The organism is Enterobacter chuandaensis, assembly GCF_003594915.1.
GTDB classification, from domain to species: Bacteria; Pseudomonadota; Gammaproteobacteria; order Enterobacterales; family Enterobacteriaceae; genus Enterobacter; species Enterobacter chuandaensis.
The window spans coordinates 1-56,864 of the sequence record NZ_QZCS01000001.1 but is presented as its reverse complement, the minus strand read 5'-3'; the positions used below and the strand labels follow the sequence as shown (position 1 = coordinate 56,864).

Here is a 56,864-nt window from a genome sequence, read left to right as displayed (position 1 = left end):
TCTCAATTCATAACCTCAACGACAACCTTTCAGGTGCTGTGCGGGGACGTGCTACGGTGAAAATGTCTTGAAACGGAAGTGATTATACCAGACCAATAAATCACGAGAATGTATCAGTCTGGTTATCAACATGCGGAGAGTTACGCCACGTTGCGGGCGTGCCCGGCAAGAACAGCCAGTGCTTCGCCGTTTTCGATAGTGATGTATTTACCCTTAACGGCCAGCATTCCGCTCTTCTGGAAACGGCCCAGCAGACGGCTGATGGTCTCAACGGTCAGGCCCAGGTAGTTACCGATATCGCCACGGGTCATGGTCAGACGGAATTCACGCGGCGAGAAACCACGCTCGGCGAAGCGGCGGGAGAGGTTATAGATAAACGCGGCCAGGCGCTCTTCTGCATTCTTTTTAGAAAGCAGAAGAATCATGTCCTGATCGCCTTTGATCTCACCGCTCATCAGACGCATCATCTGCTGACGCAGGTTAGGCATCTTACCGGACAGATCGTCCAGCGTTTCAAACGGGATTTCACAAACCATAGAGGTTTCGAGTGCCTGAGCAAAGCTCGGGTGGTGGCCAGTGCCGATGGCATCAAAGCCCACCAGATCGCCTGCCAGATGGAAGCCGGTGATCTGCTCGTCACCCTGTTCGGTGATGGTGTAGCTCTTGATGGTGCCAGAACGGATAGCATAGAGCGATTTCAGTTCGTCTCCCGCTTTAAACAGCGTCTGCCCTTTCTGAATAGGTTTTTTGCGCTCGATGATGTTATCAAGCTGATCGAGTTCATGCTCATTCAGGGTAAACGGGATACAGAGCTGGCTGATGCTGCAATCCTGGCAATGGATAGCACAACCGCCAGACTGAATGCGTCGTATAATTCGCTTTTCCGGGATCATAGGTTTGCTCAAGCCTTAATTGATATTGGTCAATTTTAACATCTTTTTGGTAAGTACGTAAGCCTGACAAACCATCAATAAGGACAAGAGATGGCAACGTGTTGCCATCTTCTTGAAATTCCACAGCTTGCTTATGGATTTTGGGCCTAACCAGTAGAAAATTAAGCACAAAAAGCCTGGAATCTACAGCAAGAGATACCCTTCGTGACGCAGTAACCACTCCTTGCGCTGTACGCCACCGGCATAGCCGGTCATGGTGCCGTTGCGGCCAATGACGCGATGGCAGGGAACCACAATGCTGACCGGATTGGAGCCGTTGGCGGCACCCACCGCGCGTGCGGCGCCTGCGCGGCCTAGCTGCTCTGCGAGTTGGCCATAATGCATGACCTGTCCACACGGGATCGCCCGCAGCGCTTGCCACACTTCACGCTGAAAAGGCGTGCCTGCCGTGGCGGTTGGCAGAGTATCAATGATGCTGAGATCGCCTTCGAAATACGCCGCCAGCTTGTCACTCAGCCCGCCAGGGTTGGTGGCGCTGATGCGTTCATAACCCTGTGCGCGGTAATGAATATTAAGCAGTTCTTCCATGCGGTCGCTGTGCTCTTCCCACTCAACGGCGCGCAGATTGAATGTCTCATCCGCGATAACCCACAGCGGCCCGAGCGGCGTCGCAATTTTATCTTCGAGTAATCTCAGCATCGTCATTCCTTTAGTTTAGCCTCGGGTATATCCCCGGCCCAATCGGCAGGCCGACAAGATACCATGCCACCAGCATCACCAGCCATACCCCTAAAAAGATAAGCGGGTAGGGTAAAACCAGCGAATAGTAGGTACCCAGTTTGGCCTCCGGTTTATAGCGCTGCAGGAAGCCTAAAAACAGCGGAACGAAAGGTGAGACGGGCGCCAGCGGGATCACCGAGGAGTCCGCGATGCGGAACAGGATCTGGGCAAACGCCGGGTGGAACCCGAGCATCATAAACATCGGCACGAAGATCGGCGCCAGAATTGACCAGATGGCGGAGCCGCTGGCAATAAACATGCACAGCAGGGATGACAGCAGCGCCAGACCAACAAACGCCGGTACGCCGCTTAGTCCGGCAGCCTCCAGCGCGTCGGTCAGGCCCACGGCCATAAACTTGCCCATGTTGCTCCAGTTAAACATCGCCACGAACTGCGCCAGCGGGAACACCATCACGATAAAGCCCGCCATCTCTTTCATTGGCTCGATCATCAACTGCGGCAGATCGCCCTGACGGCGGATTTTGCCGGTGGCGATACCGTAGGCGAGCGAAACGACAAAGAAGAAGAGAATAATCAGCGGCACGATGCCCTGTATAAACGGCGAGGGCAGGACGGTATGTTTAACCGGATCGCGCAGAATGCCGTTTTCCGGCACCACCATCAGCGCCACCAGCGCGATAAACGCCAGCGAAACCAGCCCGGCCACGCGCAGGCCGAAGCGTTGCTCTTTGCTCAACGTCTCCAGCTTTTCATCGCTACGGCCTTCCCATTTGCCCAGACGCGGCTCGACGATCTTATCGGTAATCAGCCCACCGACAATTGTCAGAACAATCACAGAGCTCGCCATAAAGTACCAGTTGTCGATCACGCTGACGTGCATGGCCGCATCAATGGTTTTCGCCGCCTCCGTACTGATGCCCGAGAGCAGCACGTCGGTGGTGACGATCAGCAGGTTGGCGGTAAATCCGCAGCCCACGCCTGCAATGGCCGACAGCAGGCCCGCCACGGGATGACGTCCGACGGCGAGGAAGATCAGCGCCCCCATCGGCGGCATAATCACCAGCGCGGCATCGGACGAAATGTGGCTGAAGAAGGCGATAAACAGCACCATATAGCTCGCGTAACGCGCGCTGACGTGCGACGCCATTTTTACCATCAGCGCGGGTAATAAGCCCACGCGTTCAGCCAGCCCGGCGCCCAGCACCAGCGCCAGAATGGCCCCCAGCGGGGCGAAACCGCTGAAGTTTTTGATCACGTTCGGTAAAAACCAGTGCAGTCCGTCAACACTGAGCAGGTTTTTTACCGCCACCAGGCTGCCGTCGGCCGGGCTGCGCACGCTGACGTCAAAAGCCGAAAGTACAGCAGTAGCGACCATCAAAATCACAATCAGATAGATAAACAGCAGGAAAGGGTGCGGCACTTTATTGCCGATCCTTTCAACCCAGCCATAGAGCTTACCGGATGGGGAATGCGAAGGTATGGATGACATACTCATGGGCGTTCCTCGGGAGTGTTGTGTTGTTGTGTTGTGTTTTTTTATTTTAAAGGTGACGGCGTCACGCCCTGTGGGATCGGACACGCGTACGGTTTTTCTTCAATTTGTTGTTCGAACTCTTCACGGCATTTTTTCAACAGATCAGCATCCTGCAGCAGATTAAGCGCGGTCGCGCCCATCACTTTTCCGGCCAGCAGCATGCCTTTGTGGGCAATGGAGGTACGCCCCTGCGCCACCAGTTGCCAGGTGTGCAGCGGCGTGCCGACGGTAAAGCAAGGGCTGAAGCACTGGGCGACCGGCATTTTCCAGCTGACGTCGCCCACGTCCGTGGAGCCAGCCAGCACGTTGTCGGTGATAGCATAGGGTGCGACTTCATCCACCAGCAGCGTCTCCTGATGGCGGCGAGCAAAGGCTTTGCCTGCTTCTCCCCCCGTTGCGGCAATGTTTTTCAGGCTGTTCTGCAGATCGTTGGGCGTCAGCGTAGCGCGGATTTCGCGGGCAAAGTCGCGCTCTTCATCGGTCCACTCCGGCGTGCCGTAGTGCTGCAACGCGCGGTACATCGCCGCCTCAAGCGTGCGGTTCGGCAAGTAGCTGGAGCAGGCCTTATCAAAGCGGCATTCCACGGTGGTTTCGGTCATCATCGCCGCGCCCTGGGCGATTTTCTCGATGCGTTCGTAGATCTGCTGCGCGTCAGCCATCTCCGGGGCGCGGATCAGGTACAGCACCTCGGCTTGAGCCTGAACCACGTTGGGCGAAATCCCGCCGGTGTCGGTGATGGCGTAATGGACGCGCGCTTTCTCGATGATGTGTTCGTTGAGGAAGTTGGTGCCGGTGGTCATCAGCGTTACGGCATCCAGTGCGCTGCGCCCTAAATGGGGCGAGTTGGCCGCGTGCGCCGCCACCCCTTGAAAACGCCAGGCTGCCTGAATATTCGCCAGCGTGCTGACGTTAAACATTCCCGCGAAGGCCTCCGGGTGCCAGGTCACGGCGGCATCGACGTCATCAAACAGACCTTCGCGCACCATAAAGGTTTTCCCGGATCCGCCTTCCTCACCCGGACAGCCGTAAAAACGCACCGTTCCGCTGCCGCCGTGCTGTTCCAGCCAGCTTTTCACCGCTACCGCGCCCGCAAGCGCCGCAGTGCCCAACAGGTTATGCCCGCAACCGTGGCCGTTGGCTCCTGGCGTGGCGGATTGCGCCGTCGCGCAGTGCGCCTGCTGGCTTAGCCCGGCCAGTGCGTCGTATTCGCCCAGCAGAGCGATAACCGGTTTTCCGCTGCCGAAGCTGGCAATAAACGCGTTGGGGATACCGCCAGCCTCGCGGGTCAGCGTAAAGCCTTCTGCTTCCAGCTCGCTGGCGAGTCGTTCGGCGGACCAGAACTCTTCAAAGCGGGTCTCGGGACGATCCCAAATCGCGTCGGCAATATCGGTTAACGTCTGACATCGCGTGTCGATGGCATCGGCAATAAAAGCGTAGTTCTCCTGCATTACACACCTCGCGTCCACGGGAAATTAAGCGCAGTTCGCGCCAGTGTTTCGATGGCGATAACCATGACCTGCTCATCGAAGTCAAATTTTTCGTTGTGATGCCCTGCGCTCAAATCCGTGCCGAAAACCATATACGACGCCATGCCGCCGTTTTGCTGCACGCGGGCCATCATTAGCGTGGCGTCTTCAGAGCCTGCCGGTGCTTTCACCTTATCGATTGCGTGTACAATTCCGGAAACCTGGCTCGCCTGTTCACGCAGGTAATCAACCCAGGCCGGCGTCGGCGCGCTGGAGGTGGCGGCTCCCATCAGGCGCATTTCGGCACTCACGCCGTAGAGCGCGGCCGCACCAGTAATGACCGCCTGCGCGCGTTCAAAGACATACTGGTTAATGGCTTCGCTTTCACCGCGGGTTTCAACCTTGATCAGGGCATTGGCGGGCACTACGTTGCGTCCGCTACCGGCCTGTATCACTCCGACGTTGACCCGGGAAGCGCCTTCGCTGTGCGGGGCGATGCTATGCAGGGCGAGGGTGGCCTGCGCGGCGGCAAGCAGGGCGTTACGTCCGTCCTCCGGTTTGCCGCCCGCGTGTGCGGCAACGCCGGTAAAGCGCACGTCGAATTTTGTCGTCGCCATAAAGTTATCGCTGCCGCAGATCGCCGTTCCGGCGGGGACGCCGGTACCTATATGGATGGCGGTAAAATAGTCCACGCCGTCCAGCGCCCCGGCGGCGACCATGGCGCGCGCGCCGCGGGTGCCTTCTTCGGCAGGCTGGAAGATCAGCTTGATGGTACCGTTGAGCTGCGCTTCGTTCTGCTTAAGCACCTTTGCCAGCCCCAGACCAATGGTGGTGTGGCCGTCGTGCGCGCAGGCGTGCATCATTCCCGCGTTGCAGGAGGCAAAACCGTCGCGGAACGGGCGATGGCTGTCGTCGAGCGCTTCGCTTAAATCCAGGGCATCCATGTCGACGCGAAACGCCAGCGTCGGGCCAGGGCGGCCGGTATTCAGGGTCGCCACAATGCCGGTAAATCCGCCTTCAAACGGCGCCAGCCATTTCTCAGGCGCGCCCTGCGCGCGCGCGCGGGCAAACTCTTTTTCCAGGGTGGCGTTATCGGGCAGCCCCATACGGCTTTCGGCATCGACCACGTCGCGACCCATCGCCAGTTCGTAACCCAGGGAGTCGAGGATTTCCGCGACCTTCGCGGCGGTACGGAACTCTACCCAGCCGGATTCCGCAAAATGGTGAAAATCGCGACGCCATGCGATCAGTTGGGGGGATAATGTCTGGATGTACTGCGCCAGTGTGTCCATATCTGTTCCTGTCATCATTAAAAAATGTGAACTGCTTCACGCTGTGATAGTTTTTACTTATCACTAACCGTTTTTTCACAGTTTTAACCGTTCAGGAATTACCCTCGCACATCCCTTTCCATTAAAGTAGATGACAGTTTCTTTACTCTGATAAACAACGGTTATCGGTTGAGCTATGTCATTTCAGATTAAATTTCATCAAATCCGGGCGTTTGTTGAAGTGGCGCGTCAGGGCAGCATTCGCGGTGCCAGCCGGACATTGAATCTCTCGCAGCCAGCGCTGACCAAATCCATCAAAGAGCTGGAGGAGGGCATGGCGGCGCAGCTTTTTGTGCGCCGGAGTAAAGGCGTTGCGCTGACCGAGTGCGGGGAAGGGTTTTACCAGCGCGCCAGGCTGATTCTGGAAGAGCTGCGTGCGGCGCAGGATGACATTCGCCAGCGGCAGGGGGATCTGGCCGGGCAGATCAATATCGGGATGGGGGCCAGCGTGTCACGCAGCCTGATGCCCGCCGTCATCACCCGTTTCCACGCCCAGCACCCGCAGGTTAAAGTGCGAATTATGGAAGGTCAGCTGGTGTCGATGATCAATGAATTACGCCAGGGCGAACTGGACTTCACCATCAACACCTATTATCAGGGGCCTTATGACCATGAGTTTACGTTTGAAAAACTCTTCGAAAAACCGTTTGCGGTATTTTGCCGGGAAGGGCATCCGGCGACAGGGGCAACATCTATTAACGATCTGCTGCATTATAACTGGACAATGCCAACGCCGCGGGGAAGTTATTATAAGCAATTAGAAGATCTATTTCGCCACCGCTCACAAATACCGCAAATTGGTGTGGTATGCGAAACCTTTTCCTCCTGTATTAGCCTTGTCGCGCAGAGTGATTTTTTAAGCATCCTGCCGCAGGAATTGGGCTGTGACCCGCTGCTGGCGCACCGTCTGGTCATTCTGCCGGTTGCCGAATCGCTTCCAAAAGCAACATATTATTTAATTCAGCGCCGTGATTCACGCCAGACGCCCCTTGCCGAATCATTAATTACGCAATTCAGAAGGGAAGCTAGGAAAATAATTACCGGGTGAAATCCACAGAATAAAAAAACAGAGTCTGTCCGACATCAGACAGACCCTACAGTACACACAGCAGTGCGTCCTTTCGCAAGTCCTGAGTATTATATCCATGGGGCAGGTTAATGTAGTTATAACACCTTTCCCGAAAAATGAAAGGAAAGAGAGTTGTTGATTTTACAAAATTTTAACGTAAATCACTTATTTCAGTTTTGATGAAATTTTAGTTAAGTCAGGTTTAAGTGAGTTTTATAACTACTATATATATTCATCAGGTTAATATTTTTCACGCCCTGCGTCCTGTCAGGGTTATTGAGACACCTGTCTGGCGCAGGTATAGTACAGGGCCAGATGTAGCCGGAGGATTTCCATGAACCCTGACGACAAATCCCTTTTTCTTGACGCCATGGAGGATGTCCAGCCCCTGAAACGCTGCACCGATATCCACTGGCAGCAAAGCCGTAATACCCGGGCTCGCCAGGACATCAATACCGAACAGCTCGACAACTTTCTGACCCTGGGCTTCCTTGAGTTACTGCCGCTTGACGATCCGTTGGCGTTCCGGCGTGAAGGCGTTCAGCAGGGCGTTATTGATAAGCTGCGTTCCGGTAAATATTCCCGCCAGGCCAGCTTAAATCTGTTACGTCAGCCGGCTGAACGCTGCCGCCAGATGCTGTATTCCTTTATTCGCCAGGCCAGTCGTGACGGATTACGTAACCTGATCGTTATTCACGGGAAAGGGCGCGAGCAGAATTCGCATCCTAATGTGGTACGTAGCTATCTGGCACGCTGGCTAACCGAGTTCGAGGAAGTGCAGGCGTTCTGCGTGGCGCTGCCGCATCATGGCGGCAGCGGAGCTTGCTATGTTTCCCTGAGAAAATCCGACGAAGCGAAGCAGGAGAACTGGGAACGGCACGCCAAGCGCAGCCGTTAGCGGGCGATATCCTCGCCCGCCTGTGGCTTAGAACGTTTCCCAGTTACTGTCAGGGGTGGCGTTAGCCGTTGCCGGGCGTAACAGCTGCGGCGTTTTCACATTGGCCGGGCGCGGGGCGGTGGCGTTTGCTTTACCGTTCAGACGAAACGCGGCCACGGCCTGGCGCAGCTGTTCGGACTGATCTTCCAGCGCCGCTGCCGCCGTGGCGGACTGCTGCACCAGCGCGGCGTTTTGCTGCGTCACGCTGTCCATCTGCGACACGGCCAGGCTCACCTGCTCAATTCCGCGGCTCTGTTCATCCGATGCGGACGAAATCTCGCCCATGATATCGGTGACGCGGGTGACGGCGGCGACAATCTCCTTCATGGTCGCGCCCGCTTCGCTGACCTGCTCAGAACCGGTGTTCACCCGGCTGACGGAGTTCTCGATAAGTCCTTTGATCTCTTTCGCCGCCTGCGCGCTGCGGCTGGCCAGCGTACGGACTTCACCCGCAACAACCGCAAATCCGCGGCCTTGCTCGCCCGCACGGGCCGCTTCTACCGCGGCGTTAAGCGCCAGAATGTTGGTCTGGAACGCAATGCTGTCAATCACGCCGGTAATGTGCGCAATCTGCTGCGAACTGTCGGCAATTTCGTTCATGGTGCGCACCACGTTATCCACGACGTGGCCGCCGCGAGCCGCCGTTTCTGAGGCGTTTTTCGCCAGCAGCGTCGCCTGACGGGCATTATCGGAGTTTTGTTTAACCGTTGCGGTCAGCTCTTCCATGCTGGCGGCAGTCTCTTCGAGCGAGGAGGCCTGCTCTTCGGTGCGGGCGGAGAGATCGTTGCTTCCGGCGGCGATTTCACCCGCGCCGGTGTAGATGGAGTCGGTGCTGCCGCGTACGGCGCTGACGGTCGTCACCAGCGACTGCTGCATCTCATGCAGGCCAGCCGCCAGTTGCCCCATCTCATTACGACCAGAGAGGGCGATATTCTGCGTCAGGTCGCCTCCCGCAATGGCGCGAATATGGTTCATGATGGTGTTGAGCGGCTTTAACAGCAGGTGCTGTAAACCCTGCCAGATCACCACCAGCACGGCGATAACGGCCAGGAAAATGGCTGCCAGCGTCCACTGCATCTGCGTGAAGCTGCTCTGGTTCTCTTCGGTTGCCGCCTTCAGCAGCGTGTTGTTCTCGGCACGCCAGCGGTTATAGACCGCTTCCATGTCGTCCTGGGCCTGCTGAGCGTCCAGATCGCCATAGGCCTGGTAGTTGTCGGCGCGCAGGTACTCAATCGACAAACGCATCACCTCGTGCATCTGATTCCATGACTTCTGCATCTCGTCGGTTAATGCCGCATTCTGGCCGTTAACCTGCGGCATTTTCTGCCATTCTTTGTTATAGGCTTCAGCTTTAGCCAGCGAGTCGCCTGCGGTGCCCAGCAGTTTGTTAATCGCGGCAAGGGACGCCGGGTCGCGCTGGTTCTTCAGGTAGCGGATCGCCACGCGGGTAACGGTAACGCGTGTTTTTACCAGCGTGTTCACGCTGTCGCTCAGGCTTTCCTGCTGGGCATTCAGCACGCCGGAGTTCTGGAAGTTATGGCGATCGTTGCTGACGGCAGAGTAGAACAACCCTCCCGTGACAACTTGCAGCAGACAGAATATGGTGAGGGCAAAGATAATACCGGTAATCACGTGCAGATTTTTCAGCATAGCGGTCGTCCGTTAAAAAGATGCAGAGGTACACCCATACTATCGTCGTATAGAATTTAAACTTTAATTTAACTCGCGCTTAACTCCGGGCTCCGGTCAGGAACCTGTTGTAAATCCGGATCATTTTTATGAGGAAGGTCAACATGAGCGGCATTGATAGAAGCGGAACGTACGCGCTTGGAACGCGGACGGTTAAACGACTGGGCTACGGGGCGATGCAGCTTGCCGGGCCGGGCGTATTTGGCCCACCGAAGGATAAGCAAGCCGCACTGGAGGTGCTGCGCGAAGCCGTGGCGGCGGGAGTGAACCATATTGATACCAGCGATTTTTACGGCCCGCATGTGACGAACCAGCTGATCTGCGAGGCGCTTCATCCTTACCGGGACGATCTCACCCTCGTCACCAAGATCGGCGCTCGCCGCGATGACAAAGGGGCCTGGCTGCCGGCCTTTTCCGCGCAGGAGTTGACCCAGGCGGTGCATGACAACCTGCGCAACCTGAAGCTGGATGTGCTGGACGTGGTGAACCTGCGGATCATGTTCAGCGCACATGGCCCTGCGGAAGGATCGATCGCGGAACCGCTTTCCACCCTCGCAGAATTACAGCAGCAAGGGCTGGTACGCCACATTGGTCTGAGCAACGTCACGGCCACGCAGGTGGCAGAGGCGCGGAAGATGGTGCAGATCGTCTGCGTGCAGAACATGTACAATATTGTGAACCGCGGCGACGATGCGCTGGTGGATTTACTGGCGCAGCAGGGGATTGCGTATGTGCCGTTCTTCCCGTTGGGAGGCTTCACGCCACTGCAGTCCACCGGCCTGCAGGCCGTCGCGGATTCCCTGGGCGCAACGGCGATGCAGGTTGCGCTGGCATGGTTGCTGCAACGTTCTCCAAATATCCTGCTGATCCCCGGCACCTCTTCGGTGGCGCATCTGCGGCAAAACCTCGCGGCGGGAGAACTGCAGTTACCGCCCGCAGCGCTGGAAAAACTGAACGCGCTGATGGACTAATTGCGACATGGGCAAAGCCGGAAGGGCACTTCCGGGCTTTGCTTTTTCAGACTTCTCGTTGACTTATCTGTCTGTGAAGCGCTAAGGCCTCCGCCACAATTTCCTGCTTACTTTTACGCGTCTCAAAGGCGGTGATTCTGATGTATTCCATCAGGTCAGCCTCGATGCGGGCGCTGAACATTCTGAGATCGGCCTCCTTGGCTAAACCGCGGGCAACGCGCTTGTCAGGATAGTCACGAGCTGGCACAGGAAACGTCCTCCGGGAAGTCTTAATAATTCGTGCGATGAATATGCTTTTTTATCACAATAAAGTCAATATATAGTGTGTTAATAGTGATTTTATTTTTGCTATCTTATTTATAAGTCATAGCAAAGTGATTTGGTCGTGACTTATGTGTGACTTTTAGGTGGGGTATTAAAAATCATAGAGCGGGTGACCCGCAGTGGATGTTGCCAAATAAAATCCGCTCAAACTTCAACGCGTTTGGGTGCGCCTCCGGAAATGACCTTGATCCTTGTCCATAATCCGTAATACTGTATTTATATACAGTATCTGGCAGGAAAGGCATCATGGACACTCTCTTTTCTTATCAACCAAAACAAATCATTGAATTACCTTTATTTTTAGAACGTGTTGCCTGTGGCTTTCCAAGCCCTGCGCAGGATTATGTGGAGGATCGTCTCGATCTTAACCGGCTGGCAGTCAGGCACCCCAGCGCGACCTACTTTATCAAAGTGAGCGGGGACTCCATGATCGGCGCGGGGATTAGCGACGGTGATCTGCTGGTGGTCGATCGTTCGTTAAATGCCGAACATGGGGATATCGTCGTGGCGTCGGTCGGCGGTGAGTTTACGGTGAAAGAGCTACAGACCCGCCCGGTTCTGCGGCTGCTGCCGCGTAATGCCCGCTATCAGCCGATCGCCTTTCAGTCCGAAGAGGAGCTGCAAATCTTCGGCGTCGTCACCCACACTCTCAAAACGCATAAACATGTTCGCGCTGGTTGATGTAAATAGCTTCTATGCCTCCTGCGAGAGGGTATTTCGCCCCGATCTGGTGGATAAGCCCATCGTGGTGGTGTCCAACAACGACGGCTGCATTATTTCGCTGTCGCGGGAGGCAAAGCAGTTCGGCATAAAAATGGGTGAACCCTATTTTAAATTCAAAGAGAAGAGTTATCCGTCACGGGTTTACGTCTTTAGCTCGAACTATGCGCTGTATGCCGATCTCAGCAGCCGGGTGATGCAGACGCTGACCGATCTCGCGCCGGCCATTGAGATCTACTCCATTGATGAAGCATTCGTGAACGTTTCGGGGGTCAGCAACTGCATGTCGCTGGACGCATTCGGCCACCAGATGCGCACGCAGGTCTTTAAAAATACGGGCTTAACCGTTGGCGTCGGGATTGCGCCGACCAAAACGCTGGCGAAGCTGGCCAACTATGCGGCGAAGCGGTGGTCAGCCACCGGTGGCGTGGTCGATCTCTCGGATCGTGAACGGCAGCGTAAACTGCTGGCGAAGGTTCCGGTGGAGGAGGTGTGGGGCGTAGGACGACGCATCACGAAAAAGCTTAACGCGATGGGGATAACCACGGCGCTGGAGCTGGCGGAAGCGTCATCCTGGGTCATCCGCAAACATTTTAACGTGGTAATGGAGCGCACGGCGCGCGAGCTTCGCGGTGAGCCTTGCCTCGATCTGGAAGAGTTTACCCCCACGAAGCAGCAAATTATCTGTAGCCGTTCGTTTGGGCACCGTATAACGCAATACGAGGAGATGCATCAGGCCATTTGCGCCTATGCGGAACGTGCTGCGGAAAAACTGCGCGGCGAGCATCAATATTGCCGCTTTATCAGCGTGTTTGTGCGCACCAGCCCACACGCGGACAACGAAATTTATTACGGCAACCAGGCTTCCGTCACCCTGATGACGCCCACCAATGATTCGCGCGATATCATCCGTGCCGCCACGGAGGCGCTGGGTCGTATCTGGCTTGACGGATATCGCTATATGAAAGCGGGGGTGATGCTGGCAGACTTTTTCAGCAGCGGCGTTGCCCAACTGAATTTGTTTGACGATAACCGCCCGAGCGCCAACAGCGCGGCGCTGATGGCGACGATCGACAGCGTAAATCATTCCGGCAAAGGAAAAATATGGTTTGCCGGGCAGGGGATTGAGAAAGCCTGGGCGATGAAACGCGAGATGCTGTCACCGGCCTATACGACGCGGTACGCGGATTTGCCGGTAGCGAGATGAAAGGCGGCTATGTGTGACAAAGAGCCGAAGACGGTTTACGGACGCCGCTTCTGTGCAGCGTCCATAGCATTAGGGTTAAGGGCTTACTCAACCGTTAACGCATCGACAACCTCAGCCACGCTTCTCACGCTGCGGATATTCCCGATCCCCGTGCCGAGCGCGATATAACCTTCATCGGTATTATTTTCCAGCATGCCCAGGCGCAGGCCCCGTAATCCTCCCATCGCCTTGCCCAGCGCTTCATTGCTTGCGCCAGCTTTATCCATCGCCGCCAGTTTTTCCGCCAGCTTGCCGGGGAGAGAACGATAGTAGTGGGGGACAGTGCGGAAAAGCAGCAGGTCCAGGCCGTTGGCGGCAACAATTTTTTCTTTGACCTCCTGCGGCACTCGGCTTTCTTCCGTGCTGATAAACACCGAGCCGGCAAACACACCTTCCGCACCTAATGCATGCGCCGCTCTGGCGGTGCGGTTATCGGTAATGCCGCCCGCAGCCATCACCGGGACGTGCTTCACGGCATCGGCAATCAGCGGCACGATGGAAAAGGTGCCAAGCGCCGTTGCGGGTAAGGTACCGCCTTCATCAAAACCGGTGGCCACAATAATGTCAGCCCCTGCGTCTTCCGCGAGACGGGTGTTTTCCGGGGTGGGATTAATGTCGCGGTAGATAATGGCAATACCCGCCTCTTTTAATTCACTGAATAGCGCAGGAATAATGCTGCCTTCCCCATAGCCCGTGTACACAACGGCTCTGACGCCTTCTTCTTTCACCACCTGAAGGATAGGCCCAGTCCAGACGTCATTAACGGCCGTGGGGATCAGGTTCACGCCAAACGGTTTTTCGGTCAGCCGTTTGGTTTTGCGAATTTCTTCGCGCATTTTTTCGGCGGTCTCTTCCGGCGTGGAAACCGCGGTGTCGGCGGTTAAACCGGCATTAGGCCCCAGCACGCCGAGCCCTCCGGCATTGCTGACGGCGGCGACCAGCCTTGCATCGGTGAGCCAGGAAAGTGGCCCCTGAATAACAGGCTTTCCGATACCCAGGATCTGACAGATACGGTTATTTTTCATAGCAGAACATTCCTCACGTTTGAATGGAGGAGAGTGTAGGGCGGAAGATTGTTAGGAAAAACAGCCAAAAAGATTCATCACTGTTATAAAATAAGTAATAATCCTGACATTCCTGTGACGGAAAAAGAGACAACCAATGCAACTAAATCTCTTTGAATCAATTAGAGTTTTCATTGAAATTGTCGAGTCGGGCAGCCTGACCCAGGCGGCGGAAAATCTGCAGATCCACCGTCCGGCGGTCACCAAAGCGTTACAGCATCTGGAGCAGCACAGCGGCACGCGTTTGCTGCAGAGAACAACGCGGCGGATTAGCCTGACGCCGGACGGCGAGGCGTTTTATCGTCGAAGTAAACCCCTGCTGGCGCAGGCGGACGATTTACTGGAGTCGTTTGGCACTGGCCGGGCAATACACGGTCAGTTGCGGGTGGATATGCCCATCGCTTTTGCGGCGCTGAGGGTCATACCCAACCTGCCGGATTTTTATCGGCAGCATCCTGAAATCGACATCATACTGAGCAGCTCTGACCGCCGTCGGGATATGCTGCGCGATGGCCTGGACTGCGTGCTGCGAGTGGGGGAACTGGACGATGGTGACTATGTCGCGCGCAAAATCGGGAACATTAACATCACGACCTGTGCCAGCCCGGCCTGGCTGGCAAAACACGGTACGCCAGAAACGCTGGATGATTTATACAAACATCAGGCCATCAACTGGATTAATAACAACAGCAGAAAAATTCAACCCTGGACGTTTACTACGCCAGAAGGCATTGCGGAAATAACGCTGCCCGGCAAGCTGGTCGTGGATAACTCCGAAGCCTACATCGCGGCGGGCCTGGCCGGGTTAGGGTTAATACAGGGAATGAATCTTTTTCTGCAGCCCTATATTGACCGCGGCCAACTGGTTGAAGTGTTACCGGAGCATCGCTCCCCGGATCGTAAATTGTCGCTTCTCTATCCACACCGTCATCTCTCCCGCAAGGTACGGGCCTTTACCGAGTGGCTGGAAAGTTTAGTGTAAAACTGCCACCGGAGAGGAGCCGCCCGTTCATGACACCGCGCGCCAATCCGTTCCATGGCATTCAGCAGGCGAGGCGTGGGTTCGTTTGCGCAGTTTAGCCGCAGCAGTTGACGGAGGATGAGATCCCCCGGATCCTGAGGAACCGTTTTGCGCTGACTGCTGCGTAATCTGCCGGGGAACGATTGAGCCTCAGCTCACCTTTCTTCTGCGGCTTTGCGCTGAGTCCCCCACTGTAACAGCAGGCTAAACGACGCGGGTAATACGGTCAGCGTTACCAGCGTCGCGACCAGCAGCCCGCCGATAATCGCATAGGCCATTGGCCCCCAGAATACCTGATGAGAGATCGGGATCATGCCCAGAATGGCGGCGCAGGCGGTCAGACAGATGGGCCTGGCCCGATGCTCCGCAGCCGTCACAATCGCGGCATCGTTTGCCATCCCCTGAGCAAGATTACTGTCTACTTCGCTAATCAGTATCACCGCGTTACGCACGATCATCCCCGCCAGGGCGATGACGCCCAGCAGCGCGACAAATCCCATCGGCGTGCCGCCGGGCAGCATAGCCAGCACGATCCCCGGTAAACCAAACGGGGCCATCAGAAGCGCCAGCAGCATCCGGGAATATCGGCGCAACTGAAGCATCAGCAGCATCAACATGATGACAAGCGTCACCGGAAGAACGCTAAAAACGGAGCTGTTCCCCTTATCTGATTCGGCAACCGCGCCGCCTTCTTCTATGCTGTAACCGGCAGGCAGCTCCGCGCGCAGCGTGTCGATCGCCGGACGCAGCGCCGCCGATACCGCTTCGGCCCTCAGCCCCGGCGCAAGGTCAGTTTGCACCGTAATAAAAGGCAACCGCTGTCGACGCCAGATGACCGGATCGTCCACGCTCCAGACCGGCGTCGCGACGGCGCTGAGCGGAATTTTTTTACCGTCATTCCCCTGAACGGTCAGCGAGGAGAGGGTGGCGGTGCTGTGACGTTCATTGTCCGTGGCCCGCAGCACCACGTCGACAAGGCGATCGTTATCCCTGACCGAGGTGACAACGCTGCCGGACCAGAAGGTATTCAAGGTGCGGGCGAGAGTTTCTGACGATATTCCTGCCGCCCTGGCCGCCGTCTGATTCACCTTCAGAGTAATGATCCTCTCCGGCTCTCCGGCCGTCTGGTTAACCTCGCGCGACAGCGGCGATTGGCCAATCGCGTCGGCCAGACGGTTCGCAAGCGCCCGGACCTGCAGATAATCAGGCCCGCTCACCCGGTATTTGATTGGCCAGCCGACGGGCGGCCCAAGCTCCAGGGGCGACACGCGCGTGATGATGTCGCTAAACTGCGCCGCCAGCAGCCTGTTCAACTGCCCATGCAGACGATCCCGCGCCTGAAGATCCTTCGCCACCACCACAACCTGGGCGATGTTTTCATTTTCCAGCAGCACGTCCATCGGCAGGTAAAAACGGATGGCTCCTGACCCGACGTACGTCGAGTAGCGCTCGATATTGCTGTTGCCGGCCAGCGCGTGTTCCAGCTTTTCCACCTCTCTTAACGTTTCGGGCTGCGACGCGTTGGCCGGAAGCGTCAGGCTGACCAGCAGCTCAGGCCGGTCCGACGCGGGGAAGAACTCACCCTGCATAAACGTCGTGCCGTACACGGACAGCCCCAGCGCGGAAAGCGCAATCAGCACGGTGGCGAGCCGGTGACGTAGCGCCAGCCCTAAAAGCCGCCCGTACCCGCGCGCGATCCTTCCAGGGCCTGCCGCGCGATGTCTGACCTTCTCCGGCAACAGCCACGTGCCCGTCAGCGGCGAAAACAGGATCGCGACAACCCAGGAGCAGAGCAGGGCAATCAGCACTACCGCAAACAGGGAAAAACAGTATTCACCAGCGCTGGAGGCTGCAAAACCAACGGGAATAAACCCGGCAATCATCACCAGGGTTCCGGTGAGCATCGGGAAGGCCGTCGTTTTGAATGCATGGGTGGCCGCATGCCGACGGGAATCCCCGGCTTCCAGTCGGGAGACCATCGTTTCGACGGCGATCATGGCGTCATCCACCAGCAGACCCAGCGCAATGATCAGCGCCCCAAGCGAGATACGCTGAAGCCCGATGCCGGCGAGCATCATGCCGGCAAACGTCATGGCGAGCACCAGCGGAATGGCCGCAGCCACCACCAGCCCCGCCCGCAAACCCAGCGAGACAAATGAAACCGCCAGCACGATAACAACCGCTTCAATAAGCACCCGGACAAAACCACTTACCGCGTCACTGACCACCGCCGACTGATCGGCAACTTTCACCATCTCAATACCGTGCGGCAGCCCGGCGCTGAGGACTGTCATTCTGGCGTTCAGCGCGGCGCCAAAACGCAGCATGTTGCCCGTTGGCGCCATTGACACCGCCAGCCCGATGGCCGGTTTGCCGTTTACCCGGTACGCGGGGGCCGGCGGCTCGGCGGCTTCCCGGGTGACGGTGGCGATATCGGTCAGCGGAATATAGCGATTGTTAATGTGCAGCGTGACGGCGCGTAAACTCTCTTCGGACGTGAGCGCCCCGCTGACCTTGATCGCGATGTTCTCCTGCCCGGTACGCATAACGCCAGCCGGGACAACCGCGTTTTGCGCCCGCAGCGCATCGGCGACCGCCTGAATATCCAGCCCCATACCCGCCAGGCGGGCCGGAGAAAAGGCGAGAACCATCTGATCCTGCTGTTCGCCCAGCAGGGTGGTTTTGCCGATATCTGGCAAGGAGGCGAGCTCACGACGTATTGTCTCAACGCGGTCCCGCACTTCCCGTAAGGTGTAGCCGTCGGGAATAAAGCCGTAAATCGTGCCGAACGTATCGTCAAATTCGTCGTTCACGGCCGGGCCCTGAACGCCTTCCGGTAAAGACGGCGCGATGTCCTGCATTTTTTTGCGGATCTGATACCAGATGTCCTGCACCTTTTGCGGCGGGGTATCGTCGCGAAGATTCACATGGATAACGGTGCTCCCGGCGCGGGTTTCACTTTCGAGATAATCAAGCCAGGGCGTTTCCTGCAGCTTTTTTTCAAGCGTATCGGTCAGCAGACGGGTGGTATCCGTTACGGACGCGCCCGGCCACTGCGCGGAGACGACCGCCGTTTTAATGGTAAAAGCCGGGTCTTCATTACGCGGCAGTTTTTCGTAGCAGAACACGCCCATCGCCACGATCAGCAGCATGAAGAAACTGACCATCTGCTGATGGTTAAGCGCCCATGCGGACAGGTTAAATTTCGCTTCCGGTTTCGTGTTCATGGCTGAACCTCCCCGGGTACCACTGGCTCTCCGGAACGGAGTTTGCTCACGCCAGCCGTAATCACCCGGTCGCCTGGCTCAAGGCCGGAGGCGATAATCACCGAGGAGGCCGTATAGCAGGCAGGCACCACCGCGCGCAGCTGCGCCTGCGAATGCGGATTAATCACGAACACCGCCGGTCTATCGCCTGTTCGGCTCAGCGCCGATGCGGGAATGACGTAACCTCGCGGGCCAGTCGAGGGCAGGGTGACGGTGACGCTGGCACCCAGGGCTATCGCCGCTGGCGGGTTTATCAGGGTGGCTCTGACGCGCCAGGTGCGGGTCTGAGGATCGGCCTGCGGGGTGATATCCCGCAGCACGGCAGATGCCTGTACCGACGGGTCGCTGAGCAGGGAAACCCGCAATTCCGCCTTATCCAGCGGCGGTATCGCATCGGGCGTGGCGATATCAAACGCTACGTCGCGGGCTTCGCCGGTTGCCAGCGTAAGCACCGTCTGTCCCGCGCTGACAACCTGGCCCGCAGAGGCGCTCACCTCGGTGATCGTGCCGGTTTGTGGTGCGATAAGGCGCGTCCAGCCAAGGCTTTCGCGGGCGTTACGCCACGCGGCCTCGCTGCTTTTTAATCGCGCACGGGCGACAAGCCAGTCCGCGCGAGCGCTGTCGAGTTGCGTGCGGGCTATTGCACCCGTCGGCATGAGCTTTTGCATTCGGCTGACGTTAAGCGCGGCAACCTGCGCTGAGGCTTTGGCCCCTTCATAGTCGGCCGTTGCGCTGTCGAGCTGATTTTGTCCGGTGGTATTTTCAAGTGTGGCCAGCAGCTGCCCGGCATTAACCCGATCGCCAATATCAACGCTGCGCGTCAGTATTCGCCCCCCGGTTTGAAAGCTCAGCGTCGTTTCATCGCGGGCATGGATCTCACCGGTCCTTTCCAGCGCGGGGAGGGTTTGGGCTGTACGTACGACGACGTAGCGCACCGTACGCACAGGGGCAGGCTTGTTTTCCTGTTTGTCACCGCAGCCGGTGAGCGGAAAAATCACCAGCGCGAGCAGGACCAGAGGGAGAAAATTTACCCAGGAAAGAGTGCGCGCCACGCCGTACAGATGGTGCAGGCAGTGGCGGAGGGAGAGAACAAATTCGTCTGACATAACGCCGCTCCATAAAAATGAGGGCGTTATTAAATGCGCGCTACGTCGAGAAAGATTCGATGTTCTGTCAAGGGTTTATCAAGAGTGGATATTTTCATTACCGGACGGCTGCCAGGGTAACAAAATACGCACCGCAAGGCCGCCCGTTTCCGGTAATGAGGCCTCGATCGTGCCCCCATGTGCCTGACAAATCGCCCGGGCGATAGACAAACCGAGGCCGCTGCCGCCGGAATGCCGCGCGCGGGACTGCTCCTCACGGCTAAAGCGCCTAAACATGTCCGGTAAGAACTGGGGGGATACGCCAGGTCCGTCATCGTGAAATTCAATGGCGTAATGCCCGCTGGCGTAGTGCAGCGCCACCTCAAGATGGCCGCCTTCGCGCCCGTAGCGTAGTGCATTTTCCATAAGGATAGTAAATACCTGCCCCATGCGGAACGCATCGCCTCTGAACGGGCACGTACGCGGGTTACGCAGCGTAATCGTAAAATGATGCGCTTCGGCCTGCGGCATGATCCAGGCCGCCCGCTCCTGAATCAGCTCATCCAGAGAAAAGGCCTGCTCTTCCAGCACCAGATTTCCCGCGTCCGCTAACGAGAGAAGGTGAAGCTCATCGGTCAGGCGATTGAGATGCTGAAGCTGTTTCATCACCATTCCCAGCTGCACCGGGCTGGCATCAAACACACCGTCCAACATGCCCTGCAGACGACCAATGGCGGCCGTCAGGGGCGAGCGCAGCTCGTGCGCCATCGCGACGTGCGAGGCGCGGAGCTCTTTTTCATAGCGGGCGAGTTGCCCCGTCATGGAGTTAAAGTCGTTTGCAAAGCTGACCATTTCCGCTGGCGCATCCTTGACCAGTTCCGCCTGACGGCCAAACTGCCCGTCGGCGACATCTTTGGCGGCATCGCGAAGACGGCTGAACTGCAGCGCCAGCGGTCGGGCGTGTTTTAACCCCATCACCACAATAAACGGGATCATCACCAGCACCAGCAGGGCCACCGTAACCCAGTCCGCAGAGGCGATGGATGGCGTGGAATAACTCAGCCCCCACCAGGTATCCACAATGCTGTGGAAGCGGGCCGGATCGGCCTGTGGGTTCTGGCTGAGCGTCAGAAATTCCTGCCGGACCGCCGCTGGCATTCTGCCCATTATCCAGTAGTTCTGTACCGCATAACGTAGCCACATGCAGGTGGCAATGACGATCACGCTGCCGATGGCCAGCGCCAGGATACGCGCGCAAATCCAGCGCCAGAGAGAGGAGTGTCGGTTTTTTATCATGGTTGTCTGAACCTGTATCCTACGCCGCGAACGTTAATCAACACGCCGGAAATACCCGCCGCTTCGAGTTTTTTACGCAGGTTATAAATATGGGTGTCCACCACGCGCTCCAGCGCCTCGCTTTCCGGCAGACAGTGTTCCAGCAGGTACTGACGGGAAAAGGGGCGTGCGGGAGAGCGCAGCAGCGTTGCCAGAAGCGAGAATTCCGTTGGCGTAAGATCGAGCATCACGGGCGCGTCGCCGCCGTTATCCACGCTCGCCACAATGGCGGCCACATCCACCTCCAGCGTTTGCCAGCGAAGGATCTCGTCGTCTGTCTCTTTTTTACTGCTGCGTCGCAGCACCGCCTGTACACGAGCCACGACTTCTCCCGGATGATAGGGTTTCACAACATAATCATCGGCACCGTACCGCAGGGCACCAATGCGATCGGGGGTGTCGCCCATGGCGGTGACCATGATCACCGGTACATCGCTTTTACGACGCAGTCCGGCCAGCACTTCGGTGCCGTTAAGCCCGGGCAGCATCACGTCCAGCAGGATGAGGTCGGGTTTCCACCGCTGCGCCATATCCAGCCCGGAAAGGCCGTCTCCGGTAATGGTGACATCGTAATTTTCACGACGTAAATAGGCTTCAAGCACGCCAGCCGCATCGGCGTCATCTTCAATAATCAGCACTCTTCTGGACAACATCCGTTCACCTTGACCGTTTCTTAACACTATCCCGACGATTCATTGATTTAGCCAAACCATACTGCGCCAACATTGTGTGGCAGACCCTGAATCAGCAGACGCCAGCGTCTGCGTGGAGAACAGTATGATAGCGATAAAAAAAGGCCTGTATATGACCGTTCCGCTGCTGATGGCCGTTGCCTCAGGTGTGCAGGCGGATGATGACGCCGCTTCCGGCTCTTTAACCGTCGGGCTGGGCGGTCACTATGCCCCCCGTTATTCAGGCTCAGACAAGCAGGTGTGGCAGGTGGTTCCTGTGCTGCAGGGGCGCAAGGGTGCTTTCTTTATTGATGCACAAAAAGGAGTGGGATATGACCTGCAAAACGACAGCGGTTGGTACCTGGAACATACGCTGGGTTACGACCTCGGGAGGGCAGAGAAAAATTCTGGCTGGCGTGAGGGCGCAAACAATCTGAAGGGGATGGGGGACATTGATGCCACCCTGAATACCGGTCTGGCCGTCGGCTGGCAGGCTGCGTCCTGGCTGAGCGTTGAGGGTAAGGCGACGCTACCGTTAACGGACAGCCAGGGCGTAAGTTATCAGGCGTCCGTTACGTTGATTCCCCTACAAAACAGCGAGGACACGATCGCCCTTCAGTCTGCGGCTCTGTTTGGCGACAGCCGTTATCTGAATACCTGGTATGGGGTCAGCGAGCAGCAGAGCCGCCGCACCGGCTATCGCCGCTATTCAGCGCCGGGGGGATTTTATGGCGTCGACACCAGCCTGACCTGGAGCCACCAGTTCGATGCTCACTGGGGGACGGTCCTGAGCGCGGATTATACCTGGCCTGGCGAACATGCGAATGAAAGCCCAATAGTGATGCGGCGCAATGAGGGGTCTGCAACCGCCGCTATCACCTGGACATTTTAAAATCGCGGAGCACGAGCGGACGAGAAGATTATTTCTTCTTATCCATCATCGCTTTTAAATCGGCAAACGGGTTAAACGTGGCGACACCCACGTCTTTTTGCGCGTCTTCACCGGCGACCACGGTGGTGCCGTACTGATCCGCTTCGGTGTATTTCGAATGCTCGTGATCGTGACAAAACAGGCACAGCAGCTCCCAGTTGCTGCCATCTTCCGGGTTGTTAGTATGGTCGTGATCGATATGGTGAACCGTCAATTCACGCAGATTGGAATAGACGAACTCCCGCGAGCAGCGTCCGCAGACCCAGGGATAGATTTTTAATGCTTTCTCGCGATAGCCGCTTTCCAGTCGCGCGTAGTTTTTAGGGATCAGAGCCATTGCCGGTTTTACCTGCCATGAAAAAAGTGGGGGATATTATATCCATTATGGGGCGGAATGACGAACCCCTCTATTCCGTCAATTTATTTGATGCTTTCCGTTAAATAAACGGCATTTATTCTTACGGGGTAATGCGTAAAGTGGACAGAACGCAACGCATTATCAGGACACAGGGTTATGAAAAAGATCGGGTTTTTATCGTTTGGTCACTGGACGCCTTCTCCGCAGTCCGGCACGCGTTCGGCGGCGGATACGCTGCTGCAGTCCATCGACCTGGCCGTGGCCGCCGAAGAGTTGGGGGCGGACGGCGCCTATTTCCGCGTGCACCACTTCGCCCGTCAGCTGAGTTCGCCGTTCCCTCTGCTGGCGGCAATAGGCGCGAAAACGAAAACCATTGAAATCGGTACGGGCGTGATTGATATGCGCTATGAAAACCCGATGTATATGGCCGAGGATGCGGGCGCGGCAGATCTGATCTCCGGCGGCCGTTTGCAGCTTGGCATCAGCCGCGGCTCCCCGGAGCAGGTCATTGATGGCTGGCGTCATTTCGGCTATGTCCCGCAGGAAGGGGAAAACGAATCGGACATGGCGCGCCGTCATACCGAGGTGCTGCTTGAGGTGCTGCGCGGCGAAGGGTTTGCAAAGCCGAATCCACAGCCGATGTTCCCCAATCCGCCTGGGCTGCTGCGCCTGGAACCGTATTCCGAAGGGTTGCGGGAGCGCATCTGGTGGGGCGCCGGTTCGAATGCGACGGCGGTATGGGCCGCTAAGCTCGGCATGAACCTGCAAAGCTCAACCCTCAAAGACGACGAAACCGGCGAACCGTTCCATATTCAGCAGGCAAAACAGATCCGCGCGTACCGTCAGGCGTGGAAAGAGGCAGGGCATACGCGGCAGCCACGTGTATCGGTCAGCCGCAGTATTTTTGCCCTGATGGACGACCGCGACCGGATGTACTTCGGCGCCAGCCGCAACGACAGCGATAGCGTTGGGTATCTTGATGAGAAAACGCGCGCGATATTCGGGCGCAGCTATGCCGCGGAGCCTGACAGGCTGATTGAGCAGTTGAAAAAGGACGAGGCGATTGCCGAGGCAGATACGTTATTACTGACCGTGCCGAACCAGCTCGGTGTGGATTATAATGCGCACGTGATTGAGTCCATTCTCAAACATGTCGCACCGGCAATGGGCTGGCGCGATTAAGTATTCCGCCTTCAGCCATGAGATTGTGATGGAAAACCTGGCCCTCTGGTATCGCCGTTTTGGCGAGCCGGAATCTGTTCTGCAACCTGAAGCCGCGCCGCTGGAGACGCTTGCGCCGGGTCACCTGCGCGTGCAAATGCTGTATGCGCCGGTGAATGCGTCCGATCTCATTCCCATTACCGGCGCCTATCGCCACAGAACCCCGCTGCCCGCCGTCGCGGGGTATGAAGGCGTCGGCGTTGTCATTCAGGCGCCCGCGTCGTTTGCGCATCTGCCGGGTAAACGCGTTCTGCCGCTGCGCGGGCCGGGCACGTGGCAGCACTATGTTGATTGCCCGGCAGAGTATGCGATCCCCGTGCCGGACGATATCGATTCACGCCTGGCCGCGCGGGCCTATATCAACCCGCTGGCGGCGCAGATGATGCTGACCCACTTCCCGCCGCAGGGAAAACGGGTGCTGCTGACGGCCGCCGGTTCGGATTGCGCCATTCTGCTCGGGCAGTGGGCGCATCTGACGGGGGCAGAGGCGGTGTACGGTATTCATCGTTCTCCCGTTCACGCTGAACGGCTGGAGGCGATGGGGATCGTTCCTGTGGCACAGCATGACATGCAGCGGATTCGCTCCGTTGCCGCGCGTGCCGACGTCGTTTACGATGCAACCGGCGGGACGCTGGCGGACGCGATCCTGAGCGTGATGCCTGAGCAGGGCGTATTTGTTTGCTACGGGCTGCTCTCCGGGCAGACCTTCCGCCAGCAGCGGCCCCTGCCGCGCGTGGCGTGGTTCCATATTCGTAACTATCTGGATGGGCTCAGCGCAGAGGCGTGGCGCGCGGAGTTTGACCAAATCTGGCCCCGGATGCGCGCCAGTGAGTACAGCCCCGGTACGGTGTACCCCCTGACGGAATGGCAGAGGGCGCTCAGCGCGTATCGTGAAGGGGGAAGGGCAAGCAAGCCCCTCCTGTCGATGGCGGAATGACGGCTATTGATGGCTCATGTCGCTCAGTAGCACGGCGATGCTTTGCCCGCCCGCCGTCTGTTCCAGGCCAATCTTGACGATAATGGTCAGCGGAACGGAGAGCAGCATGCCTACGGGGCCGAGCAGCCAGCCCCAGAAAATCAGGGATAAAAAGACCACCAGTGTGGAAAGCCCCAGCCCGCGTCCCATCATCCGCGGCTCAAGAATATTCCCGAACACCAGGTTAATCGCCAGATAGCCTGCCAGCAGAACCAGCGCGTCATAAAACCCGCTGAACACCAGCACCTGAAGGATAGGGGGGATCGCCGCCAACACGGAGCCGATGTTGGGAATATAGTTGAGCGCAAACGCCAGTAAACCCCAGACGAACGCAAAGCGGACGTCCAGCGCCACCAGCATCCCCCAGACGACCAACCCGGTGACCAGACTAATGGCGGTTTTCAGCACCAGATAACGTGAAACGCTGTCCAGCGCGCGCTGAATAGCTCCCATTCCTTCAACCGGACGAACCATCATTTGCTGTAACTTTGCGGGCAACTGCGGCACCTCCAGCAGCATGAACACCACCGTTAAAAACAGCAGGAAAATGGAGGTCATGGCATTGGAAAGCTGTGTTAACAGGCTGGTGACAATGGTCATCGCCGCGTTGGGATCGATATATTTAAGAAGATCTTCAACCGAGATTTCTATTCCCGCGCGCTGCAGCCAGGGTTCAAGTTGCAGCAGCGGTATCGCCAGCGAGGAACGGTATTTCGGCAGCGTTCGCGCCAGTTCGTTCAGGGAGTTACCCAGATACGCAACCAGTAATACCATGGCGACAATAATGACGCTAATCAGCAGGGTAATCGCCAGCACGCGCGGGATGCGCAGCCGCGTCATGCGCTGGACCAGCGGGTTAAGGATCACCGCAACAAACAGGGCCAGAATAAAGGGCACGATGATATCGGCGGCAAAACGAACGCCTGTGAGTATAATCACCAGCATGCCCAGCATGATGACAATTTTTAACCCGTTCAGGGTAATAATGGGTTTAGCCATGGTGACTCCGAAATACGCTTTTTATTTATAATAAAGGGTAAACGCCTTGCAATAAACTAACCAAAATCAAACGAGATGGGTAAAGAATTGAAAAGACTTTGAGTAAATTCCTGGCTTATGGTACAAATCTGGTGTGTTCAACTACCGAGGACAATTTTCATCCGCAAAGACGAGAAGCAACAACGCGGATAATTGTAATTTTATGGACAATTTGTTCAGGACGTATTCTTCAAACAACGCTGCTGTATTTTCTACCTCCTTCTGCCTGATTGCTGGTGAGCAACACTGGCGCACCGCACTATAGTCACCTCTTCTGCCTGAGCTGGCGCTACGCGCTTAGCTGTCTGATTTAATTTCATATTTTTTGGTTTGCTGCATGCGGCGGGCCACGATGGATTATATTCTCAAGCAGGAGATAAACATGTTTTACTGGATCTTATTAGCCCTGGCAATTCTCGCTGAAATTACCGGCACGCTGTCTATGAAATGGGCAAGCATCAGTGAGGGCAATACCGGTTTTATTTTAATGCTGGTGATGATTTCCCTTTCCTATATTTTCCTCTCGTTTGCGGTGAAGAAAATTGCGCTGGGTGTGGCCTATGCGCTGTGGGAAGGGATCGGTATTTTATTGATTACGCTGTTCAGCGTTCTGATATTCGACGAAACATTAACAACAATGAAGGTCGCCGGGTTAACGACGCTGGTTGCGGGTATCGTGCTGATTAAATCAGGTACCCGCAAACCGACAAAACAGCAGAAGGAGCAGAACCATGCAACAGTTTGAATGGGTACATGCGGCATGGCTGGGGCTCGCCATCGTGCTGGAGATCCTGGCAAACGTTCTGCTGAAGTTCTCTGACGGTTTTCGTCGTAAAGTTTACGGCCTGCTGTCGATTGCCGCGGTGCTGGGGGCGTTCAGCGCCCTGTCTCAGGCGGTGAAAGGGATCGATCTTTCGGTGGCCTATGCGCTGTGGGGCGGTTTTGGGATCGCCGCTACCCTGGCCGCGGGCTGGGTGCTTTTCGGGCAGCGTTTAAATAATAAAGGCTGGATAGGGCTGATCTTGCTGCTGGCGGGCATGATCATGATAAAACTGGCCTGATATGTAGTGATTCTGATTTTCAGGCCTCCGCGCTGGCTTACTCTTTAGCCAGCGCTTCCAGCTTATCGCGAAAACCGGTGACGGAAAGAGCCCGGTTATCGGCTCGCCAGCGGTCTTTCGCCGCCGGAGCGGAGCTTTGGACCCCAATCAACTGCCAGCCATTATCGGTTTTCAGCATCAGCGGTGAACCGCTGTCACCGGGCAACGTATCGCACTGGTGGGAGAGCACGCTGGTCTGCGCCCAGCCCGTCACGATACAGTCCGTATGGGTGTAAAGCACATCAAGATGATCGACAGGGTAACCTGACTGCGTTACCTTGCGGTCGGCGGCTTTCAGCGCAGCGGTGAGCGCCGCTTTATCGCCGTCAAATAACGGCAGCGGCGTAATGCCTGAAGGTGGGTAGCGCAAAATAATCAGGCCAAAATCCCAGGATGCCGCCGCGGGCGGCACAATCCAGCCGTCTCCATCCGGTTTCAGACGCTTACCGAGCGACGCATCCACCCGGCCTTCAATGCCGTGGATTTCATAGCGCCAGATCCCTTTTTGCGACACGAATCGTAAGGCAACTGCTTTGTCTGGCTTGCCGTTGGGGGGCGTCAATAAGCAGTGGCCTGCCGTCAGGGCTAATTGCGGGGTGATCAGCGTTGCGGTACACAGGTTACCGCTGGCGGTTTCCAGCTGCCCTATAGCATCCCAGGGCGCCTGAGTAGGATCGCTGACGCGAGTACGATCGTCATGACCGAAAAAAAGCGTCTTTAGCTCTTTCGCGCTAATGGCATCATCACCGCCATCATCCGCCTGTGAAAATCCAGAAAAAAGACCAAACGTTCCCAGCAACAACACAACAGATTTACGCATATCACACTCTGGTGGGGGTAATTATGATTATTAAAAGTGAACCCTATGAAAATACTATAGACGGGACAGCGCTAAAGTGGGAGTAAAATCAGCGTGCTACAATCAGGAAAGATAAAAATGGCTTGCGATGAGCGCGCATAAAATAAGCAGGATAAGAATCAGCTCAAACCGATAGCGTCGCAGCATACGCCCTCCGGATAAAAAAAACGGCGCAGAACCTTTTCCGGTTCAGCGCCGGTTTACCAACGTGCCCCGAAGGGCACGGTTAAGCTTGTACGCTTACGCAGCTGGCTGTGCAGCTGGTTTAGCAGCTTCGTGTTTTACTGCTTTTTTGTGATGCTTTTTCGCAGCCTGCGCTTTCTGCTCTACGGCTGGTTTGGCGGCTTTCTTGTGGTGCTTTTTCGCAGCCTGCGCTTTCTGCTCTACGGCTGGTTTAGCGGCTTTTTTGTGGTGCTTTTTCGCAGCCTGCGCTTTTTGCTCTGCAGCCGGTTTAGCGGCTTTGTGGTGTTTCTTGTGATGTACGGTTTTTGCTGGCGCAGCGGTGGTTGTTGCAGCAGGTGCCGCAGCAGCGGGTGCAGCAGTGGTTTCAGCAGCAAACGCAGCAGAAGACAGACCCATAGCAGCGGCAACAACCAGAGCTAATACTTTTTTCATGTTCATACCCTCGAATTTGGTTTTTCATTTAACCCCACTGCGGGGCCGTTGAAATAACTATATCCCTGTAAATTCGGGGTTTCCGTGAGTGATTGGTATCGGCGTGTAACCATATGTACAAGGCCGGGGAAGAACCCCGGCCTTGTCATTACAGGTAGCGTGAGGTGAGGTGTTCGCGGAAGTAGCGGATATTCAGATCTTCCCCCGTCGCCTGGGTGATTAACTGCGACGTGCTGAAGCGGCTGCCGTGCTGCCAGATGTTCTGACGCAGCCAGTCAAACAGCGCCGAAAAATCACCCTCAGCGATGGCGGTCTGCAGGTCCGGAAGCGCGGTCTTTGCTGCATGGAACAGCTGCGCGGCGTACATCGCGCCCAGCGTGTATGACGGGAAGTAACCAAATCCGCCGTCGGTCCAGTGGATATCCTGCATACAGCCGTTTCGGTAGTTCTCTTTGGTGGATAAACCGAGCCACGCCTGCATTTTCTCATCCCACAGGGCCGGAATATCGTCCTCCTCGATCTCGCCGTTAATCAGCGCGCGCTCAATCTCATAGCGCAGTACCACGTGTGCCGGGTAGCTCACTTCGTCAGCATCGACGCGGATATAGCCTGGCTTCACGCGCTGGTTCCAGGCGATAAAGTTCTCTTCGCTGAACGCCGCCTGGGTGCCAAAGCGGGCGTGGACCGCAGGGAGAAGGTGTTTGAGGAAGGCTTCACTGCGTCCCAGCTGCATTTCAAAGAACAGGCTCTGGGATTCATGGATCGCGGTTGAGCGGGCGAGGGCAACGGGCTGGCCTGCCCACGCACGTGGAAGATTTTGTTCGTAGCGCGCGTGCCCGGTTTCGTGGATCACGCCAAACAGCGCGCTGAGCAGTTCATCCTCGTCATAGCGCGTGGTGATGCGTACGTCTTCCGGTACGCCGCCGCAGAACGGGTGCGCGCTCACGTCCAGGCGTCCGCCGTTAAAATCGAAGCCAAGCATCTTCATCGCTTCCAGCCCCAGCTCGCGCTGGGTTGCCGTCGGGAAGGGGCCCTGCGGCGGAACAAATGACCGCTGAGCCTGCTTCTCTACCACGTTCGCCAGCAGGTCCGGCAGCCAGGTTTTCATATCACCAAACAGCACGTCCAGGCGCGCGCTGGTCATATCCGGTTCAAAAATATCCAGCAGCGCGTCGTACGGCGTGCAGCCTTTGGCCTCGGCGCGCAGACGGGCTTCTTCACGGCTGAGTTTCACCACTTCTTTTAAATTGGCGGAAAAACCCTGCCAGTCGTTGGCGGGGCGCTGAGTACGCCAGGCGTGCTCGCACCTGCTGCCCGCCAGCGATTTGGCTTCCACCAGCGATTCCGGCAACAGGGTGGCCTGCTGGTAGTGGCGCGTCATTTCACGCAGGTTGGCCTGTTCTACGTCATTCAGATCTTCTCCTGCTGCGGCCGCTAACAGGTCGCCCACATTTTTATCGGTCAGGATCTGGTGTTGCAGGACGCTCATCTCTGCGAGCGCTTCACCGCGCGCGGCGCTGCCGCCAGTCGGCATCATGGTGAACATATCCCAGCTGGCTATGGAGGAGAGGTGGGAGAAGCGGGAGAGACGCTGGAAGGTGCGGGTGAGTTGCTGATAAGACACGTTTTTCGTCATCGTTATTGTTCTCGTTCAGTTGGAGGTGTTCCAAAATAACAAACCTCTATAAGTTTGCACATGTAGAGGTTGCTTTGTGTCTCATAATCACACGTTTCAATACAACAGATCATCATTGAAAAGGGGTAACGGTCTCTCTCGAGACCAGCGGGCATAGAGCATCAATGCACTGGTCACCGCATCCGGATCGAAGAAACGGATAAATTCTTTAAAATCATCAGGGGTAACGTTATCAGCAATATCGAGTACCTCAGAGAACTCCTCGAAGTCTTGAGGATTCTTTGCCGGATTTTTCATCGCGTCAATCATGCGTTGATATTGATAACTGCCGCCACAATCTTCCGGTGGACACGCATTTTCGCCGGCAAAACATTCGAAAAGCATATCCGGACCCGCTGGCTTAAAGTCGCTGTCTTCAAGAAAGAGCGTATGTTCCCAGTCATCACCAAAGTCATAGGTATAGGTAAGCGTATTCTTTCTCTTTGTTAGTAACTCGCTCAGGCGAACTTCACTCTCATCTTCATCTTCAATGGAGGAAGGGAATTCGGTAAAAACACGCTTTTTGAACGTGAACTGGTGAAGATGACTGTCATCCCAGCCCATAACGATTTGAATAACATCGTGCAAGCGATCCAGCGAGATATCGGCAGGCACGGTAAATGTCCTCCAGATAGAGGGCGTTACGCCATTCAATGTGATTTTTAAAAGATAAAATTTGCTCATCCCTGTTTTCCTCGGTCTGGGAATTATTACCCTTTAAAAAGTAATGAAAAAAGCTTTTATTTCAAACGCTGATGCAGACTTCCCCCCACCAGCAGCGCCGCGCACAGCATCAGCGCGATAAACCCGCCCACGCCGTTCCAGCCGTAGTGATGCCAGAACACGCCGCCGAGCGTTCCGGCGATGCTGGAACCCAGGTAATAGCTAAACAGATACAGCGACGATGCCTGTCCTTTGGCGCGACGCGCGCGAGGACCAATCCAGCTGCTGGCGACAGAGTGAGCGGCGAAGAACCCAGCGGAGAAGAGCAGCATCCCGGCAAAGATGAGCCACAGGGAAGAGAAGAGCGTCAGCAGCAGGCCGAGCAGCATCACCCCTGTAAACACCAGCATCACCGGCCCGCGACCAAAGCGCGCCGTCATTGCCCCGGCTTTCGGCGAGCTCCACGTGCCGGTGAGATAGGCCACGGAAAGCAAACCCACAACGGCCTGATTCAGATGCCAGGGCGAGAGCATCAGCCGGTAGCCAATATAGTTAAACAGCGTGACGAATGAACCCATCAGCAGGAATCCCATCAGAAACAGTCGCGGCAACCCTTTGTCGCGCCAGTGCAGACGGAAGTTGATAAACAGCGTTTTCGGGCGCAGAGAGGTCGGGCGAAAATGACGCGATTCCGGCAGGATTTTCCAGAACATCAGCGCAGATGCCAGCGCGAAACATCCGATCACCGCCAGCGCGATGCGCCAGCTGAAGAAGTCAGTAAATATCCCGCTCAGCAGACGCCCGCTCATGCCGCCAATCGAGTTCCCGCTGATGTACAGCCCCATCGAAAAGGCAACGAAGCTCGGGTGGATCTCCTCGCTGAGATAGGTCATCCCGACCGCCGCCACGCCGCTGAGCGATAGCCCAATCAGCGCGCGCATCACCAGAATGCCGTGCCAGCTGGTCATCATCGTAGAGAGCAATGTACAGACCGAGGCCAGCATCAGGGCGGTAACCATCACCTGTTTACGGCCAATAGCGTCGGAGAGCGGGCCGGTAAAGAGCAGACCAATCGCCAGCATCGCGGTTGAAATAGAAAGGGAAATACTGCTGCTGGCGGGCGATACGCCAAACTCATGCGAAAGAACGGGCAGGATCGGCTGAACGCAGTAGAGCAGGGCAAACGTTGCCAGACCGGCGGAAAAAAGCGCCAGCGTGACGCGCATAAATTGGGGGGTACCGCGTTTGATGAACTGAACCGGCTGCGATGCTACAGGCAAATCATTAATATCTCTGGCCGGATCGATATCAATGGTAGTTGTACGACTCACACAATTTCCTTGCTTAAACATCCCCGTGATTTCTGGTGACGGGTATGACCACCTGTTCAGGGTAGGAAAATGTAAATATTCTGTCTAATATATTAATAATCTCAAATGATACTTTAAAAATATGAATATCGAGCTGCGTCATCTTCGCTACTTTGTCGCCGTCGCTGAGGAACTTCATTTTGGCCGCGCGGCGGCAAGGCTGAATATCTCTCAGCCGCCGCTCAGCCAGCAGATTCAGATCCTTGAACAGCAGGTGGGGGCGCGTCTTCTGGCCCGCACTAACCGCAGCGTGAGCCTGACGGCAGCGGGAAAACAGTTTCTGGCCGACAGCCGCCAAATCCTGAGCATGGTCGACGACGCCGCCGCGCGGGCGGAACGGCTCTATCTCGGGGAAGCCGGAGAGCTGCGGATCGGGTTTACTTCGTCCGCGCCGTTTATCAGCGCCGTATCGCAGACGCTTTCGACATTCCGCCGTCATTTTCCGGATGTGCATATTCAGACGCGCGAAATTAATACCCGCGAGCAGATTGCGCCGCTGAATGAGGGGGCGCTCGATCTGGGATTAATGCGTAATACCCAGCTGCCGGACACGCTGGCGTGGGAGGTGATCCTGCGTGAACCGCTGATGGCGATGATCCCGCAGGATCACCCGCTGGCAACGCGTCCGACAGTTTCGCTGGCAGAACTGGCAAAAGAGCCGTTTGTCTTTTTTGACCCGCAGGTCGGAACGGGACTGTATGACGATATTCTGGGGCTGATGCGCCGCTACGATCTTGCCCCGGTCATCACCCAGGAGGTCGGGGAAGCGATGACCATTATCGGTCTGGTTGCCGCCGGGCTGGGCGTGTCGATACTCCCGGCCTCCTTTAAGCGGGTACAATTGCGTGAAATGCGCTGGGTTACCATCACCGAAGAGGATGCCGTTTCGGAGATGTGGCTGGTGTGGTCAAAACATCGTGAACAGAGTCATGCTGCGCAGCGCTTTAAACAACAGTTAATTCGCGCATCTGCCGTCTGATATTTTGCATGAAAAACGGGTAAAATTGTGCGGTAAATCACATGGCTAAGTAAATATTTGACGGCAACCATGGAAGTGCTTCACCATAGCCAAAAGTTTATTTCGAAGCTCGAAAATAAGGGAGTACGAGGTGGTTGCTGATAGTCAGCCAGGGCATATCGATCAGATTAAGCAGACCAACGCTGGCGCGGTGTATCGCCTGATTGATCAGCTTGGTCCGGTTTCGCGTATCGATCTTTCGCGCCTGGCACAACTGGCACCTGCCAGTATCACCAAGATTGTCCGCGAAATGCTGGAAGCGCACCTGGTCCAGGAGACGGAAATTCAGGAGCCGGGCAGCCGTGGCCGTCCGGCGGTCGGGCTGGTGGTTGAGACGGAAGCCTGGCACTACCTGTCACTGCGCATCAGCCGCGGGGAGATCTTCCTGGCACTGCGCGATCTCAGCAGCAAGCTGGTGGTGGAAGACCAGCTCGAACTGCCGCTCAACGCCGAGGAACCGCTTCTCGATGCGATTGTCTCCCATATCGATCGCTTTTTTATCCGCCATCAGCAACGGCTTGAACGCCTAACGGCGATTGCCATCACCATGCCCGGCATTATTGATACCGAAAATGGTATTGTTCACCGCATGCCGTTTTACGACGATGTTAAAGAGATGCCCCTGGGCGAAGTGCTGGAAAACCATACCGGCGTGCCGGTCTATATTCAGCACGACATCAGCGCCTGGACGATGGCGGAAGCGCTGTTCGGCGCGTCGCGCGGTGCGCGGGATGTCATTCAGGTGGTCATCGATCACAACGTCGGCGCGGGGGTGATTACCGATGGACGTCTTCTCCACGCCGGAAGCAGCAGCCTGGTTGAAATCGGCCATACCCAGGTCGACCCGTACGGTAAGCGCTGCTACTGCGGGAACCATGGCTGTCTGGAGACCATTGCCAGCGTGGAAAGCGTGCTGGAGCTGGCGCAGGTGAGGCTCAGCCAGTCCATGAGCTCCTCGCTGCACGGCCAACCCCTGACGGTGGATTCACTCTGCGCCGCCGCGCGCCAGGGGGACCTGCTGGCGAAGGACATTATTACCGGGGTGGGAAATAACGTAGGCCGCATTCTGGCGATTATGGTGAATCTCTTCAATCCCCAGAAAATCCTGATTGGCTCACCGTTGAGCCAGGCGGCGGAGATCCTTTTCCCGGCGATTACGGCCTGTATTCAGCAGCAGTCGCTACCCGCCTACAGCAGGAATATTGCCGTGGAAAGTACTCAGTTTTCCAATCAGGGCACAATGGCAGGTGCGGCGCTGGTCAAAGATGCCATGTACAACGGCTCGCTGCTTATCCGCCTGTTACAGGGTTAACTCTTTTCCGCAGATGTAAGAAAAATTGCGCTATCTCAAGCCGGGTAGCGCACGCATCCCGTAGACTTCCTCCACTGAATTATTTACCTGGTTGATATTTTCGAAGCATACCCAAGAGGTGGAGTGAGTCATGCTTAAGCGTTTCTTTGTTACTGGTACAGATACCTCTGTCGGCAAGACCGTTGTATCCCGCGCATTGCTGCAGGCTCTGGCAGCAAGCGGTAAACGCGTCGCAGGGTACAAACCGGTCGCAAAAGGCAGTAAAGAGACGCCAGAGGGATTGCGTAATAAAGACGCCCTGGTGCTGCAAAGCGTCTCGTCGCTGGAACTGCCTTACCACGCGGTCAATCCCATTGCGTTAAGCGAAGATGAAAGCAGCGTGGCGCACAGCGGCCTGATTAATTATCCCCTGTTATCCGACGGCCTGGCGAACCTGAGCGAGAAGGTTGATCACGTCGTCGTCGAAGGGACGGGGGGCTGGCGTAGCCTGATGAATGATTTGCGCCCGCTGTCTGAATGGGTCGTGCAGGAACAGCTGCCGGTGGTGATGGTAGTGGGTATCCAGGAAGGGTGCATCAACCACGCGCTGCTGACGGCGCAGGCGATTGTCAATGACGGCCTGCCGCTGGTTGGCTGGGTGGCAAACCGCATTAATCCGGGCCTGGCGCACTACGCGGAGATCATCGACGTGCTGAGCACCAAACTGCCTGGCCCGCTGGTGGGCGAGCTGCCTTATCTGCCTCGCGCCGAGCAGCGTGAGCTAGCGCAGTACATCGATCTCTCTGCCCTCGGTAGCGTGTTGACCGTAGATCGAGTCGTGGCGTAACGTCCGCGACAGTACGGACGCCATCACGCAGGCGACCAGTAAACCGGGCAGTAAAACATACTGCCCGGTCATTTCACAGACCATCAGCGCCGACATAATGGGCGCATGCGTGGTCGCAGCGAGCAGCGTTGCCATTCCCGCCAGCCCCAGCAGAATCGCCGTCTCTGAACCCGGCAACCACAGCGCGAACAGCTGCGCGAACAGCATCCCCGTTGCCATACCGACAAACAGCGTGGGCGTAAACACCCCGCCCGGCGCCCCCGAACCGCTGCTTGCCAGCACCGCCAGTAATTTACAGATAAACACCCCGGCAACCACCGACAGCAGCGGCGGCGCGAGCAGAAAAGCCTGAACCACGCTGTAGCCGTTCCCCCACACCTTTGGCGTCAGAAGTGACAGCAGGCCGACGATCAAGCCGCCGAGCGCCAGCTGCCACGGCGGCGAAAGCTTAAGACGCAGGAAAAGCCCGTGGCTGAACGCCATCAGCCACATCAGCAGCGGCCCGCAGAGACCTGCCACCAGCCCCATCGCGACCAGCAGGGCATAATCCGCCGCGGTGAGGATGCCACTCAGATGGACCTCGTAGAGCGTACCGGCACCGGGTGCCAGAAGCTGCGTGGTAAGAAGTGCCACCACCGCCGCGATAACCACCGGGCCGAGCGAGGCCAGCATCAGCGTGCCAAACAGAATCTCAGCAATGAACAGGCTTCCGGCTAAGGGGGCGTGGTAGGCGCTGGCCATCCCGGCGGCGGCACCACAGGCGATCCATAATTTCCATTCGGATTTGGGCGTAAAGCGCCGGGCGAAAAAGGAGGCGGCGAGGGCGGCAAGCAGGATCATCGCCCCTTCGCGGCCGATGGCGCTTCCGCTGGCAACGACCAGCAGCGACGCAAGGGATTTCACAAGGCTGGCGCCGTAGTCAAACTGGCCGTCACCGGTCTCCAGCGCTTCCATATAATCGGTCGGCGCGTGGGGACGCTGGGCGTTCAGGCGCTGCCATCCCCAGAGCAGCAAACCGGCAGCCAGCCCACCCAGCGCTGGCGTTAGCGCGCGTCGCCAGGGTGAGAGCGACGCGGCGGCATTCACCAGGCTGCCGCTGTCGTTGCTGAGAAGCAGCCACTCCAGCAGGTACATGCTGTGACGGAATACCGCAACGGCCAGCGCGGCCAGCACGCCGGTAACGGTGGCAATCAGCAGTCGGCGAAACATCGCGCGGATGTCGGGATAAGCGTGAAGACGTTGCATGGGTCGCGATTAAACGGGGTCGATACGATATTGTGGCGGGAAATCGCGGGGTTAGCAAAAGGTATGCGTGCGAAAAAGCCGGGCGATGCCCGGCAGGAAAGATTAACTCTCGCTATGAATATTCAGCGCCCGGCGCGTACGCCCTGAGCTCAGGTACTCAGCAATATAGTCCTGAGAAATCTCGCCGTTGTAGCGCCCGTCCTCGTCCACGATCGGCATCCAACTGGTGTTGCTCTCATACAGACGGGAAAGCACCACGCGCAGGTTGTCCTCGGCCTTGCCGGTCATGCGGAACGGATGCAGAATGTCGGCGCAGGTACCGCTGGCGTTGCGGGCTTCGCGACGCTTCACAAAGCCCAGTGGCTTGCCGTGCTCGTCAACCACGGTAATTGCGCGAATATCGTTATCGTCCATGGTGGCAAACGCGTCAGGAAGCGGAGTAGATCCCCGCACCGTAATGGTTGGCTGCTGGTCGGTGACGTCGCCTGCGGAAACCAGCAGCAGGCGCTTCAGCGTGCGGTCCTGACCAACAAACGAGCCGACAAACTCATTCGCCGGTTTCGCCAGCAATTCGTCAGGGCTGGCGCACTGGACGATTTTTCCCTGACGGAACACCGCAATACGGTCGCCGAGCTTCAGGGCTTCGTCGATGTCGTGACTCACCAGCATGACGGTTTTCTTCAGCTTACGCTGCATCTCCAGGAACTGGTTCTGGATCACCTCGCGGTTGATCGGGTCAACCGCGCCGAAGGGTTCATCCATCAGCAGTACGGGAGGATCCGCCGCCAGGGCGCGGATGACGCCGATACGCTGCTGCTGGCCGCCGGACATCTCGCGGGGGTAGCGGTGGAGGAACTTGTGCGGATCCATTGCCACCATGTCCATCAGCTCTTCGGCGCGGGTTTTGCAGCGCGCTTTATCCCAGCCCAGCATGCGCGGCACGACGGTGATGTTCTCTTCAATGGTCATGTTCGGGAACAGGCCAATCTGCTGGATCACATAGCCAATGTTGCGGCGCAGGGTTACGGTGTCCATCCCGCTGGTGTCCTCGCCGTTAATCAGGATGTTCCCGCTGCTTGGGGTGATGAGGCGGTTAATCATCTTCAGGGTGGTGGTCTTCCCGCAGCCGGACGGGCCGAGCAGGACGCACATTTCCCCTTCAGGCACGTTCAGGTTGACGTTGTCGACGGCCTTAAACGTCTGGCCGTGTTTCTGTGAAAATTGTTTGGTGAGGTTTTCCAGTTTTATCATTATCGAATCCCCTTTGGAGTCAGAACCACCTGCAGACGGTGCAGCAGCCAGTCGAGCACAATCGCTAAAAGACATATCATCAGCGCGCCCGCAATCAGCATACGAATATCGCTTCCGCCGATGCCGTTAAGCAGCAGCAGGCCAAGCCCGCCCGCGCCAATCACGGCGGCGATTGCCATCACGCCGATGTTCATCACCACCGCAGTGCGGATCCCGCCGAAAATCACCGGCAGCGCCATCGGAATTTCGACCCAGCGCAGACGCTGCCAGAAGGTCATGCCGATGCCGCGTCCGGCTTCGCGCAGGCCCGGCGGCAGGCTGTCGAGCGCGGTATGGGTGTTACGCACAATCGGCAGCAGCGAGTAGAGAAACACCGCCGTGATCGCGGGCAGGGCACCAATACCCTGACCGATCAGTGAAAACAGCGGGATCATCAGGCCAAACAGGGCGATGGACGGAATGGTCAGTACGATGGTGGCTATCCCCAGCACCGGCGTCGCCAGCCACTTGTGGCGCACAATCAAAATGCCCAGCGGGACGCCGATGATAATCGCTAAGCCCACGGCCAGCGCCACCAGCCACAGATGCTGCAGCGTCAGGGTTAACAAGTAATCCCAGTTGTCCAGAATGTAGTGAATCGTCTCCATAGCGCCTCCTACAGCAGCTGCTTGCTACGCAGAAAATCGCGGGCGACCTGCTGCGGTGACTGATGGTCGATATCCACCTTCTTGTTCATTTCGGTGATAACGTCGTTGTTAAGCTGGGCGGAGAGGGTGTTGAGCGCCTCTTCCAGGCCGGGGTTGGCCTCCAGCGTGTCCTTACGCACCACCGGCGTCACCGCGTAGCTCGGGAAGAAGCCTTTGTCGTCCTCCAGCACCTTCAGGTCGAAGCCCTTCACCCGCCCGTCGGTGGTGTACACCAGCCCGGCATCGACGAAGCCGTCGCGCACCGCGTTATAGACCAGGCCTGGGTCCATCTGGCGAATTTGCGGGCGATCCAGTTCCATGTTGTACGCCGCCTGCAGCGGCTTCATGCCGTCGCTGCGTCCGGCAAACTCCAGGTCTAAGCCCAGCAGCCAGTTTTTGTCCGGGTTGGTTTTACGGATCTGCTCAATTTTCGCCACCATCTCCGACATGGTGTTGATATGCTCCGCCTCGGCTCGCTTGCGCTGCATGGCGAAAGCATAGGTGTTGTTCATGTCGGCGGACTTGAGCCACACCAGACCGTGCTTCGCGTCGAGTCGCTTCACCGTCTCGTATGATTCCTGCGGCGACATGCGCTTGTTGATGTGGTTGAAGATGATCAGCGACGTGCCGGTGTACTCCCAGGTCATATCAATCTGCTTGTTGATCATCGCGTTGCGGGAGATCACCGTGGCGATATTGGTTTTTGGCTGAACCTGGAAACCTTTCTTTTGCAGGTACTGTACGGTCATCGCCGAAAGAATGTGCTGTTCGGTAAAGCTTTTGGTTGCCAGAATCAGCGGGGCTGACATCGCCTGGCCGGTGAACAGCGCGGCGGCACAGAGTGCCGTCAGGCTGGAAAACAGTCTCATAAGAGCTCCTTGTTATTGTTATCGAGCGAGATGGGGGCTCATCACGCGACCCAGTGCCGCCAGCAGGGTGTCGAGGATCAGGGCGAACAGGGCGGTGGCCGCCGCGCCGAGGATCAGGGTAGGGAAATCGTTCAGATAAATGCCCGGGAAAATCAGTTCGCCGTAGCTGCTGGCGCCAATCAGGAACGCCAGCGGTGCGGTACCGACGTTAATGGCGGTGGCGATGCGGATCCCTGAAAGCATGACCGGCCAGGCACTGGGCAGCTCAACCTGACGCAGGCGCTGCCATTTGGTCATCCCAATGCCGTTTGCCGCTTCCAGTAACGACGCGGGAACCGAGCACAGCCCGGCGTAGGTATTGCGCACAATCGGCAGCAGCGAGGCGAGGAACAGGGCGATGATGGCGGGCGTATCGCCGATACCAATCACCACCATCGCCAGCGCCAGAACGGCCAGCGGCGGTAGAGTGTTGCCAACGTTGAAGATTTGCATCACGTATTCGGCGACGCCCCGTGCGGCCGGGCGGCTCAGCAGAATACCGGCCGGAATACCCACCAGCAGGGCAAAAAACATCGACGAGAAAACCAGAATCATGTGCTGTTGCCCGAGATAGACCAGGTCAACCTGGCGCGCCTTGATGGTCTCAAGCCCGATCCCCCAGACGAGGAGGGCGAGGACCACGATGATAGCGCCGACAAACAGCAGCGAACGTTTGAGTAATGGGTGCATTGCGGTGTGTCTCCCTGTGCGCATGCGTTATAGCAACCATCGGTTGCCTGTTGTTATGCCATGTTTCGGCAGGGGTATCTCACCTATAGCAAGCGTTTGGGAAGGGTTCCAGCGAAGGGGGAAAATCAGTAACCCCATGAAACTAGTGACAACCTAAGGTCAGGCCTTATGGCGTAAGGCCTGATTATGGGACAGGCAGAATAGTCCTAAAGTATGTTTCATAAAGTGACGGTGTCACGTTTATTAATATCTCGTCACACCCACAAGCAATCATTATCTGTTTAGCAGAGGACGAACGCGGCGTACACGCACTGAGATGTTTATTATGGACGCCGTCGCGACTACGGCAAGCATCAACCCGAGCGCCAGCATGGCGTTAAACCCAACCCACCTGAACAGCAGCAGTCCCGCGATACCGCCCGTCATAAACGAGAACAGGGTGGTTAAATGGGTTTTCAGCTGACTTTTTTGCGCCGCCGTATCTTTGGAGTAATCCCTGCGCAGCATCGCCACCAGTACGGAGGCCAGGGATATCCCCGCGTCCGTCAGCGTGCCGGTTATGTGCGTCGATCTCACCCGTCCGCCGGAAAGCTGCGTGGAGGTGGAGTTGTGAATGCCCATCAGACCGCAGAGAAAAAGAATAATTTCGCGGTTGCTGGTGAGGGCATGAAAATACATTTCGTAAAACGAGACGCCGGTCAACAATATCCCCTCGACAAACAGGATCTGGCAAAAAACCAGCCTGACGTTATGGATAATGCCCCATATTACAATCATGCGGGCAAGAATAGCGCCTGCGACAAAGGAGAGAATAATTGAGCCGAAGAAAATAATATCGCTCAGGTCGGTGGAGGAGACTTCGCTGGATAATTGTGAGGTGTTACCGGTCATATGTGAGGGAAAAAAACCAAACGCCCCGAGAGCGATGGCATTCAGCAAACCTGCCGAGGTCGCCAGCCAGAGAGCAAGCTGGCGATCCTCCTGGTGCGTTCGTTCTTTCTTGAGTCTAATCAGCAAGAATACCTCCGGGTTGAGCTTTGCCTGAATAGTCAGGCTAGCAAAGCGGTGCAACGGGCTGTCCAGGATATGGCTTAATTATTATTCCCTCTGACGCGTTTAAGGGTTTAGTAATTAAATAAAATATCCTTGCTCAAGATGCGGATGTGAATAATGAAAACCTTGCCGTTATTTCCGTTCCCTTTAACCCCGCCGCGCTATCGGTGGAGACGTGAAAGCATAAACGTCAGCACAGCTGCACTGAGGAGCAATATTCCACTTAGGGCAAACGTGCTCTGCCAGCCGAGATGATCGAACGCCACACCGCCCATCGTTGAACCGAGCGCAATGGCGAGCTGGATCACCGCGACCATCAACCCGCCACCAGCTTCGGCATCTTCAGGCAGCGTTCGCGCGATCCATGTCCACCATCCCGTGGGCGCCGCCGTCGCCAGCAGTCCCCAGAAGCCTAAGAGCAGGGGAACGATCCAGATGCTGTGTCCGGTCAGAAGCAACGCGCCTGCAATCGCGGCCATCAACAGGGGGATCGCCATTAACGTCAGGTAAAACGCCGCGTTAAGAACCAGGGCGACGAGCAGGGTGCCAACGAAACCGGCAATCCCGATGGCGAGCAAAATCATCGATAACCCGGAGCCGCTAACCTGCGTGACGGTCTCAAGAAACGGACGCACATAGGTAAACAGCGCAAACTGTCCCATAAAGAACAGGCCGCAGGCCGCCAGACCGACGGAAACCGCAGGGCGGCGGAATAGCCGAAAGACGCTTCCCCGCGATGCACCGTTTTTATTTCCTTTCATATCCGGCAGGCTAAACCACTGCCAGAAGAAAGCCGCTATCGCCAGGGGCACCAGACAAAAAAAGGCGCCGCGCCAGCCAAGGGTGGCACCCAGGTAGCTGCCAAGAGGGGCGGCCACCACCGTTGCCAGCGCGTTACCGCCATTGAAAATGGCAAGCGCGCGAGCGACCTGATGTTGCGGCACAAGGCGAATGGCCGTTGCGGCAGACAGGGACCAGAACCCGCCGATAGCAATGCCGATCAGGGCACGACCGAGCATATACATCAGAAAGTTCGGGGCGAAACCAATAATGATCCCCGAGAGCGCCATCAGTAGGGTCATTCCCAGCAGAAGGTATTTACGATTTATATTCCCGGCAAGCTGTGCAAGGGAGAGGCTGGTCAGGACCGCCAGCGCGCCAGATATGGCAATCCCCTGGCCGGCAAGCCCCTCCGTAACGCTTAAATCTCTGGCAAGCGGGGTGAGCAGACTTACGGGCATAAATTCCGAGGCAATCAGAACGAATACGCAGAGTGTCATGGCAAAAATGCCGCCCCAGTGCGCGTGTTCCTCATTTTGCGAGGTGGTGTGGTTTAATATGGACATAGTCAGATTTCGCGAAGAGCCGCCCGGTGAAAACGGGCGGCAGAGGAGTTTATTTCAGGCTGGTTTTAAAGAACTGCTCAAACTGTGCAAAAGGGATCTTCCCGGCAACGTTGTCGTAAAGATCGACATGATTTGCGCCTGGAACAATCACCAGCTCTTTATGCTTGCTGCCGACTGCTTTAAACGCATCTTCAGCAAAATAGCGGGAGTGCGCTTTCTCACCGGTTACAATAAGCGTTGGGATAGTAATTTCCCCGGCATAGCTCAGCAGTGGCATGTTCATAAACGATAGCGGCATGGTCGCTGTCCATGCACCAGTGGAGTTAACGGAGCGGACATGGAAGCCGCGTGGCATGCGGTAGTAGTCGTAGAACTCTTTCAGAACCGGATGCGGATCCGCGGGCAAGGTCTCCGGCAGAATACGTTCAGCCGCCGTTACCTTGCCGTTATCATCGACATAAATGTCATGGCCGCCATGCGCGAAGGTACCGTTCTCTGCATCTTTCCAGCGCTGTTCGTTCAAATACTGCAGAACGGCACGGCGGTCAGCTGTTGAATAGCGATCTTTACCGTCGCCCACGCCGTGACCCATCGCCCGGCTCATATCATACATTACGCTGGTGGCGACCGCTTTTACGCGCGTATCCATGGATGCTGCATTCAGTGCCATGCCGCCCCAGCCGCAGATGCCGAGAATACCGATGCGGTTACGGTCGACTTCACTCTGCAGTCCCAGGAAATCCACTGCCGCGCTAAAGTCTTCGGTGTTGATGTCCGGCGAGGCGACGTTACGCGGCTCGCCGCCACTTTCGCCCGTATAGGATGGATCGAACGCCAGGGTAACAAACCCTTTTTCCGCCAGTGTCTGCGCATAGAGTCCGCTGGACTGCTCTTTGACCGCGCCAAACGGCCCGCTGACCGCAATCGCCGCCAGCTTACGGTCACCACGGTTTTTAGGAAGATAAAGATCGCCCACCAGGGTGATACCGTAACGGTTCTGGAAGGATACTTTGCGGTGGTCGACCTTATTACTTTCGGCGAAGGTTTTGTCCCATGTTGTCACCATTGAAACAGGCGCGTTTGGGTTGGTGGTTTCTGCATAACTCATTGAGGTCACTCCACTTAATGATGCGCATAGCAGCATCGCTAAAGACAATTTTTGGGTGATTGTTTTCATGAAAAGGGGCCCTGTGTTGTTGTGGTACAGGCATTATAATTAGCAGAAATAGTGCTGATTAGAGGTCAAATTCTGCTAGAATTAATACCATATTGTTATAGATTGGTTGGGCATGATGGCAAAGCGGGAAAACTATAATGAGCTGTACCTGTTTATGCAGGTTGTAAGAGAGGGGAGCTTCACGGCGGCTGCGCAAAGACTTGGGCTGGCGCAATCCGGGATCAGCCGTTCGGTACGCGAACTGGAAGAGCGGTTGGGCGTTCAGCTTCTGGTTCGCACTACCCGTAAGCTGTCGCTGACCCACGCCGGGGAGCAGCTTTATAAAACCGCCGAGCCCGCCTTCGATACGCTGGATTCAGGCCTGGCGACCCTGGCCCATTACCGCCAGACGCCGTCCGGCACGGTGCGTATTAATGCCAGCCAGCACGCTATCGACAAATGTCTCCTGCCAAAGCTCGCCATTTTTAAACAGCGTTACCCCGACATCAGGCTGGAACTGATGAATGAAAGCCGCTTCGTAGACATTATCGCCGAACGTTTCGATGCGGGTGTCCGATTGGGCCCGGAGGTGGGACAGGGTATGATCGCGGTGCGCATCACGCAGGATATGGAAATGGCTGTGGTGGGCACGCCGGAACATTTTCGGCGCTACGGTTTTCCGCAAATACCGGCAGAACTAAATGCTCATCCCTGCATTGCCTACCAGTTTGCCGATGGCAATTTATATCAGTGGGAGCTCGTACAGGACGGCAAGAAAATAACTCACTCCCCGGTAGGGCAATGGGCGCTGTCGGACAGCTATATGGAAGCTGAAGCGGCTCGTCTGGGGCTCGGTCTGGCCTATGTTCCGGTGGAACTGGTGGCTGACGATCTGGAGCGCGGCACGCTTATTCGGGTGTTGCAGCGCTATAGCCTGCGCATGGACGGGCTGTACCTCTATTATCCGCACCGTAACGTGTCGCCAGCTCTGAGGGCGGTGATTGATACGTTGAAAATTTAGATGGGGGTATTCTCTACGATAAATGAAATGAACATTGGCAAAATTCTCTATTCTCTGGTGAATGGAGAGCATGATGTGGCTTTTTACGCTTAACTAAATAGAGTACTTCATAATGATTAATGAAAAAGTTCATGCGGATCCCATCGACAAACTGGCAGCAGAGTTTGATGCGAGTGAGAACGCAAGGTACCTGTATACGAAAGAGAAATCTACCAAGCAGGTAATAAAAGATATACGAGATACCGTCTTACTCCTTAAAAGAGAAAACGATGATGATAAATTCAATAAGGAATGGAGTTCATCTATAGCACTTAACATATTAGCTTTTGTGGCGATAATGATATTTTTATTCTCTACGGGTAATCGAAGTGATTCTGATTTTATAGAGGAGTTGAAGTTGCCCGCATACATTATATCAATAATGTTATCAACGGTATGGATAGGGATTAATATTGAAAAAACGCTGGTATTCAAAGAGATTTGGAAATTTAATACGGCGAAAATTATACTTTCTTTATCGTTTACCGGATTGATTGTCTATTGTACCTCAGAGGCTTCTGCTATAATAAATGAAGTGTTTAATATCGATCCCTCATTTTTTCCTTTTACAAGAAGCTTTCTTGTTGCTTATCTTTTCTTCAAAAAAATTTCTTTTCTCGTTTATCTTCTCGCTATTGCTGGCATTGTTTGTGTTATAAATATACTGGCTTACTTTAAGTCAAAATGGGACGGAAAAAATGAGGTGGAATTTTCTTTTGGGGCACTCCTTTATATATTCTTTACATGCATGTTTAGTTACTTTGCCCTGGGGTGGGTGAGTAGTAATTTCAATGATGAAGTATTAAACAGAAAAGTATATTTATTAGCTCATCAACTAGATTTTAACAAAAAAAACGCGTGCTCAAATTTAAAAGATGGCGAAGCGAGTGTAATTTATCTGGGACCAAACTAGGATAAAGTGCTTGTAGATTTCAATAACGAAGAAATATTAACGGCGTCCAATTTCCTTGAGGGAACATACTGGTACGCAAATAACAATAAAGAATTAAAGATCTTACCATGCCTGCATTAATGCAGCTCTCTCGTTGCTGGAGAACGCTTACAGAGCAAGAACATCAAAAAAAGCCGCAAGCAGCTTTCTGCTTGCGGCGACAGGAACGATGTTAAGCTGGGCTGACAATCAGGCCGCTTTCATAGCCCTGATTTTTTTCGTGTCAGCCGCGTCGGATTCTGTTTTATCCGCTGCAGCTTGAGCGTTGAGGTCGGGAAGCTTGCTGGTACGCAGAATATGCTGCACGGTCTCTTTCTGCTCGGCGAGATACATGCCAAGATTTTCAGCCTGCGTTTCATCCATCTGCATGCCGCTTTGCAGCAGCCAGTCAGTGAACGCGTCTGCCATATCGAGCAGTTTGTCGTGAGCGTCGGCCTCTTTCTTGCTGGCAAAAGTCATTTTCTCTACACCTTTTCTTACGACAACAAATTTTGTTTCAACAGCCATCGTGCACCTCGCTATACTGTATTTATATACAGTATAGCAGCAACAGATCGACGTTGCAGCAAAATATGTATTATTAGCGTAGCTGCTGCGTTTCCGGGCCACCCATGCTCCGCCGCCATGCCCCGGGCGCCTGACCATATTGACGCTTAAAGCTGCGGTTGAAGGACTGCTGGGAGTCAAAGCCCAGCGCGATCGCCACGTTCAGAATCGGCTCGTCACTGTGGGTTAAGCGCTCCATCGATTTTTGCAGCTTCTGCGCGCGAATATACCCGGCGAGGGGATAGCCCGTATGTTCCTTGAACAGACGCTGGAGGTGCCATTTTGAATAGCCGGAGCGCCTGGCGACGGACTCAATGTCCAGACGGCTATCCAGGTTGTTGTCGATCCAGTCGAGTAGATCATGCATAAATGCGCCAGTGTTCATCTGATTACTCCCACTCAGCATAGTAAAAGTATCTTTGTCTGTTGCATTAAAAGGTGGCGCGTTTTTGAGTTAATTGCAAGTTTTATTGTTGCATTTAAATCCCTGCCTGAAACGGGTCTTTTAACATCGACTCAAATAGCACATAAAGTGCAACAATTATTCTTGCACTTAGTTAAGCGCCTTCCTACAATCGCCGCGATAGTGTATTCGCAACTGTTACAGTTTTGTGGCGATGAACGACACAAATGGCCTTAAGCCAGCTACCGGACAAAGGAAGTGGCGCGGCGTCTCCCGCAGCGTCTTGCCCGGCGGCTACAATTACCGGAATAAAAATAATGAGCCTGCAAAAAACCTGGGGTAACTATCATCTGAGCGCGCTGGGGGCGGTGTTACTCTCCCTGGTGCTCGCCGGGTGTGACGACAGCGTCGCGCAAAATGCCGCGCCGCCTGCGCCTGCCGTCAGTGCCGCTGACGTGGTGGTAAAATCCATTAGCCAGTGGGATAGTTTTAACGGTCGGATTGAAGCGGTAGAAAGCGTTCAGCTGCGCCCGCGCGTCTCCGGGTACATCGATAAAGTGAATTACACCGACGGCCAGGAAGTGAAAAAGGGCGAGGTGCTGTTCACGATAGATGACCGAACCTATCGCGCGGCGCTGGAACAGGCGCAGGCGAACCTGGCAAGAGCCAAAACGCAGGCGAGCCTGGCGCAAAGTGAGGCTAACCGTACCGATAAGCTGATTAATACTCATCTGGTCTCACGGGAAGAGTGGGAGCAGCGTCGTTCGGCTGCCGTTCAGGCGCAGGCCGACATTCGCGCCGCGCAGGCGGCGGTGGACGCCGCTCAGCTCAACCTGGACTTCACCAAAGTGACCGCGCCTATCGACGGCCGCGCCAGCCGGGCGCTGATCACCAGCGGGAACCTGGTGACTGCGGGCGACACCGCCAGCGTGCTCACCACGCTGGTTTCGCAGAAGACGGTTTACGTCTATTTCGACGTGGATGAGTCAACCTACCTTCACTACCAAAATCTGGCCCGCAGCGGGCAGGGGGCGTCCAGCCACCATACGGCGCTTCCGGTTGAGATTGGCCTTACGGGCGAGGAGGGTTATCCCCATCAGGGCAAGGTAGATTTCCTGGATAACCAGCTGACGCCGAGCACCGGTACCATCCGTATGCGCGCGCTGCTGGATAACGCGCAGCGTCAGTTCACGCCGGGGCTCTTTGCCCGCGTCCGTCTGCCGGGCAGCGCGGAGTTCAACGCCACGCTTATCGACGACAAAGCGGTGCTGACCGATCAGGATCGTAAATACGTTTATATCGTGGATAAAGAAGGGAAAGCGCAGCGCCGTGACATCACGCCCGGGCGGCTGGCCAACGGTTTACGCATCGTGCAGCAGGGTCTGAAGCCAGGCGATAAAGTCATTATCGATGGTTTACAAAAAGTGTTTATGCCGGGTATGCCGGTTAACGCCAAAACCGTTGCTATGACCGCCACCAGCGCCCTCAACTGATCCCTTGACCTGAGAATCCTACCCATGGACTTTTCCCGCTTTTTTATCGACAGGCCGATTTTTGCCGCGGTGCTGTCGATTCTGATTTTTATTACAGGATTGATCGCCATCCCGCTGCTGCCGGTGAGCGAATATCCTGACGTCGTGCCGCCAAGCGTGCAGGTGCGCGCGGAGTATCCGGGCGCCAACCCGAAAGTAATTGCCGAGACCGTGGCGACGCCGCTGGAAGAGGCGATCAACGGCGTTGAAAACATGATGTACATGAAGTCCGTCGCGGGCTCCGACGGCGTGCTGGTGACTACCGTCACCTTCCGTCCGGGTACCGATCCGGATCAGGCGCAGGTGCAGGTGCAAAACCGCGTCGCGCAGGCCGAGGCGCGTCTGCCGGAAGACGTGCGGCGTTTGGGCATCACGACACAGAAACAGTCCCCGACGCTGACTTTGGTTGTGCATCTGTTTTCGCCCAACGGTAAGTACGATTCCCTGTATATGCGCAACTACGCCACGCTAAAGGTGAAGGACGAGCTGGCGCGTCTGCCTGGGGTCGGCCAGATCCAGATTTTCGGCTCGGGTGAATACGCGATGCGCGTCTGGCTGGATCCCAACAAGGTGGCGGCGCGCGGGCTGACGGCCTCGGACGTGGTCACCGCGATGCAGGAGCAAAACGTGCAGGTGTCCGCCGGGCAGCTTGGCGCGGAGCCGCTGCCGAAAGAGAGCGACTTCCTGATCTCCATTAACGCCCAGGGCCGTCTGCATACCGAAGAAGAGTTCGGCAATATTGTCCTGAAAACGACGCAGGACGGTACGGTCGTCCGCCTGCGCGACGTGGCGCGTATCGAAATGGGGTCCGGCAGCTACGCGCTGCGTTCCCAGCTGAATAATAAGGACGCGGTCGGGATTGGTATCTTCCAGTCGCCGGGGGCGAACGCCATTGATTTGTCTAATGCGGTACGCGCCAAAATGGACGAGCTCTCCACGCGTTTCCCGGAAGATATGAAGTGGGCGGCACCTTACGATCCGACGGTTTTCGTGCGTGACTCGATCCGTGCGGTGGTGCAAACGTTGCTGGAAGCGGTGGTGCTGGTCGTGCTGGTGGTGATCCTGTTCCTGCAAACCTGGCGCGCGTCGATCATTCCGCTGATCGCGGTGCCAGTGTCGGTGGTGGGAACGTTCAGTATTCTCTACCTGCTCGGCTTCTCGCTGAATACCCTGAGCTTGTTCGGGCTGGTGCTGGCCATTGGTATCGTGGTGGACGACGCCATCGTGGTGGTGGAAAACGTCGAGCGAAATATCGAAGAGGGGCTGGCGCCGCTTGCGGCGGCGCATCAGGCGATGCGGGAAGTGTCCGGGCCGATTATCGCGATTGCACTGGTGCTGTGCGCGGTGTTTGTGCCGATGGCGTTCCTCTCCGGCGTAACCGGGCAGTTCTACAAGCAGTTTGCGGTGACGATCGCGATTTCCACGGTCATCTCCGCCATTAACTCGCTGACGCTCTCTCCGGCGCTGGCGGCACTGCTGTTAAAACCGCACGGCGCGCCGAAAGACTTCCCGACCCGGCTTATCGATCGTCTGTTCGGCTGGATTTTCCGTCCCTTTAACCGCTTTTTCCATCGCAGCTCAAACGGCTATCAGGGGCTGGTGGGCAAAACGCTTGGCCGACGCGGGGCGGTATTTGTGGTGTATCTGCTGCTGCTCTGTGCTGCAGGCGTGATGTTTAAAGCGGTTCCCGGCGGGTTTATTCCGACGCAGGATAAGCTGTACCTGATTGGCGGCGTGAAAATGCCGGAAGGTTCGTCGCTGGCGCGCACCGACGCGGTGATCCGCAAAATGAGCGAAATCGGGATGAATACCGAAGGCGTGGACTACGCGGTCGCGTTCCCGGGACTCAACGCGCTGCAGTTCACCAATACGCCGAATACCGGGACGGTGTTCTTCGGCCTGAAACCGTTCGACCAGCGTAAACACACTGCTGCGGAAATAAATGCTGAAATCAACGCGAAAATCGCGCAAATCCAGCAGGGCTTTGGCTTCTCCATTCTGCCACCGCCGATTCTGGGGCTGGGTCAGGGGTCAGGATACTCGCTGTACATCCAGGACCGCGGTGGTCTGGGCTATGGCGCGCTGCAAAACGCGGTGAACACCATGTCCGGGGCGATTATGCAGACGCCGGGAATGCACTTCCCGATCTCAACCTATCAGGCTAACGTTCCGCAGCTGGACGTGCAGGTTGACCGCGATAAGGCGAAAGCGCAGGGCGTGTCGCTGACCGATCTCTTCGGGACGCTGCAAACCTATCTGGGCTCGTCGTACGTGAATGACTTCAACCAGTTCGGGCGTACCTGGCGAGTGATGGCGCAGGCCGACGGGCAGTTCCGCGACAGCGTGGAAGATATCGCGAATCTGCGCACCCGCAATAACCAGGGCGAAATGGTACCGATTGGCAGTATGGTGAATATCAGCACCACCTACGGGCCGGACCCGGTGATTCGCTACAATGGTTACCCGGCGGCGGATTTGATTGGCGATGCCGACCCGCGCGTACTCTCGTCCACACAGGCGATGACGCAGCTGGAAGGGATGTCGAAGCAAATCCTGCCGAACGGGATGAACATTGAATGGACGGATCTGAGCTTCCAGCAGGCGACGCAGGGCAACACGGCGCTGATCGTCTTCCCGGTCGCGGTACTACTGGCGTTCCTGGTGCTGGCGGCGCTGTATGAAAGCTGGACGCTGCCGCTGGCGGTGATCCTCATCGTGCCGATGACCCTGCTCTCCGCGCTGTTTGGTGTCTGGCTGACCGGCGGCGATAATAACGTCTTCGTGCAGGTGGGGCTGGTGGTACTGATGGGGCTGGCCTGTAAAAACGCGATTCTTATCGTGGAGTTTGCCCGCGAGCTGGAAATTCAGGGCAAAGGCATTATCGAAGCCGCGCTGGAAGCGTGTCGCCTGCGTCTCCGTCCGATTGTGATGACCTCCATTGCCTTTATCGCCGGGACCATCCCGCTGATCCTCGGCCACGGGGCGGGGGCAGAAGTGCGCGGCGTCACCGGGATCACGGTCTTCTCCGGAATGCTGGGCGTGACGCTGTTTGGTCTGTTCCTGACGCCGGTCTTCTACGTCACGCTGCGTAAATTCGTGACGCGCGGCAAAGTAGAAAGAGAGGTTCTTCCCGCGTAGAACGTTGCAGATAACAAAAAACCGCCTTCACAGTGAAGGCGGTTTTTTTGCACTCAAGAAAAGTTAAAGGGCTTCTTTATATTTGGCGATAAGCTCAGGCACCGGATCGCAGCCGCTGGTATCGGCCTTTTTGACCTCTTCCAGGGCACTTGCCACGGTGTGGCGGGCTAATACCGCTAACGAAGCCTCTTCGGCTTCTTCGGAGATAGATTTGAAGTACCAGCAGGCGTTAGCGCTGACCACGCAGCGGGCCGGTACGTCAGGGCGCGACGCCCACAGTTTTTTATCTTCGATGACCGAAAGGTAGATGTCGCGCAGAGTGATCTCTTCCGCCGGGCGACCAAGATGAATTGAGCCGTTACGGCCAAGCGTCGAAACAATAATGCCGTCACGCGTCAGCGGAACCATCAATTTGCGGATGAAGCTCGGGTTGGCTTCCAGGCCGTAAGCCAGAATCGCACTCGTCGAACGTTCTCCTAGTTGCTCCGCCATCGCTACGCTGAGAACCATCTGCAAAGCTGTCGGGAAGCGGTAATCTAACATTTCTCTTTCCTGGGTTGCGGTGAATCTTGTTCTTTTTGGCACCGCAGAGGTGAATAAGCAATAAACAACAATATAACAAATACGGGAATTTTTTTGAAGCAATCTGCGGCATTTGCGATCGAACACCCTGTTCCTGTTTAGCTAAACGTGCGGTCCGGGAAGTCAACCGTCACCAGGAGGCCACCTTCCGCTGAGGTACACAGGTTTACGCTGCTGTTATGTTGCTGCGCCACCGCTTTAACGATGGCAAGCCCCAGTCCGCTCCCGCTTTGCACCTGATTAGGGTCGCGGAAAAACCGGTCGAACACGCGCTCTCGTAGTTCAACCGGAATACCAGGCCCCGCATCGGAGACGCGAAGCTGGGCTACTTTATCTGATGAGCGAACATCAACCTGAATTCGCCCGCCTTCAGGACTGTACTTCACGGCATTTTCAATCAGATTATCTATCAGCGACATCAGGCGTTCCCTGACGCCAGCGATCCAGACTTCATCCTCAGAGAAGAATTCCAGTTCAATCCTGCGCCCGGATGCCAGCGGCTCCAGCGCAGCCATCCGCTCTTGTATGAGCGTGGTTAGCGGCACGGGCTGCATATCCGTGTCAATGCGCGCTTCGCTGTGCATCATCAGCAACAGCTGGTTGACGAGACGGGCGGCCCGGCTGTTGCTGCGCACAATCCCTGCAAGCAGCTGCCGCTGGCTTTCGCTGCTCACCCAGGACTGCAGCGCCTCAACGTTGATTCGCATCGCCGCCAGCGGTGTACGCAACTCGTGCGCCGCGTCAGCAATGAAAACCCGCTCCCGTTCAGCGCTTTCACGCACTCTGGCAAGAAAATCATTAATCGCGTCCACCATCTGGCGGAGCTCCTTATGCCCAGGTACAGCTTTTAAAGGGGAGAGATCGTCTGGCGAACGTAATGAAATTTCATTAACCACCTTGCTCCAGGGGCGCATAGCAATGCGGATTGACAGCCACGCAGGAAACAGAAGAAAAGGAATGCACACCAGCAGCGGCATAATGTAGTAGCCCCGCGAGTTCAGGTAGATAAAGAAGTTCCAGCTTCCGGCAGGGGTGAAAAGGGTGACCTCCACGTTGGAGTGGGGGGATTTGAGCGTGCGGCTCGTCCAGGCGTGACCTTCACCCTGAACGCGCTGCATTTCGCCCAGTCTGGTGTTTTTTACCCCCGTAGGTGCACCCTCAGATGAGAAAATGACCTCGTTGTTTTTGCGAACGATCAGGTTAATCGACAGCTCCGGATCTTCACCGCCGCCATAGCCTTCCCGCAACGCTTTGCTGAAGGCTTCCAGGACATCATTACGATCCTGCGGGCGCTCGTCACTGAGCTCAACCAGCGTAAAAATGGTTTCGTAGGTCTTACTGCCCGTAAGTATCGGGGGGCTACGCAGGTCTTCCAATAAAATAAAGGTTAAAAAAAGACACCACAGCAGGGTAAGCAGCAGCATCTGGGCGATGATAATTCGCCGTACCAGCGTTGGACGCCTCAGTTGGTGCCAGACATTTCGCATTAATCTGTCACCTTCTGGATAGCGACGGTATCAATGACATACCCGACGCCCCGAACCGTTCGTACATAGCCGTCGCCGATTTTTCGCCGCAAATTCCCCATATGCACGTCGAGCGCATTGCTGAGATTTTCCTTTGCACCAAATATCCTCTCTTCCAGGAACCGTCGCGTAATCACGCGATCAGCGCGCAGCATTAATGTTTCAAGCAGCGCGTATTCGCTTGCCGTCAGCTCAACGTGACGCGCGCTCACCGTCACGCGCCGCGTCGGCGAGTGAAGGGACAACCCCCGAATTTCTATCGCTTCATTTTCAAAACCGTAACTGCGCCGCGCAAGGGCTCTTACTCTCGCCAGCAGTTCGGCGAGAACGAAGGGTTTGACAAGATAGTCGTCTGCGCCAGCATCCAACCCGCACAGGCGATCCTGCAGCGTGCCTCGCGCCGTCAGGATGATGACCGGGATCCCCTTAAGCTGCTGGCGCAAGCGCGTCATCAGGCTCATGCCGTCGCCGTCGGGCAGCCCCAGGTCGAGCAAAATAAGTTCCGGCACGCAGACGTCAAGCTGATGCAGCGCATCCTCTTTACGGCGAACCCATATGACATCAAATCCTTGATCTGCAAGGGCGATACGTACGCCATTGCCGAGATCCAGGTCGTCTTCGATCAGTAAAATTTTCACACTGGTAACTGTATCAACCGTGAATGAAGAACAACTTAAGAAAAAACGGTATCAGGAAATCTGCCAGGTTGACAGCGCCCGCACGTACTTCAGCGTTTCTTCATTTTCGGCTCATAAGAACCTCAGGGTGCGTATTCAGAATGAGTGCTCTGGCGTGTAAACCGCTTGCATTGCAATCATTTGAATCCAAAGGACTTCTTCAATGAGAAACATCGAACTGCGTCATACGTTTCCCTATTTACTCCCGGGCCGCAGCCTGAAAAACATCGTGCCGGGCGTCATTCTGGCGCTACTGGCCACCCCGGTACTGGCGGCAGAGCAGAAGCAGGGCAACGTGCTAACTCTGGGGGGAGGCGTGGACGTAGCGCCACGCTACTCGGGTTCGGATAAAAGCCGGGTCTCAGCAGCTCAGGTAGTGGATTATTCCATGGCAAATGGTTTCTTTATCAGCACCACGCGGGGCATTGGTTACGGAAACAACATTGGCAACCTGGATTACAACGCCGCAGTGAGCTACCGAACGGGCCGTAAAGATAAAGATGTGAGCAGCGATTCGATCAGCTCCGGCAGCGACTACCTGCGGGGGATGGGCGACATCAAAGGCTCTGCTATCATGGTGCCTGGGCTGGGATATAAGGTGACCGACTGGCTCAATCTGCAGTTGCAGGCTGAGATCCCGGTTTCAGAGAGAGACAACGGTGAAGCGGTGCATTTCGGCATTAGCAGCCCGCTCTATACGTCATCGACAAATGAGGTTACGCTGGCGCTGACCGGCAGCTGGGGCTCCGACAAGTACATGCAAACATACTATGGGGTCAATGCCACCCAGTCGGCCGCATCGGGTTTTGCCCGACATGACGCCGGGGCCGGAATTTATGCTTATTCAATGAACCTTGACAGGACCTACAGGCTCACTTCACGCTGGAGCGTCCTTACCTCCGCGGGCGTTACGCAGCTGACGGGGGATGCGGCCGACAGCCCGATCGTGCAACGTAAAACGTCCCCAACGGGAAGCCTGAAGATGACGTACAGCTTCTGATTGCGGTTTGTTTATGGATATGAGCGCGCAATAGCGACATATATAAGCCGCTCCGCTTAAGATAGCGGGGCGGTAGTTTTTAAATGATGTTTAACAGCAGTCAGAATAACGAGTTGACTGAAGTTTTATTAAGTATCGAGAGGCATCGGCCTTCGTCCGGAGCATTTGAAAGCCAGAACCTCACTTAAAAGTGTGCCAACATTTCGCGGGTAATATTAATGTCCGGAGAATAACGTGTTCGGAAAGCTATTGTTGAACTACATGCCAGGGTTACAAAATTTGCTAGCCTACGATAAAAGCTGGCTAAAAGATGATGTTAAAGCCGGGTTATCCGTTGCGGCTGTCGCGCTTCCCGTTGCTATTGCTTATGCTGAGCTGGCGGGGGTTGGGGCAATAGTAGGGCTGTATTCCTGCGTTTTACCGATGATAGCTTACGCACTGTTTGGCTCTTCACGTCAGCTTATTGTGGGTCCTGATGCCACGACCTGCGCGGTGATTGCGGCCGTCGTGTTTCCTCTTTCTGCGGGAAATCCAGAACTGCACTGGCAGCTGACGATCGTCATGACATTGATGATGGGCGGATGGTGCCTGCTGGCCAGTAAATTTCGCCTGGGCGCGCTTGCCGATCTGCTTTCTCATCCCATTCTTACAGGTTTGCTTAATGGCGTAGCCGTGACGATTATTGTCGGGCAATTAGGCAAGGTTTTGGGAATAAAGCTAGATGAAGCACAGGTTATTGAGAAAATAATGGCCTTGCCAGGCCGAATTTTAGACAGTCATCTATTAACAATAGGAATATCGCTTTTAACGTTAATTATTTTAATGGTTATCAAAACGTATCGTCGCCACTGGCCGGCACCTCTGATTGCCATTGTAATAACAACGCTACTGGTATGGGGAACATCTGCGCAACAGTACGGTATCGCTACCATTGGGGGGGACGGCTTCCAGTCTGGTTTACCTGTCGTTCACTGGGGGGCGTTCCAGCCCGGTCCCATGCGTGATTTAGTGATCCCGGCGCTGAACCTGGCTTTGGTCAGCTTTGTCAGCCTGATGCTGACCGCGCGCAGTTTCGCCGCGAAAAATGGCTATGAAATTGATGCCGATGCTGAGTTCAGAGCGCTGGGTATTGCGAACCTCATGTCTGGATTATCTCAGGGGTTTGCTATCAGTGGCGCCGATTCCCGGACCGCGGTTAATGATTCAACCGGGGGGAAAAGCCAGCTGGTTTCCGTGGTCGCAGCCTTACTCATCGGTATCGTAGTGGTATTTTTCACTCAGCCACTACGGTTTATTCCGGTATCTGCATTGGGCATTGTTCTGATGTACGCATCGTGGTCATTAATTGATTTACGTGGGCTATGGAACCTGAGGCGCAGAAATAAACAGGCATTTCGCCTGGCCTTCTTCACATTTGGCTGTGTTTTAATTATCGGCGTTATCCAGGGGATCGGCCTTGCTGTATTGCTTGGCCTGTTACAGTTCCTGCGTACCGTGTTTCGTCCCTCTGAGCACTTACTGGGCACTGACGAAAATGGGATGATTCACTCATTAGGCAATACGACCGATATTAAAATGGTCCCAGGCGTCCTGATGTATCGATTTAATTCACCGTTGACCTATTTTAATGTGGCTTATTTTAAACGTCGGGTGTTGAACTTAGTTGATGGTGCAGCATTACAGCCTAAATGGGTGATTATTGATGCAGTGGCTTGCTTCACCTATTCAGACATTAGTGTCCTGGCAACCATAAATGAGTTAAAGCGCGACCTGAAAGCTCGGCAGGTT

54 protein-coding genes are annotated in these 56,864 nt (G+C 56.0%); 21 read left to right on the top strand and 33 right to left on the bottom strand.

Going from position 1 to position 56,864, the window contains the following annotated elements:
* Positions 1 to 140 precede the first annotated feature (140 nt).
* From fnr to D5066_RS00240, 5 genes are all read right to left on the bottom strand, one after another.
* Positions 141 to 893, bottom strand: a complete 753-nt coding sequence (gene fnr, locus D5066_RS00260) for a fumarate/nitrate reduction transcriptional regulator Fnr (protein ID WP_006174991.1) — start codon at positions 891 to 893, stop codon at positions 141 to 143.
* Positions 894 to 1,076: 183 nt separating this feature from the next.
* On the bottom strand, positions 1,077 to 1,592 hold the full coding sequence (ogt, locus tag D5066_RS00255; protein WP_080327283.1) for a methylated-DNA--[protein]-cysteine S-methyltransferase: 516 nt from the start codon (positions 1,590 to 1,592) through the stop codon (positions 1,077 to 1,079).
* Between the two features lie 10 nt (positions 1,593 to 1,602).
* Complete coding sequence (gene abgT / locus D5066_RS00250; protein WP_062935594.1) at positions 1,603 to 3,129, bottom strand: p-aminobenzoyl-glutamate transporter; 1,527 nt, start codon at positions 3,127 to 3,129, stop codon at positions 1,603 to 1,605.
* Positions 3,130 to 3,170: 41 nt separating this feature from the next.
* On the bottom strand, positions 3,171 to 4,616 hold the full coding sequence (locus D5066_RS00245; protein WP_119914704.1) for a M20 family metallopeptidase: 1,446 nt from the start codon (positions 4,614 to 4,616) through the stop codon (positions 3,171 to 3,173).
* The gene (locus tag D5066_RS00240) at positions 4,616 to 5,926 is read right to left on the bottom strand and encodes a M20 family metallo-hydrolase (protein WP_119914703.1); all 1,311 of its coding nucleotides are present in this window, start codon (positions 5,924 to 5,926) and stop codon (positions 4,616 to 4,618) included. Before D5066_RS00240 ends, D5066_RS00245 begins: the two co-directional genes overlap by 1 nt.
* A gap of 175 nt (positions 5,927 to 6,101) precedes the next feature.
* On the opposite strand from D5066_RS00240, the gene D5066_RS00235 reads away from it, so the two are divergent.
* Positions 6,102 to 7,013: a LysR family transcriptional regulator gene (locus D5066_RS00235; protein ID WP_080327280.1), complete on the top strand. Its 912-nt coding sequence runs from the start codon at positions 6,102 to 6,104 to the stop codon at positions 7,011 to 7,013.
* Between the two features lie 355 nt (positions 7,014 to 7,368).
* A complete protein-coding gene (gene smrA, locus D5066_RS00230) occupies positions 7,369 to 7,932 on the top strand; it encodes a DNA endonuclease SmrA (protein ID WP_119914702.1) in 564 nt (187 codons plus the stop codon).
* Between the two features lie 27 nt (positions 7,933 to 7,959).
* On the opposite strand, the gene tcp is transcribed toward smrA, so the two are convergent.
* Positions 7,960 to 9,621: a methyl-accepting chemotaxis citrate transducer gene (gene tcp / locus D5066_RS00225; RefSeq protein ID WP_119914701.1), complete on the bottom strand. Its 1,662-nt coding sequence runs from the start codon at positions 9,619 to 9,621 to the stop codon at positions 7,960 to 7,962.
* A gap of 143 nt (positions 9,622 to 9,764) precedes the next feature.
* Between tcp and D5066_RS00220 the strand changes: the two genes are divergently transcribed.
* A complete protein-coding gene (locus D5066_RS00220; RefSeq protein ID WP_119914700.1) occupies positions 9,765 to 10,631 on the top strand; it encodes an aldo/keto reductase family oxidoreductase in 867 nt (288 codons plus the stop codon).
* A 46-nt stretch (positions 10,632 to 10,677) separates the two neighbouring features.
* On the opposite strand, the gene D5066_RS00215 is transcribed toward D5066_RS00220, so the two are convergent.
* Positions 10,678 to 10,878 (bottom strand): hypothetical protein, encoded by a 201-nt coding sequence (locus D5066_RS00215; protein ID WP_080327276.1) that lies wholly within the window; start codon positions 10,876 to 10,878, stop codon positions 10,678 to 10,680.
* Positions 10,879 to 11,201: 323 nt separating this feature from the next.
* Between D5066_RS00215 and umuD the strand changes: the two genes are divergently transcribed.
* Positions 11,202 to 11,636 (top strand): translesion error-prone DNA polymerase V autoproteolytic subunit, encoded by a 435-nt coding sequence (gene umuD, locus D5066_RS00210; RefSeq protein WP_080327274.1) that lies wholly within the window; start codon positions 11,202 to 11,204, stop codon positions 11,634 to 11,636.
* Positions 11,620 to 12,882 (top strand): translesion error-prone DNA polymerase V subunit UmuC, encoded by a 1,263-nt coding sequence (umuC, locus tag D5066_RS00205; RefSeq protein ID WP_119914699.1) that lies wholly within the window; start codon positions 11,620 to 11,622, stop codon positions 12,880 to 12,882. The genes umuD and umuC overlap by 17 nt, the downstream gene beginning before the upstream one ends.
* A gap of 83 nt (positions 12,883 to 12,965) precedes the next feature.
* Here the strand turns inward: umuC and D5066_RS00200 are convergent, their stop codons facing one another.
* The gene (locus tag D5066_RS00200) at positions 12,966 to 13,946 is read right to left on the bottom strand and encodes an NAD(P)H-dependent flavin oxidoreductase (protein ID WP_119914698.1); all 981 of its coding nucleotides are present in this window, start codon (positions 13,944 to 13,946) and stop codon (positions 12,966 to 12,968) included.
* Positions 13,947 to 14,082: 136 nt separating this feature from the next.
* On the opposite strand from D5066_RS00200, the gene D5066_RS00195 reads away from it, so the two are divergent.
* Entirely contained in the window at positions 14,083 to 14,967 is an 885-nt protein-coding gene (locus D5066_RS00195; RefSeq protein WP_080327271.1) for a LysR family transcriptional regulator, read from the top strand.
* A 194-nt stretch (positions 14,968 to 15,161) separates the two neighbouring features.
* On the opposite strand, the gene D5066_RS00190 is transcribed toward D5066_RS00195, so the two are convergent.
* From D5066_RS00190 to D5066_RS00175, 4 genes are all read right to left on the bottom strand, one after another.
* Complete coding sequence (locus D5066_RS00190) at positions 15,162 to 18,233, bottom strand: efflux RND transporter permease subunit (RefSeq protein ID WP_119914697.1); 3,072 nt, start codon at positions 18,231 to 18,233, stop codon at positions 15,162 to 15,164.
* Entirely contained in the window at positions 18,230 to 19,378 is a 1,149-nt protein-coding gene (locus tag D5066_RS00185) for an efflux RND transporter periplasmic adaptor subunit (protein WP_119914696.1), read from the bottom strand. The genes D5066_RS00190 and D5066_RS00185 overlap by 4 nt, the downstream gene beginning before the upstream one ends.
* Positions 19,379 to 19,456: 78 nt before the next feature.
* The gene (locus D5066_RS00180; protein WP_119914695.1) at positions 19,457 to 20,653 is read right to left on the bottom strand and encodes a sensor histidine kinase; all 1,197 of its coding nucleotides are present in this window, start codon (positions 20,651 to 20,653) and stop codon (positions 19,457 to 19,459) included.
* Positions 20,650 to 21,345, bottom strand: coding sequence for a response regulator (locus D5066_RS00175; RefSeq protein WP_028012960.1), 696 nt, complete (start codon positions 21,343 to 21,345; stop codon positions 20,650 to 20,652). Before D5066_RS00175 ends, D5066_RS00180 begins: the two co-directional genes overlap by 4 nt.
* Before the next feature lie 124 nt (positions 21,346 to 21,469).
* Here D5066_RS00175 and D5066_RS00170 point away from each other — a divergent pair, with 124 nt between their 5' ends.
* Entirely contained in the window at positions 21,470 to 22,255 is a 786-nt protein-coding gene (locus tag D5066_RS00170) for a MipA/OmpV family protein (protein ID WP_119914694.1), read from the top strand.
* 28 nt (positions 22,256 to 22,283) lie between these two features.
* Here D5066_RS00170 and yajD read toward each other — a convergent pair whose 3' ends face one another.
* Positions 22,284 to 22,631, bottom strand: a complete 348-nt coding sequence (gene yajD / locus D5066_RS00165; protein ID WP_003857471.1) for an HNH nuclease YajD — start codon at positions 22,629 to 22,631, stop codon at positions 22,284 to 22,286.
* A gap of 177 nt (positions 22,632 to 22,808) precedes the next feature.
* On the opposite strand from yajD, the gene D5066_RS00160 reads away from it, so the two are divergent.
* Both D5066_RS00160 and D5066_RS00155 read left to right on the top strand, forming a co-directional pair.
* Entirely contained in the window at positions 22,809 to 23,834 is a 1,026-nt protein-coding gene (locus D5066_RS00160) for an LLM class flavin-dependent oxidoreductase (RefSeq protein ID WP_047368444.1), read from the top strand.
* A gap of 28 nt (positions 23,835 to 23,862) precedes the next feature.
* Positions 23,863 to 24,810 carry a zinc-dependent alcohol dehydrogenase family protein gene (locus D5066_RS00155; RefSeq protein WP_119914693.1) on the top strand — a complete coding sequence of 316 codons (948 nt, stop codon included), beginning with the start codon at positions 23,863 to 23,865 and terminating at the stop codon, positions 24,808 to 24,810.
* Positions 24,811 to 24,813: 3 nt separating this feature from the next.
* Here D5066_RS00155 and D5066_RS00150 read toward each other — a convergent pair whose 3' ends face one another.
* Positions 24,814 to 25,848 (bottom strand): AI-2E family transporter, encoded by a 1,035-nt coding sequence (locus D5066_RS00150; RefSeq protein WP_080327264.1) that lies wholly within the window; start codon positions 25,846 to 25,848, stop codon positions 24,814 to 24,816.
* 133 nt (positions 25,849 to 25,981) lie between these two features.
* Between D5066_RS00150 and D5066_RS23270 the strand changes: the two genes are divergently transcribed.
* The 3 genes from D5066_RS23270 (at position 25,982) to mdtI (ending at position 26,948) form a co-directional block, all read left to right on the top strand.
* Positions 25,982 to 26,152: a protein YdgV gene (locus tag D5066_RS23270; RefSeq protein WP_418721920.1), complete on the top strand. Its 171-nt coding sequence runs from the start codon at positions 25,982 to 25,984 to the stop codon at positions 26,150 to 26,152.
* Between the two features lie 117 nt (positions 26,153 to 26,269).
* Complete coding sequence (mdtJ, locus tag D5066_RS00145) at positions 26,270 to 26,632, top strand: multidrug/spermidine efflux SMR transporter subunit MdtJ (RefSeq protein WP_080328146.1); 363 nt, start codon at positions 26,270 to 26,272, stop codon at positions 26,630 to 26,632.
* Positions 26,619 to 26,948 (top strand): multidrug/spermidine efflux SMR transporter subunit MdtI, encoded by a 330-nt coding sequence (gene mdtI, locus D5066_RS00140; protein WP_025758607.1) that lies wholly within the window; start codon positions 26,619 to 26,621, stop codon positions 26,946 to 26,948. The genes mdtJ and mdtI overlap by 14 nt, the downstream gene beginning before the upstream one ends.
* Positions 26,949 to 26,985: 37 nt before the next feature.
* Here mdtI and D5066_RS00135 read toward each other — a convergent pair whose 3' ends face one another.
* The 6 genes from D5066_RS00135 to ynfM all read right to left on the bottom strand — a co-directional run bounded on the left by D5066_RS00135 (position 26,986) and on the right by ynfM (position 32,130).
* The gene (locus D5066_RS00135) at positions 26,986 to 27,807 is read right to left on the bottom strand and encodes a trypsin-like serine peptidase (protein WP_080327263.1); all 822 of its coding nucleotides are present in this window, start codon (positions 27,805 to 27,807) and stop codon (positions 26,986 to 26,988) included.
* Between the two features lie 102 nt (positions 27,808 to 27,909).
* The gene (gene ydgU, locus D5066_RS23380; RefSeq protein ID WP_021241182.1) at positions 27,910 to 27,993 is read right to left on the bottom strand and encodes a small membrane protein YdgU; all 84 of its coding nucleotides are present in this window, start codon (positions 27,991 to 27,993) and stop codon (positions 27,910 to 27,912) included.
* A gap of 93 nt (positions 27,994 to 28,086) precedes the next feature.
* Entirely contained in the window at positions 28,087 to 28,461 is a 375-nt protein-coding gene (asr, locus tag D5066_RS00130) for an acid resistance repetitive basic protein Asr (protein ID WP_032642591.1), read from the bottom strand.
* Positions 28,462 to 28,609: 148 nt separating this feature from the next.
* Positions 28,610 to 30,097 carry a carboxypeptidase M32 gene (locus D5066_RS00125; protein ID WP_119914692.1) on the bottom strand — a complete coding sequence of 496 codons (1,488 nt, stop codon included), beginning with the start codon at positions 30,095 to 30,097 and terminating at the stop codon, positions 28,610 to 28,612.
* Between the two features lie 96 nt (positions 30,098 to 30,193).
* Entirely contained in the window at positions 30,194 to 30,820 is a 627-nt protein-coding gene (locus D5066_RS00120) for a plasmid pRiA4b ORF-3 family protein (RefSeq protein WP_119914691.1), read from the bottom strand.
* Between the two features lie 56 nt (positions 30,821 to 30,876).
* The gene (ynfM, locus tag D5066_RS00115) at positions 30,877 to 32,130 is read right to left on the bottom strand and encodes a multidrug efflux MFS transporter YnfM/SxtP(Kp) (protein WP_119914690.1); all 1,254 of its coding nucleotides are present in this window, start codon (positions 32,128 to 32,130) and stop codon (positions 30,877 to 30,879) included.
* Positions 32,131 to 32,251: 121 nt separating this feature from the next.
* On the opposite strand from ynfM, the gene ynfL reads away from it, so the two are divergent.
* The 3 genes from ynfL (at position 32,252) to bioD (ending at position 35,325) form a co-directional block, all read left to right on the top strand.
* On the top strand, positions 32,252 to 33,148 hold the full coding sequence (ynfL, locus tag D5066_RS00110) for a multidrug efflux transcriptional activator YnfL/SxtR(Kp) (protein WP_119914689.1): 897 nt from the start codon (positions 32,252 to 32,254) through the stop codon (positions 33,146 to 33,148).
* A gap of 130 nt (positions 33,149 to 33,278) precedes the next feature.
* Positions 33,279 to 34,499, top strand: a complete 1,221-nt coding sequence (gene mlc / locus D5066_RS00105; protein WP_119914688.1) for a sugar metabolism global transcriptional regulator Mlc — start codon at positions 33,279 to 33,281, stop codon at positions 34,497 to 34,499.
* 130 nt (positions 34,500 to 34,629) lie between these two features.
* Positions 34,630 to 35,325: a dethiobiotin synthase gene (gene bioD, locus D5066_RS00100; RefSeq protein ID WP_119914687.1), complete on the top strand. Its 696-nt coding sequence runs from the start codon at positions 34,630 to 34,632 to the stop codon at positions 35,323 to 35,325.
* Here the strand turns inward: bioD and clcB are convergent.
* From clcB to D5066_RS00060, 8 genes are all read right to left on the bottom strand, one after another.
* The gene (gene clcB / locus D5066_RS00095) at positions 35,260 to 36,570 is read right to left on the bottom strand and encodes a voltage-gated ClC-type chloride channel ClcB (protein ID WP_080327257.1); all 1,311 of its coding nucleotides are present in this window, start codon (positions 36,568 to 36,570) and stop codon (positions 35,260 to 35,262) included. The genes bioD and clcB overlap by 66 nt on opposite strands.
* A 102-nt stretch (positions 36,571 to 36,672) precedes the next feature.
* On the bottom strand, positions 36,673 to 37,821 hold the full coding sequence (osmV, locus tag D5066_RS00090; protein ID WP_119914686.1) for an osmoprotectant ABC transporter ATP-binding protein OsmV: 1,149 nt from the start codon (positions 37,819 to 37,821) through the stop codon (positions 36,673 to 36,675).
* On the bottom strand, positions 37,821 to 38,468 hold the full coding sequence (osmW, locus tag D5066_RS00085; protein WP_006808875.1) for an osmoprotectant ABC transporter permease OsmW: 648 nt from the start codon (positions 38,466 to 38,468) through the stop codon (positions 37,821 to 37,823). Before osmW ends, osmV begins: the two co-directional genes overlap by 1 nt.
* 8 nt (positions 38,469 to 38,476) lie before the next feature.
* Complete coding sequence (gene osmX, locus D5066_RS00080; RefSeq protein WP_119914685.1) at positions 38,477 to 39,376, bottom strand: osmoprotectant ABC transporter substrate-binding protein OsmX; 900 nt, start codon at positions 39,374 to 39,376, stop codon at positions 38,477 to 38,479.
* Between the two features lie 18 nt (positions 39,377 to 39,394).
* Positions 39,395 to 40,105, bottom strand: a complete 711-nt coding sequence (gene osmY / locus D5066_RS00075) for an osmoprotectant ABC transporter permease OsmY (RefSeq protein ID WP_080327254.1) — start codon at positions 40,103 to 40,105, stop codon at positions 39,395 to 39,397.
* A gap of 273 nt (positions 40,106 to 40,378) precedes the next feature.
* Complete coding sequence (locus tag D5066_RS00070) at positions 40,379 to 41,122, bottom strand: YoaK family protein (RefSeq protein WP_119915024.1); 744 nt, start codon at positions 41,120 to 41,122, stop codon at positions 40,379 to 40,381.
* Between the two features lie 197 nt (positions 41,123 to 41,319).
* Complete coding sequence (locus D5066_RS00065; protein ID WP_119914684.1) at positions 41,320 to 42,504, bottom strand: MFS transporter; 1,185 nt, start codon at positions 42,502 to 42,504, stop codon at positions 41,320 to 41,322.
* A gap of 49 nt (positions 42,505 to 42,553) precedes the next feature.
* The gene (locus D5066_RS00060) at positions 42,554 to 43,681 is read right to left on the bottom strand and encodes an alpha/beta hydrolase (RefSeq protein ID WP_119914683.1); all 1,128 of its coding nucleotides are present in this window, start codon (positions 43,679 to 43,681) and stop codon (positions 42,554 to 42,556) included.
* A 115-nt stretch (positions 43,682 to 43,796) separates the two neighbouring features.
* On the opposite strand from D5066_RS00060, the gene D5066_RS00055 reads away from it, so the two are divergent.
* Both D5066_RS00055 and D5066_RS00050 read left to right on the top strand, forming a co-directional pair.
* Positions 43,797 to 44,681 (top strand): LysR family transcriptional regulator, encoded by an 885-nt coding sequence (locus D5066_RS00055; protein WP_119915023.1) that lies wholly within the window; start codon positions 43,797 to 43,799, stop codon positions 44,679 to 44,681.
* Between the two features lie 112 nt (positions 44,682 to 44,793).
* Positions 44,794 to 45,633, top strand: a complete 840-nt coding sequence (locus tag D5066_RS00050; protein ID WP_119914682.1) for a hypothetical protein — start codon at positions 44,794 to 44,796, stop codon at positions 45,631 to 45,633.
* 228 nt (positions 45,634 to 45,861) lie between these two features.
* Here the strand turns inward: D5066_RS00050 and D5066_RS00045 are convergent, their stop codons facing one another.
* On the bottom strand, positions 45,862 to 46,179 hold the full coding sequence (locus D5066_RS00045; RefSeq protein ID WP_119914681.1) for a YebG family protein: 318 nt from the start codon (positions 46,177 to 46,179) through the stop codon (positions 45,862 to 45,864).
* 73 nt (positions 46,180 to 46,252) lie between these two features.
* Entirely contained in the window at positions 46,253 to 46,603 is a 351-nt protein-coding gene (locus tag D5066_RS00040) for a helix-turn-helix domain-containing protein (protein ID WP_119914680.1), read from the bottom strand.
* 335 nt (positions 46,604 to 46,938) lie between these two features.
* Between D5066_RS00040 and oqxA the strand changes: the two genes are divergently transcribed.
* Entirely contained in the window at positions 46,939 to 48,114 is a 1,176-nt protein-coding gene (oqxA, locus tag D5066_RS00035; RefSeq protein ID WP_080327249.1) for a multidrug efflux RND transporter periplasmic adaptor subunit OqxA, read from the top strand.
* A gap of 24 nt (positions 48,115 to 48,138) precedes the next feature.
* Positions 48,139 to 51,291, top strand: coding sequence for a multidrug efflux RND transporter permease subunit OqxB (gene oqxB, locus D5066_RS00030; protein ID WP_119914679.1), 3,153 nt, complete (start codon positions 48,139 to 48,141; stop codon positions 51,289 to 51,291).
* Positions 51,292 to 51,354: 63 nt separating this feature from the next.
* On the opposite strand, the gene oqxR is transcribed toward oqxB, so the two are convergent.
* From oqxR to D5066_RS00015, 3 genes are all read right to left on the bottom strand, one after another.
* A complete protein-coding gene (gene oqxR, locus D5066_RS00025; RefSeq protein ID WP_080327247.1) occupies positions 51,355 to 51,834 on the bottom strand; it encodes an efflux pump transcriptional repressor OqxR in 480 nt (159 codons plus the stop codon).
* A gap of 137 nt (positions 51,835 to 51,971) precedes the next feature.
* Positions 51,972 to 53,360: a sensor histidine kinase gene (locus tag D5066_RS00020; RefSeq protein ID WP_119914678.1), complete on the bottom strand. Its 1,389-nt coding sequence runs from the start codon at positions 53,358 to 53,360 to the stop codon at positions 51,972 to 51,974.
* Positions 53,360 to 54,037 (bottom strand): response regulator, encoded by a 678-nt coding sequence (locus D5066_RS00015; RefSeq protein WP_119914677.1) that lies wholly within the window; start codon positions 54,035 to 54,037, stop codon positions 53,360 to 53,362. The genes D5066_RS00020 and D5066_RS00015 overlap by 1 nt, the downstream gene beginning before the upstream one ends.
* 202 nt (positions 54,038 to 54,239) lie before the next feature.
* On the opposite strand from D5066_RS00015, the gene D5066_RS00010 reads away from it, so the two are divergent.
* Positions 54,240 to 55,076 carry a MipA/OmpV family protein gene (locus D5066_RS00010; RefSeq protein WP_119914676.1) on the top strand — a complete coding sequence of 279 codons (837 nt, stop codon included), beginning with the start codon at positions 54,240 to 54,242 and terminating at the stop codon, positions 55,074 to 55,076.
* Positions 55,077 to 55,310: 234 nt separating this feature from the next.
* A partial coding sequence (locus tag D5066_RS00005) for a SulP family inorganic anion transporter (protein ID WP_133300897.1) occupies positions 55,311 to 56,864 on the top strand: 1,554 nt, incomplete at its 3' end.

What these genes read in the sequence shown, in the direction of transcription:
- D5066_RS00160 (WP_047368444.1), top strand. Translation starts at nt 22,809, where the DNA reads ATGAAAAAGATCGGGTTTTTATCGTTTGGTCACTGGACGCCTTCTCCG.
- osmW (WP_006808875.1), bottom strand. Translation starts at nt 38,468, where the DNA reads ATGGAGACGATTCACTACATTCTGGACAACTGGGATTACTTGTTAACC.
- D5066_RS00200 (WP_119914698.1), bottom strand. Translation starts at nt 13,946, where the DNA reads ATGAAAAATAACCGTATCTGTCAGATCCTGGGTATCGGAAAGCCTGTT.
- oqxA (WP_080327249.1), top strand. Translation starts at nt 46,939, where the DNA reads ATGAGCCTGCAAAAAACCTGGGGTAACTATCATCTGAGCGCGCTGGGG.
- D5066_RS00175 (WP_028012960.1), bottom strand. Translation starts at nt 21,345, where the DNA reads ATGTTGTCCAGAAGAGTGCTGATTATTGAAGATGACGCCGATGCGGCT.
- oqxR (WP_080327247.1), bottom strand. Translation starts at nt 51,834, where the DNA reads ATGTTAGATTACCGCTTCCCGACAGCTTTGCAGATGGTTCTCAGCGTA.
- mdtJ (WP_080328146.1), top strand. Translation starts at nt 26,270, where the DNA reads ATGTTTTACTGGATCTTATTAGCCCTGGCAATTCTCGCTGAAATTACC.
- osmV (WP_119914686.1), bottom strand. Translation starts at nt 37,821, where the DNA reads ATGATAAAACTGGAAAACCTCACCAAACAATTTTCACAGAAACACGGC.
- D5066_RS00040 (WP_119914680.1), bottom strand. Translation starts at nt 46,603, where the DNA reads ATGAACACTGGCGCATTTATGCATGATCTACTCGACTGGATCGACAAC.
- D5066_RS00020 (WP_119914678.1), bottom strand. Translation starts at nt 53,360, where the DNA reads ATGCGAAATGTCTGGCACCAACTGAGGCGTCCAACGCTGGTACGGCGA.
- mdtI (WP_025758607.1), top strand. Translation starts at nt 26,619, where the DNA reads ATGCAACAGTTTGAATGGGTACATGCGGCATGGCTGGGGCTCGCCATC.
- tcp (WP_119914701.1), bottom strand. Translation starts at nt 9,621, where the DNA reads ATGCTGAAAAATCTGCACGTGATTACCGGTATTATCTTTGCCCTCACC.
- D5066_RS00170 (WP_119914694.1), top strand. Translation starts at nt 21,470, where the DNA reads ATGATAGCGATAAAAAAAGGCCTGTATATGACCGTTCCGCTGCTGATG.
- yajD (WP_003857471.1), bottom strand. Translation starts at nt 22,631, where the DNA reads ATGGCTCTGATCCCTAAAAACTACGCGCGACTGGAAAGCGGCTATCGC.
- fnr (WP_006174991.1), bottom strand. Translation starts at nt 893, where the DNA reads ATGATCCCGGAAAAGCGAATTATACGACGCATTCAGTCTGGCGGTTGT.
- osmY (WP_080327254.1), bottom strand. Translation starts at nt 40,105, where the DNA reads ATGCACCCATTACTCAAACGTTCGCTGCTGTTTGTCGGCGCTATCATC.
- D5066_RS00220 (WP_119914700.1), top strand. Translation starts at nt 9,765, where the DNA reads ATGAGCGGCATTGATAGAAGCGGAACGTACGCGCTTGGAACGCGGACG.
- D5066_RS00240 (WP_119914703.1), bottom strand. Translation starts at nt 5,926, where the DNA reads ATGGACACACTGGCGCAGTACATCCAGACATTATCCCCCCAACTGATC.
- D5066_RS00135 (WP_080327263.1), bottom strand. Translation starts at nt 27,807, where the DNA reads ATGCGTAAATCTGTTGTGTTGTTGCTGGGAACGTTTGGTCTTTTTTCT.
- D5066_RS00045 (WP_119914681.1), bottom strand. Translation starts at nt 46,179, where the DNA reads ATGGCTGTTGAAACAAAATTTGTTGTCGTAAGAAAAGGTGTAGAGAAA.
- D5066_RS00180 (WP_119914695.1), bottom strand. Translation starts at nt 20,653, where the DNA reads ATGATAAAAAACCGACACTCCTCTCTCTGGCGCTGGATTTGCGCGCGT.
- D5066_RS00010 (WP_119914676.1), top strand. Translation starts at nt 54,240, where the DNA reads ATGAGAAACATCGAACTGCGTCATACGTTTCCCTATTTACTCCCGGGC.
- D5066_RS00245 (WP_119914704.1), bottom strand. Translation starts at nt 4,616, where the DNA reads ATGCAGGAGAACTACGCTTTTATTGCCGATGCCATCGACACGCGATGT.
- D5066_RS00120 (WP_119914691.1), bottom strand. Translation starts at nt 30,820, where the DNA reads ATGAGCAAATTTTATCTTTTAAAAATCACATTGAATGGCGTAACGCCC.
- D5066_RS00195 (WP_080327271.1), top strand. Translation starts at nt 14,083, where the DNA reads ATGCAACTAAATCTCTTTGAATCAATTAGAGTTTTCATTGAAATTGTC.
- D5066_RS00155 (WP_119914693.1), top strand. Translation starts at nt 23,863, where the DNA reads ATGGAAAACCTGGCCCTCTGGTATCGCCGTTTTGGCGAGCCGGAATCT.
- ynfL (WP_119914689.1), top strand. Translation starts at nt 32,252, where the DNA reads ATGAATATCGAGCTGCGTCATCTTCGCTACTTTGTCGCCGTCGCTGAG.
- ydgU (WP_021241182.1), bottom strand. Translation starts at nt 27,993, where the DNA reads ATGCTGCGACGCTATCGGTTTGAGCTGATTCTTATCCTGCTTATTTTA.
- D5066_RS00055 (WP_119915023.1), top strand. Translation starts at nt 43,797, where the DNA reads ATGGCAAAGCGGGAAAACTATAATGAGCTGTACCTGTTTATGCAGGTT.
- D5066_RS00060 (WP_119914683.1), bottom strand. Translation starts at nt 43,681, where the DNA reads ATGAAAACAATCACCCAAAAATTGTCTTTAGCGATGCTGCTATGCGCA.
- osmX (WP_119914685.1), bottom strand. Translation starts at nt 39,376, where the DNA reads ATGAGACTGTTTTCCAGCCTGACGGCACTCTGTGCCGCCGCGCTGTTC.
- D5066_RS00050 (WP_119914682.1), top strand. Translation starts at nt 44,794, where the DNA reads ATGATTAATGAAAAAGTTCATGCGGATCCCATCGACAAACTGGCAGCA.
- D5066_RS00185 (WP_119914696.1), bottom strand. Translation starts at nt 19,378, where the DNA reads ATGTCAGACGAATTTGTTCTCTCCCTCCGCCACTGCCTGCACCATCTG.
- ogt (WP_080327283.1), bottom strand. Translation starts at nt 1,592, where the DNA reads ATGCTGAGATTACTCGAAGATAAAATTGCGACGCCGCTCGGGCCGCTG.
- D5066_RS00235 (WP_080327280.1), top strand. Translation starts at nt 6,102, where the DNA reads ATGTCATTTCAGATTAAATTTCATCAAATCCGGGCGTTTGTTGAAGTG.
- D5066_RS00150 (WP_080327264.1), bottom strand. Translation starts at nt 25,848, where the DNA reads ATGGCTAAACCCATTATTACCCTGAACGGGTTAAAAATTGTCATCATG.
- D5066_RS00065 (WP_119914684.1), bottom strand. Translation starts at nt 42,504, where the DNA reads ATGTCCATATTAAACCACACCACCTCGCAAAATGAGGAACACGCGCAC.
- D5066_RS00125 (WP_119914692.1), bottom strand. Translation starts at nt 30,097, where the DNA reads ATGACGAAAAACGTGTCTTATCAGCAACTCACCCGCACCTTCCAGCGT.
- D5066_RS00190 (WP_119914697.1), bottom strand. Translation starts at nt 18,233, where the DNA reads ATGAACACGAAACCGGAAGCGAAATTTAACCTGTCCGCATGGGCGCTT.
- oqxB (WP_119914679.1), top strand. Translation starts at nt 48,139, where the DNA reads ATGGACTTTTCCCGCTTTTTTATCGACAGGCCGATTTTTGCCGCGGTG.
- clcB (WP_080327257.1), bottom strand. Translation starts at nt 36,570, where the DNA reads ATGCAACGTCTTCACGCTTATCCCGACATCCGCGCGATGTTTCGCCGA.
- abgT (WP_062935594.1), bottom strand. Translation starts at nt 3,129, where the DNA reads ATGAGTATGTCATCCATACCTTCGCATTCCCCATCCGGTAAGCTCTAT.
- bioD (WP_119914687.1), top strand. Translation starts at nt 34,630, where the DNA reads ATGCTTAAGCGTTTCTTTGTTACTGGTACAGATACCTCTGTCGGCAAG.
- asr (WP_032642591.1), bottom strand. Translation starts at nt 28,461, where the DNA reads ATGAAAAAAGTATTAGCTCTGGTTGTTGCCGCTGCTATGGGTCTGTCT.
- umuD (WP_080327274.1), top strand. Translation starts at nt 11,202, where the DNA reads ATGGACACTCTCTTTTCTTATCAACCAAAACAAATCATTGAATTACCT.
- smrA (WP_119914702.1), top strand. Translation starts at nt 7,369, where the DNA reads ATGAACCCTGACGACAAATCCCTTTTTCTTGACGCCATGGAGGATGTC.
- umuC (WP_119914699.1), top strand. Translation starts at nt 11,620, where the DNA reads ATGTTCGCGCTGGTTGATGTAAATAGCTTCTATGCCTCCTGCGAGAGG.